This is a genomic window from Methylocystis sp., assembly GCF_051061285.1.
In the GTDB taxonomy this organism is placed as follows: Bacteria; Pseudomonadota; Alphaproteobacteria; order Rhizobiales; family Beijerinckiaceae; genus Methylocystis.
On sequence record NZ_JBPFEA010000028.1, the window covers coordinates 1 to 53,360 of the forward strand.

At 62.6% G+C, this 53,360-nt stretch carries 63 protein-coding genes and 3 pseudogenes (1 of these 66 running past the window's edge); 15 read left to right on the top strand and 51 right to left on the bottom strand.

The window, feature by feature from the left end:
- From ACR65T_RS09400 to ACR65T_RS09425, 6 genes are all read right to left on the bottom strand, one after another.
- Positions 1-2,685, bottom strand: a 2,685-nt coding sequence (locus tag ACR65T_RS09400; RefSeq protein WP_434496233.1) for a chemotaxis protein CheB, incomplete at its 3' end; no start/stop codon positions are given.
- 345 nt (positions 2,686-3,030) lie between these two features.
- Complete coding sequence (locus tag ACR65T_RS09405) at positions 3,031-3,801, bottom strand: hypothetical protein (protein ID WP_434496234.1); 771 nt, start codon at positions 3,799-3,801, stop codon at positions 3,031-3,033.
- Between the two features lie 84 nt (positions 3,802-3,885).
- A complete protein-coding gene (locus tag ACR65T_RS09410; RefSeq protein ID WP_434496235.1) occupies positions 3,886-4,914 on the bottom strand; it encodes an NUDIX hydrolase in 1,029 nt (342 codons plus the stop codon).
- Positions 4,874-5,398 (bottom strand): tyrosine phosphatase family protein, encoded by a 525-nt coding sequence (locus tag ACR65T_RS09415; RefSeq protein ID WP_434496236.1) that lies wholly within the window; start codon positions 5,396-5,398, stop codon positions 4,874-4,876. Before ACR65T_RS09415 ends, ACR65T_RS09410 begins: the two co-directional genes overlap by 41 nt.
- 21 nt (positions 5,399-5,419) lie before the next feature.
- Positions 5,420-6,052: a hydrolase gene (locus tag ACR65T_RS09420; protein ID WP_434496237.1), complete on the bottom strand. Its 633-nt coding sequence runs from the start codon at positions 6,050-6,052 to the stop codon at positions 5,420-5,422.
- A gap of 4 nt (positions 6,053-6,056) precedes the next feature.
- Complete coding sequence (locus ACR65T_RS09425) at positions 6,057-6,638, bottom strand: DNA-3-methyladenine glycosylase I (RefSeq protein WP_434496238.1); 582 nt, start codon at positions 6,636-6,638, stop codon at positions 6,057-6,059.
- Between the two features lie 235 nt (positions 6,639-6,873).
- Here ACR65T_RS09425 and ACR65T_RS09430 point away from each other — a divergent pair, with 235 nt between their 5' ends.
- Both ACR65T_RS09430 and ACR65T_RS09435 read left to right on the top strand, forming a co-directional pair.
- Positions 6,874-7,416 carry a hypothetical protein gene (locus ACR65T_RS09430; RefSeq protein WP_434496239.1) on the top strand — a complete coding sequence of 181 codons (543 nt, stop codon included), beginning with the start codon at positions 6,874-6,876 and terminating at the stop codon, positions 7,414-7,416.
- Between the two features lie 121 nt (positions 7,417-7,537).
- On the top strand, positions 7,538-7,933 hold the full coding sequence (locus ACR65T_RS09435; RefSeq protein WP_434496240.1) for a DUF3126 family protein: 396 nt from the start codon (positions 7,538-7,540) through the stop codon (positions 7,931-7,933).
- A gap of 76 nt (positions 7,934-8,009) precedes the next feature.
- Here ACR65T_RS09435 and ACR65T_RS09440 read toward each other — a convergent pair whose 3' ends face one another.
- From ACR65T_RS09440 to ACR65T_RS09490, 11 genes are all read right to left on the bottom strand, one after another.
- Complete coding sequence (locus ACR65T_RS09440) at positions 8,010-9,386, bottom strand: ATP-binding protein (RefSeq protein ID WP_434496241.1); 1,377 nt, start codon at positions 9,384-9,386, stop codon at positions 8,010-8,012.
- Positions 9,387-9,390: 4 nt separating this feature from the next.
- The gene (locus ACR65T_RS09445) at positions 9,391-10,074 is read right to left on the bottom strand and encodes a response regulator transcription factor (protein ID WP_196393993.1); all 684 of its coding nucleotides are present in this window, start codon (positions 10,072-10,074) and stop codon (positions 9,391-9,393) included.
- Positions 10,075-10,096: 22 nt separating this feature from the next.
- Positions 10,097-10,495 (bottom strand): PepSY domain-containing protein, encoded by a 399-nt coding sequence (locus tag ACR65T_RS09450; RefSeq protein ID WP_434496242.1) that lies wholly within the window; start codon positions 10,493-10,495, stop codon positions 10,097-10,099.
- Between the two features lie 75 nt (positions 10,496-10,570).
- The gene (locus tag ACR65T_RS09455) at positions 10,571-10,765 is read right to left on the bottom strand and encodes a hypothetical protein (RefSeq protein ID WP_434496243.1); all 195 of its coding nucleotides are present in this window, start codon (positions 10,763-10,765) and stop codon (positions 10,571-10,573) included.
- Positions 10,752-10,973, bottom strand: coding sequence for a hypothetical protein (locus ACR65T_RS09460; RefSeq protein WP_434489855.1), 222 nt, complete (start codon positions 10,971-10,973; stop codon positions 10,752-10,754). The genes ACR65T_RS09455 and ACR65T_RS09460 overlap by 14 nt, the downstream gene beginning before the upstream one ends.
- Before the next feature lies 1 nt (position 10,974).
- Positions 10,975-11,151 carry a hypothetical protein gene (locus ACR65T_RS09465; RefSeq protein WP_434496244.1) on the bottom strand — a complete coding sequence of 59 codons (177 nt, stop codon included), beginning with the start codon at positions 11,149-11,151 and terminating at the stop codon, positions 10,975-10,977.
- 41 nt (positions 11,152-11,192) lie between these two features.
- Positions 11,193-11,804: an N-acetylmuramoyl-L-alanine amidase gene (locus ACR65T_RS09470; protein WP_434496245.1), complete on the bottom strand. Its 612-nt coding sequence runs from the start codon at positions 11,802-11,804 to the stop codon at positions 11,193-11,195.
- A 71-nt stretch (positions 11,805-11,875) separates the two neighbouring features.
- Positions 11,876-13,468 (bottom strand): DUF2793 domain-containing protein, encoded by a 1,593-nt coding sequence (locus tag ACR65T_RS09475; RefSeq protein WP_434496246.1) that lies wholly within the window; start codon positions 13,466-13,468, stop codon positions 11,876-11,878.
- An 8-nt stretch (positions 13,469-13,476) separates the two neighbouring features.
- Positions 13,477-17,352, bottom strand: a complete 3,876-nt coding sequence (locus tag ACR65T_RS09480; protein WP_434496247.1) for a baseplate multidomain protein megatron — start codon at positions 17,350-17,352, stop codon at positions 13,477-13,479.
- Between the two features lie 147 nt (positions 17,353-17,499).
- Positions 17,500-17,931 carry an NlpC/P60 family protein gene (locus ACR65T_RS09485; RefSeq protein ID WP_434496248.1) on the bottom strand — a complete coding sequence of 144 codons (432 nt, stop codon included), beginning with the start codon at positions 17,929-17,931 and terminating at the stop codon, positions 17,500-17,502.
- The gene (locus ACR65T_RS09490; protein ID WP_434496353.1) at positions 17,928-18,797 is read right to left on the bottom strand and encodes a DUF2163 domain-containing protein; all 870 of its coding nucleotides are present in this window, start codon (positions 18,795-18,797) and stop codon (positions 17,928-17,930) included. Before ACR65T_RS09490 ends, ACR65T_RS09485 begins: the two co-directional genes overlap by 4 nt.
- Between ACR65T_RS09490 and ACR65T_RS09495 the strand changes: the two genes are divergently transcribed.
- Complete coding sequence (locus ACR65T_RS09495; protein WP_434496360.1) at positions 18,705-18,926, top strand: hypothetical protein; 222 nt, start codon at positions 18,705-18,707, stop codon at positions 18,924-18,926. The two genes, ACR65T_RS09490 and ACR65T_RS09495, sit on opposite strands and share 93 nt — an antisense overlap.
- Here the strand turns inward: ACR65T_RS09495 and ACR65T_RS09500 are convergent.
- The 21 genes and pseudogenes from ACR65T_RS09500 to ACR65T_RS09600 form a co-directional block, all read right to left on the bottom strand.
- The gene (locus ACR65T_RS09500; RefSeq protein ID WP_434496249.1) at positions 18,923-19,561 is read right to left on the bottom strand and encodes a phage distal tail protein, Rcc01695 family; all 639 of its coding nucleotides are present in this window, start codon (positions 19,559-19,561) and stop codon (positions 18,923-18,925) included. The genes ACR65T_RS09495 and ACR65T_RS09500 overlap by 4 nt on opposite strands.
- 15 nt (positions 19,562-19,576) lie before the next feature.
- The gene (locus tag ACR65T_RS09505) at positions 19,577-20,170 is read right to left on the bottom strand and encodes a phage tail tape measure protein (RefSeq protein ID WP_434496250.1); all 594 of its coding nucleotides are present in this window, start codon (positions 20,168-20,170) and stop codon (positions 19,577-19,579) included.
- Positions 20,167-20,406: a rcc01693 family protein gene (locus tag ACR65T_RS09510; RefSeq protein WP_434496354.1), complete on the bottom strand. Its 240-nt coding sequence runs from the start codon at positions 20,404-20,406 to the stop codon at positions 20,167-20,169. Before ACR65T_RS09510 ends, ACR65T_RS09505 begins: the two co-directional genes overlap by 4 nt.
- Entirely contained in the window at positions 20,403-20,759 is a 357-nt protein-coding gene (locus ACR65T_RS09515) for a gene transfer agent family protein (protein WP_434496355.1), read from the bottom strand. Before ACR65T_RS09515 ends, ACR65T_RS09510 begins: the two co-directional genes overlap by 4 nt.
- Positions 20,760-20,920: 161 nt before the next feature.
- On the bottom strand, positions 20,921-21,328 hold the full coding sequence (locus ACR65T_RS09520; protein WP_123177718.1) for a phage major tail protein, TP901-1 family: 408 nt from the start codon (positions 21,326-21,328) through the stop codon (positions 20,921-20,923).
- Between the two features lie 12 nt (positions 21,329-21,340).
- On the bottom strand, positions 21,341-21,748 hold the full coding sequence (locus ACR65T_RS09525; protein ID WP_434496251.1) for a DUF3168 domain-containing protein: 408 nt from the start codon (positions 21,746-21,748) through the stop codon (positions 21,341-21,343).
- 10 nt (positions 21,749-21,758) lie between these two features.
- Positions 21,759-22,085 carry a phage head closure protein gene (locus ACR65T_RS09530; protein WP_434496252.1) on the bottom strand — a complete coding sequence of 109 codons (327 nt, stop codon included), beginning with the start codon at positions 22,083-22,085 and terminating at the stop codon, positions 21,759-21,761.
- Positions 22,082-22,657: a head-tail connector protein gene (locus ACR65T_RS09535; RefSeq protein ID WP_434496253.1), complete on the bottom strand. Its 576-nt coding sequence runs from the start codon at positions 22,655-22,657 to the stop codon at positions 22,082-22,084. Before ACR65T_RS09535 ends, ACR65T_RS09530 begins: the two co-directional genes overlap by 4 nt.
- Before the next feature lie 70 nt (positions 22,658-22,727).
- Positions 22,728-23,954, bottom strand: coding sequence for a phage major capsid protein (locus tag ACR65T_RS09540; protein ID WP_434496254.1), 1,227 nt, complete (start codon positions 23,952-23,954; stop codon positions 22,728-22,730).
- Between the two features lie 156 nt (positions 23,955-24,110).
- Positions 24,111-24,722 carry an HK97 family phage prohead protease gene (locus tag ACR65T_RS09545; protein WP_434496255.1) on the bottom strand — a complete coding sequence of 204 codons (612 nt, stop codon included), beginning with the start codon at positions 24,720-24,722 and terminating at the stop codon, positions 24,111-24,113.
- Positions 24,722-24,898 (bottom strand): histidine kinase, encoded by a 177-nt coding sequence (locus ACR65T_RS09550; RefSeq protein WP_434496256.1) that lies wholly within the window; start codon positions 24,896-24,898, stop codon positions 24,722-24,724. Before ACR65T_RS09550 ends, ACR65T_RS09545 begins: the two co-directional genes overlap by 1 nt.
- Entirely contained in the window at positions 24,895-25,083 is a 189-nt protein-coding gene (locus ACR65T_RS09555; protein WP_434496257.1) for a hypothetical protein, read from the bottom strand. Before ACR65T_RS09555 ends, ACR65T_RS09550 begins: the two co-directional genes overlap by 4 nt.
- Positions 25,046-25,558, bottom strand: a pseudogene (locus tag ACR65T_RS09560) (phage portal protein); the annotation flags it as partial. The gene ACR65T_RS09555 and the pseudogene ACR65T_RS09560, both read right to left, overlap by 38 nt.
- Before the next feature lie 105 nt (positions 25,559-25,663).
- On the bottom strand, positions 25,664-25,951 hold the full coding sequence (locus ACR65T_RS09565) for a hypothetical protein (protein ID WP_434496258.1): 288 nt from the start codon (positions 25,949-25,951) through the stop codon (positions 25,664-25,666).
- A gap of 289 nt (positions 25,952-26,240) precedes the next feature.
- A complete protein-coding gene (locus ACR65T_RS09570) occupies positions 26,241-26,744 on the bottom strand; it encodes a hypothetical protein (protein WP_434496259.1) in 504 nt (167 codons plus the stop codon).
- 261 nt (positions 26,745-27,005) lie between these two features.
- Positions 27,006-28,163: pseudogene (locus ACR65T_RS09575) on the bottom strand (phage portal protein); the annotation flags it as partial.
- A gap of 70 nt (positions 28,164-28,233) precedes the next feature.
- A pseudogene (locus ACR65T_RS09580) lies at positions 28,234-28,371 on the bottom strand (ATP-binding protein); the annotation flags it as partial.
- A 23-nt stretch (positions 28,372-28,394) separates the two neighbouring features.
- Positions 28,395-29,483, bottom strand: a complete 1,089-nt coding sequence (locus ACR65T_RS09585; RefSeq protein WP_434496260.1) for a tyrosine-type recombinase/integrase — start codon at positions 29,481-29,483, stop codon at positions 28,395-28,397.
- A gap of 236 nt (positions 29,484-29,719) precedes the next feature.
- Positions 29,720-30,193: a MerR family transcriptional regulator gene (locus ACR65T_RS09590; protein WP_434496261.1), complete on the bottom strand. Its 474-nt coding sequence runs from the start codon at positions 30,191-30,193 to the stop codon at positions 29,720-29,722.
- Between the two features lie 155 nt (positions 30,194-30,348).
- A complete protein-coding gene (locus ACR65T_RS09595; RefSeq protein ID WP_434496262.1) occupies positions 30,349-30,564 on the bottom strand; it encodes a hypothetical protein in 216 nt (71 codons plus the stop codon).
- On the bottom strand, positions 30,561-30,941 hold the full coding sequence (locus ACR65T_RS09600) for a hypothetical protein (protein WP_434496263.1): 381 nt from the start codon (positions 30,939-30,941) through the stop codon (positions 30,561-30,563). Before ACR65T_RS09600 ends, ACR65T_RS09595 begins: the two co-directional genes overlap by 4 nt.
- A 147-nt stretch (positions 30,942-31,088) precedes the next feature.
- On the opposite strand from ACR65T_RS09600, the gene ACR65T_RS09605 reads away from it, so the two are divergent.
- Entirely contained in the window at positions 31,089-31,367 is a 279-nt protein-coding gene (locus ACR65T_RS09605) for a hypothetical protein (RefSeq protein ID WP_434496264.1), read from the top strand.
- A gap of 128 nt (positions 31,368-31,495) precedes the next feature.
- The gene (locus ACR65T_RS09610; protein ID WP_434496265.1) at positions 31,496-31,801 is read left to right on the top strand and encodes a hypothetical protein; all 306 of its coding nucleotides are present in this window, start codon (positions 31,496-31,498) and stop codon (positions 31,799-31,801) included.
- 84 nt (positions 31,802-31,885) lie between these two features.
- On the opposite strand, the gene ACR65T_RS09615 is transcribed toward ACR65T_RS09610, so the two are convergent.
- From ACR65T_RS09615 to ACR65T_RS09640, 6 genes are all read right to left on the bottom strand, one after another.
- Positions 31,886-32,155 (bottom strand): hypothetical protein, encoded by a 270-nt coding sequence (locus ACR65T_RS09615; protein WP_434496266.1) that lies wholly within the window; start codon positions 32,153-32,155, stop codon positions 31,886-31,888.
- Positions 32,152-34,455 (bottom strand): hypothetical protein, encoded by a 2,304-nt coding sequence (locus ACR65T_RS09620; protein WP_434496267.1) that lies wholly within the window; start codon positions 34,453-34,455, stop codon positions 32,152-32,154. The genes ACR65T_RS09615 and ACR65T_RS09620 overlap by 4 nt, the downstream gene beginning before the upstream one ends.
- 147 nt (positions 34,456-34,602) lie before the next feature.
- Positions 34,603-36,468 carry a Mu-like prophage major head subunit gpT family protein gene (locus ACR65T_RS09625; protein ID WP_434496268.1) on the bottom strand — a complete coding sequence of 622 codons (1,866 nt, stop codon included), beginning with the start codon at positions 36,466-36,468 and terminating at the stop codon, positions 34,603-34,605.
- 4 nt (positions 36,469-36,472) lie between these two features.
- Positions 36,473-36,745: a hypothetical protein gene (locus ACR65T_RS09630; protein WP_434496269.1), complete on the bottom strand. Its 273-nt coding sequence runs from the start codon at positions 36,743-36,745 to the stop codon at positions 36,473-36,475.
- On the bottom strand, positions 36,742-37,176 hold the full coding sequence (locus ACR65T_RS09635) for a hypothetical protein (RefSeq protein ID WP_434496270.1): 435 nt from the start codon (positions 37,174-37,176) through the stop codon (positions 36,742-36,744). The genes ACR65T_RS09630 and ACR65T_RS09635 overlap by 4 nt, the downstream gene beginning before the upstream one ends.
- Positions 37,177-37,655: 479 nt before the next feature.
- Complete coding sequence (locus tag ACR65T_RS09640) at positions 37,656-39,284, bottom strand: YfjI family protein (protein ID WP_434496271.1); 1,629 nt, start codon at positions 39,282-39,284, stop codon at positions 37,656-37,658.
- On the opposite strand from ACR65T_RS09640, the gene ACR65T_RS09645 reads away from it, so the two are divergent.
- Positions 39,283-39,723 (top strand): hypothetical protein, encoded by a 441-nt coding sequence (locus ACR65T_RS09645; RefSeq protein WP_434496272.1) that lies wholly within the window; start codon positions 39,283-39,285, stop codon positions 39,721-39,723. The genes ACR65T_RS09640 and ACR65T_RS09645 overlap by 2 nt on opposite strands.
- On the opposite strand, the gene ACR65T_RS09650 is transcribed toward ACR65T_RS09645, so the two are convergent.
- On the bottom strand, positions 39,716-40,876 hold the full coding sequence (locus ACR65T_RS09650; protein ID WP_434496356.1) for a DNA-packaging protein: 1,161 nt from the start codon (positions 40,874-40,876) through the stop codon (positions 39,716-39,718). The genes ACR65T_RS09645 and ACR65T_RS09650 overlap by 8 nt on opposite strands.
- Positions 40,877-40,889: 13 nt before the next feature.
- Positions 40,890-41,423: a hypothetical protein gene (locus ACR65T_RS09655; protein WP_434496273.1), complete on the bottom strand. Its 534-nt coding sequence runs from the start codon at positions 41,421-41,423 to the stop codon at positions 40,890-40,892.
- Between the two features lie 372 nt (positions 41,424-41,795).
- On the opposite strand from ACR65T_RS09655, the gene ACR65T_RS09660 reads away from it, so the two are divergent.
- Positions 41,796-42,065, top strand: a complete 270-nt coding sequence (locus ACR65T_RS09660) for a hypothetical protein (RefSeq protein ID WP_434496274.1) — start codon at positions 41,796-41,798, stop codon at positions 42,063-42,065.
- A gap of 118 nt (positions 42,066-42,183) precedes the next feature.
- Complete coding sequence (locus tag ACR65T_RS09665) at positions 42,184-42,573, top strand: hypothetical protein (RefSeq protein WP_434496275.1); 390 nt, start codon at positions 42,184-42,186, stop codon at positions 42,571-42,573.
- Between the two features lie 54 nt (positions 42,574-42,627).
- Here ACR65T_RS09665 and ACR65T_RS09670 read toward each other — a convergent pair whose 3' ends face one another.
- Positions 42,628-43,248 (bottom strand): YcgN family cysteine cluster protein, encoded by a 621-nt coding sequence (locus ACR65T_RS09670; protein WP_434496276.1) that lies wholly within the window; start codon positions 43,246-43,248, stop codon positions 42,628-42,630.
- A gap of 140 nt (positions 43,249-43,388) precedes the next feature.
- Between ACR65T_RS09670 and ACR65T_RS09675 the strand changes: the two genes are divergently transcribed.
- The 6 genes from ACR65T_RS09675 to ACR65T_RS09700 all read left to right on the top strand — a co-directional run bounded on the left by ACR65T_RS09675 (position 43,389) and on the right by ACR65T_RS09700 (position 49,358).
- Complete coding sequence (locus ACR65T_RS09675) at positions 43,389-45,623, top strand: transglycosylase domain-containing protein (protein WP_434496277.1); 2,235 nt, start codon at positions 43,389-43,391, stop codon at positions 45,621-45,623.
- 17 nt (positions 45,624-45,640) lie between these two features.
- Positions 45,641-46,231 carry a DUF1214 domain-containing protein gene (locus ACR65T_RS09680; RefSeq protein WP_434496278.1) on the top strand — a complete coding sequence of 197 codons (591 nt, stop codon included), beginning with the start codon at positions 45,641-45,643 and terminating at the stop codon, positions 46,229-46,231.
- Positions 46,222-46,824, top strand: a complete 603-nt coding sequence (locus ACR65T_RS09685; RefSeq protein WP_434496279.1) for a DUF1254 domain-containing protein — start codon at positions 46,222-46,224, stop codon at positions 46,822-46,824. The genes ACR65T_RS09680 and ACR65T_RS09685 overlap by 10 nt, the downstream gene beginning before the upstream one ends.
- A gap of 172 nt (positions 46,825-46,996) precedes the next feature.
- A complete protein-coding gene (locus ACR65T_RS09690; RefSeq protein WP_434496280.1) occupies positions 46,997-47,695 on the top strand; it encodes an imm11 family protein in 699 nt (232 codons plus the stop codon).
- A gap of 53 nt (positions 47,696-47,748) precedes the next feature.
- The gene (locus ACR65T_RS09695) at positions 47,749-48,132 is read left to right on the top strand and encodes a hypothetical protein (RefSeq protein ID WP_434496281.1); all 384 of its coding nucleotides are present in this window, start codon (positions 47,749-47,751) and stop codon (positions 48,130-48,132) included.
- A gap of 491 nt (positions 48,133-48,623) precedes the next feature.
- Positions 48,624-49,358, top strand: coding sequence for a hypothetical protein (locus tag ACR65T_RS09700; RefSeq protein WP_434496282.1), 735 nt, complete (start codon positions 48,624-48,626; stop codon positions 49,356-49,358).
- 286 nt (positions 49,359-49,644) lie between these two features.
- Here ACR65T_RS09700 and ACR65T_RS09705 read toward each other — a convergent pair whose 3' ends face one another.
- Genes ACR65T_RS09705 through ACR65T_RS09720 form a run of 4 tightly spaced genes read right to left on the bottom strand, consistent with a single transcriptional unit; the run spans position 49,645 to position 52,191 of the window.
- Entirely contained in the window at positions 49,645-50,733 is a 1,089-nt protein-coding gene (locus tag ACR65T_RS09705) for an NAD(P)/FAD-dependent oxidoreductase (RefSeq protein ID WP_434496283.1), read from the bottom strand.
- 2 nt (positions 50,734-50,735) lie between these two features.
- The gene (locus ACR65T_RS09710) at positions 50,736-51,134 is read right to left on the bottom strand and encodes a DUF1178 family protein (protein ID WP_434496284.1); all 399 of its coding nucleotides are present in this window, start codon (positions 51,132-51,134) and stop codon (positions 50,736-50,738) included.
- The gene (gene grxC / locus ACR65T_RS09715; RefSeq protein WP_434496285.1) at positions 51,131-51,403 is read right to left on the bottom strand and encodes a glutaredoxin 3; all 273 of its coding nucleotides are present in this window, start codon (positions 51,401-51,403) and stop codon (positions 51,131-51,133) included. The genes ACR65T_RS09710 and grxC overlap by 4 nt, the downstream gene beginning before the upstream one ends.
- 20 nt (positions 51,404-51,423) lie before the next feature.
- The gene (locus ACR65T_RS09720; protein WP_434496286.1) at positions 51,424-52,191 is read right to left on the bottom strand and encodes a ComF family protein; all 768 of its coding nucleotides are present in this window, start codon (positions 52,189-52,191) and stop codon (positions 51,424-51,426) included.
- A gap of 233 nt (positions 52,192-52,424) precedes the next feature.
- On the opposite strand from ACR65T_RS09720, the gene ACR65T_RS09725 reads away from it, so the two are divergent.
- Positions 52,425-53,360, top strand: the 5' portion of a protein-coding gene (locus ACR65T_RS09725) for a cation:proton antiporter (RefSeq protein WP_434496287.1). Its footprint extends 381 nt past the window's final position; the window shows 936 of its 1,317 coding nt (coding positions 1-936); the start codon lies at positions 52,425-52,427; its stop codon lies beyond the right edge, outside the window.

Consider the following 53,360-nt stretch of genomic DNA (forward strand, 5'->3'; position numbering starts at 1 on the left):
TACGCCTTGCTGAACTCGCGCTCGCTGAGACCCTTCTGAAATTGCACCTTGTTGCGCGCCATCGCGGAATCCTCTCGAAAACAGCATGTTCTGTTTTTGTTCTCTCAGAAAAATCAAGCTGACGCAAGAGCGAAACCAGGATGTCCTTTGGCGTTCTTCTGATCTCGCTAGACTGGTGACGTCGACGAATGTCGCCACAACGCCATCGATTTTTCCTTCTGTGTTCCGATAGGCCGTCAAGCGGCATAGAAAATGCGGCGTTCCGGCCACGTTTTGGTTCACCCGTCGCTCGATCAGCGTTCCCGTCTTCATGACGCTTTTGATGTCGTCTTGCAGTTCCGGATAATCGAGCTTGATCGCGAGGTCTCCCAACGGGCGGCCTTTGTCGGTTGCAATAATATTGAAGAGGCTCGTGACCGCGGGCGTAAAGCTGCGGATCACGAGATCACGGTCGAGAAAGATCGTGGCGACGTTGGTGCTCGCGAAGAGGTTCGTGAGGTCGCTGTTCGCCCGGTCGAGATCCTCCACCTTGGCCAGCAATTCCTGATTGACGGTCTGCAGCTCCTCGTTCAGCGACTGCAATTCCTCTTTTGTGGATTCGAGCTCTTCATTGCTCGACTGAAACTCCTCGTTGAGTGAAATAAGTTCCTCGTTAGCGGATTTCAGCTCTTCCAGCGCCGTCTCATATTCCTCAATGGTGCCTTGCAGTCTTTCGCGCGTGTCGCGCAATTCCGCTTCGATCGGCGATGTGTCAGCGGACTCCTGCGGTTGAGGCGCTTCGTTCGAATCGACCACCTCATCTTTCGAAAGTTCTTTCTCTTCGAAGGCAATGAGAAACGCGGATCGGCCATCGGCCCCATCCGGCAGAGGCTCGACCGAAAGCGAAACATGTTCGACATGATGATCGGTTTCGAAAGCGATATTATCGCGTGTCGCGGCCCGTCGCGTCTCGATTGCTTCACGTAGCGCGCTGCGCAAATCGAGACGCAATTCCTTGCGCGCCGAGGTCAGCAATTGCCGCGTGGGCACGCCATAGGGCGCTTCGAGAAATTTTGCCGTGCGCGCGGAGTAATGGACGATGTCGCCATCTTCATTGACGATCACATGCGGCGGTCCAAAACGATCGGCGATTCGCGCCTCCGCCGACTGTCGGGCGCCCATGCCTCCTGCCGCGACATGATCGCTCCGATGCGAGACGAAGGGAGCCGGGCGCAGGCCGTTAACGAACGTCGGCATGCGAGCCCGGGCGCCGATGTCGCGCGCTTGGAAGATGCAGCTCGTCTTGTCGACCGGCGCAAATAATTCCGAAAAGCGGCCGATCGTTTCGGCTTTTCCAAGAAAGAGAAAACCACCCGGTCGCAGCGCGTAATGGAGAGTCGGCAACGCCTGGCGCTGCGCATCGGCGCCGAAATAGATCAGCAGATTGCGGCAGGAGATCATGTCCATGCGCGAGAACGGCGGATCACGCAATATGCTGTGGACCGAGAACACGCAAAGATCGCGCACTGATCTGGCGACGACAAAACTGCCGGAGTTCTTCGTAAAGAACCGCTCTTGCCGCTCGGGCGATACGCCTTTCATCAGCGCGGACGGATAACGGGCGGCGCGCGCCACCGATAATGCGCGTTCGTCGATGTCCGTCGCAAAGACCGTGACGCGCGGCGACCCGGTTGTTTTGTCCATATGCTCGCGGAGCAGGATCGCGATCGAATAAACCTCCTCTCCAGTTGAGCAGCCGGGGACCCAAACGCGGATCGTGTCTGCGGCGCCACGGCCCTCGAAGAGACGCGGAATAACGATCTTCTCCAAAGCGTCGAAAGCTTCGGCGTCACGGAAGAAACTCGTTACATTGATCAAGAGATCGCGAAACAGCCGCGTCGGCTCCTCATGGTCACGTTGCAGGAATTCGACGTAGGCCAGTAGCGAATCGCAATGATTGATCTGCATGCGGCGATGAACGCGTCGTATGAACGTGCGCTTTTTGTAGCCGCTGAAATCGTGCCCCATCTGGGATCGAAGAGTGGCGTAGAGCATTTCGATCGACTTGGCGTCGGGATGGTCGCCTTGAGCGGCGCCACTTTCTGCAAGCGCATCGACCAATCCAATGCTTTGCCTGTTTTCTGACAGCTTCGCGGCCATGTCCTCAACGGGAATGGCATAGTCGACGAGACCGCTGGCGATCGCGCTGTCGGGCATGCCGGTGAAACTTGGCTGAGTTCCATCGCTCGATTGTGCAAGGACAAGGCCGCCCTGTTCCTTGATCGCTTTGATTCCGAGAACGCCGTCGCTGCCGCTCCCAGAGAGCACGACGCCGACAGCGTATTCCCCGCAATCCTGGGCGAGCGAACTGAAAAACACGTCGACCGGGCTGCGCTCGGCATGGCCGTGCTCGATCTGATGGAGTCGAAGAGTTCCTCCCTCTATCGTCAGGGATGCGTTGGGCGGCAAAACATAAATGCTGTTCGGCTCAACCTTCTGGCCCTCGCTCGCGACATGGACGGTCAAGCTGGTGTGGCGCGCGAGTATGTCGGTGAGGAAGCTTTCGCGATCTGGGGCGAGGTGCGTGATAATCACAAAGGCCATGCCGAGATCGGCGGGGACGGCTTGGAAGAATTGCTCGAGGGCCCGCAGCCCACCGGCGGAAGCGCCAATGCCAACGATAGGGAATCGAGAATCCGACGCCATAACTTCCGTTTATTGAGTTGATTCAGTCCCGCGCCGCGCCGTATTCGCGGCTCGATAAGAACCCGTTGCGCGAGGGGAGAACATAAGACGTATATGCCGCTTTTGCAGGCCTTGGAAAGTTCGCCGCCGCCTGTGATTTCAAGCGGTTTCCTGGAGGCCTGTCACTCACCCGGCGCAAAGCGCCCAAACGCCGTTATCGCGAAGGAATGCTGACGCTCACGGCGTAGAATGGCGCGCGGAGCGGCCGATCAAAAGCGCGCTTTTTCTTTGTGGGACCAAACTGGGCGCGTGGAATTCTAAACGGCCCTCACAGCTGCCCCGGGCGCCAGTCCGCGACGTCGCCGCTCAGTTCGAGGCCACTGTGCGCACGAGCTGCGACCCCAGGATGGGTCGCGCCCCGCTGATGAGTTGCAGATAGGCCGGAGACATCGGCGCCCGATCGGCCGCGAAGGCCTCGGACGGCGGCCGGCGCGGCGGCAGCGGCGCGGGCTCAGGAAGCGCATGCGCCTCTTCGCCGCCGCGCGCGAATCCCGGCAGCTGCCGCCGGTCGGCGACGACGACATGGATCGGATCGGTCGTCTGGCCGCCAGTGCTCGCAAGGGCGGTAGCGACCGCGGTCTGCACCTTATGCGCGATGTCGCCAAAGGCGGCGAGGCTCGCGCCCGATTGCCCATCGGGTCGCGCGCTGGCGACGCTGGTCGAAGCCGCGCGCTGCTGCTTGCGGCTCGCGATCATGGTCGGGCCGCCCTCGCAATTGCGCATGCCAAGAGCGATCAGCTCCGTCCCGGTCAATACGCGATATTCTCTTGTCAGATAGCCAAGACGCGCCTGCACGGTGGCAGGGTAGGAGGCGAACAGCCGCGACGAGACGCCGAGGTCGACCTCCCGGTTGATGGCGTTATAGGCTTGATGAAATTTGACCTTTGCGTCCGGATAGACGCAGACGTTCGGCAGGCTCAGCGCCAGCGTGCAGGCCGAGCGGCATTCATGCAGCCTGACCTCGCGGTTCTCGCGGCGATATCGTTCGGTGAGCGCTTCATAATCGCTGACGAGGCCGCCGACGTCCTTGTAGACGACGACCGGCGCCGGCATGGGGGGCGGCGACAAATAGCCCAAGACGCACCTCTACTCTACGCATTGCAGGCTTCGCTTCAGCAAACATTCACCATGTCGCGGTGAACATCGCCTTAAGGAACGACATCAGCCTCGGATGCCGACGCGAAGCCCTGGCGCGGGCCTTTCTTGCAGAACATTGCGGCGAAAATGGAATAGAGCGGCTGGGCGTCCGCCAGTCTTTAAAGACATTTCCCCCGTCGGCTCGACAATGGCCGTTGATTCCACCAGACGGCGGAAGTTCTGCTTGTGCAGATGTCGGCCAGCGATGGCTTCTACTGTCCGCTGTAGCTCAGTCAGCGTGAACTCGGACGCCATCAACTCGAAGATCACCGGCCGATATTTCATTTTGGCGCGCAGTCTGCCCATGGCTGTGGCGAGAATGCGGCGATGGTCATGGCGCATCGGAGTCCCGAGCGGCGTCAGCGGCGCCCGTTTCTCCGCCGATTCGCGACCATCGCGCAGCGCCTCCTCGAGAAGCCCCGCCTCGTAAAGAAGCTCGTAGCGCTCAAGGACGTTCTCCTCGCTGAACGCGCGTCCCTTGCCGCCAAAAAGAAGATTGACCCGCACCCGGCGCGAGACGCCTGAAGAGGAAACGGCGTCCGGCGCCTCGGCCACCCAGTCCGTCAATCCTGGCGCGATCGTTTCCTCGAGGACCACGGGCGGACCTTTGCGCCAATCCTCCCAGGGAAAGAAATCATGCCAGCTCCGCCAGACGCTTGCGCGCCGATCGGCGTCGTCGCGGATGCGCGTCAACGCCAAATAGCCGACCGAGACGACGTGCGGATCACGGTCGCCGGCGCGGGCGTGCCGTCCGCGATCGCCGAATGTATAGAGCTGCTCGACATAGCCCAGCGGCGCGCCGGTCTGCTCGGCGACCCATTCACGCAGGCCGATCTCGAAGGTGCGATGGCGGATCGGATCGAAGGGTCCGGAGGGAAGGGCGGCGACCCCCGCCGGCCCGTCCGCGCGCGTCGTCAGGATCAAGGGCTCGTCGTCTCGAACGGCGACGATTGCGGCGGTGAGGCCGATAGCGACGGGCGGGGATAGGGGCGCGAGCTCTTCGGCGGCTCGGCTAGGCGTCGGCGAATTCCAGGGCGAAGGGCGCTCCCTCATAGCAGTCGGTCCCGCGTCCGATCGCGGCGATCGCGGCGGACATTCGCCCGTTCCGCCCGAGCCTTTCGTCGGCGAGCGCGACCAGCCGTCTGTTCGGGGTCGCGGTCGGCGAGACGCGGCGCAGTTCGCGCGCGATCTCCATTTCGCTGCGACGCGGCGCTAAAGCACAGGCCGCGACAAAAGCCGCCGCGGGCGATCGGCTCACCCCAGCGTAGCAGTGTATGACGAGCGGCGCGGAGCGGTCCCATTCCTCAAGGAAAGCAAGCAGCCGATTGATATGTTCCTCGCCAGGGAGGACATGCCCTCCCCGCGGCGCGTCGATATCGGAGACAGCGATGCGCAAATGGCGCTCGCGGGAGATTTCGCAAGGCCGAACAAGCGACGCCCCGGCGGTAAGAATGGTGACAAGCGAGCGTGCGCCGCTTTCGCGCACCGTGTCGACCACCTTAGTCAGGGAACAGACGTACAGGCGCCCATTCGGCATTTTTCTCCCCGACGTTCTTCTTCAACTTTCGTCGACCGCCCGAAACCGAGCGAGAAAACGCGCCTGCGTCTCCTCAATGGGAGCCGGGGCGAGTTCGTCCATGAAGGGCTGCGGCGGGATCGCCGGGCGGCCGAAGATGCGCTCGGCTTCGCCCCGTGTAAAGCCCGCAAGCTGCACCGCCTCAAAAAAAGCGGCGGCGCGGTCGGCTTCCTTGCACAGGCGCCGCAGTGCGGGAGAGGGCGTCGGCGGCAGAGAGAAACGCAGGAGAATCGCGCCCAATATGCGGTCCTCGACGCTTTTGTATGCGTCGCCGATCACCGCCTTGAACGGGGAGATCATATCGCCGATCACATATTCAGGCGCGTCATGCAGCAACATGTAAAGCCGCTCCGTTCGGCCGATCGCGGGATCGAGCGCGCATGCGACCTTTTCCACAAGCATGCTGTGTTGTGCGACCGAGAAAATATGCGCGCCGACAGTCTGACCGTTCCATCGCGCAACGCGCGCGAGCCCATGCGCGATATCTTCGATCTCCACGTCGAGCGGCGAAGGATCGAGCAGATCGAGGCGGCGTCCGGATAACATGCGCTGCCAGGCGCGGGGCGCCTCGCCGGGCGACGGCCGCCCACGATTTTTCGTGGAAGGAGCCCGCATCGCGTCAGCCGCCCTCGCCGCCTGTGTGGCGATGGCAGCCCGTCAGATGATCGTCCACCATGCCGACCGCCTGCATGAAGGCGTAGACGATCGTCGGTCCACAGAATTTGAAGCCGCGCGCCTTAAGATCTTTGGAGAGGCGTTCGGAAAGTGGGGTTTGCGTCGGCACGTCGCTCATGCGCGTCCAGCGATTGACGATCGGTCGTCCATCCACGAAACCCCACAGATAATCCGAAAAGCCGGTCGTCGCCTCGATCTCCAGCCACGCCTGCGCCGAGAGCACGGCGCCTTCGATTTTTGCGCGGTTGCGCACGATTGCATCAATGCGCATCAGCGCCGCGACGCGCTTCTGATCGAATCTCGCGATCTTTGCCGGATCGAAGCCGTCGAAGGCCGCGCGAAACGCCTCACGCTTGCGCAGAATGGTGATCCACGAGAGGCCGGCCTGGAAGCCGTCGAGCGTCAGCTTTTCAAAGAGCGCCCGGCCGTCCCGTTCGGGCCGGCCCCATTCGTTGTCGTGATAGTCGAGGTAAAGCGGATCGACGCCGGGCCACGGGCAGCGTTGCAGCCCGTCGGGATGCGACACGACCGCGAGCTCGCGCCAACTTGCCGGCTGTTCCCGAACGCTTGCCAAGACTCACCCATAAAAAGCCGGACGAAAAAACGCCGTGCGCTCGGGCTTTATCGCGCGTTTGGATTGCGTTCACAACCAAGTTGGGACTATCGTCGCCCCCGGCGGGCGCAGATGGCGCGGGTCATGCTTCTATGCGCCGTCGCAGTTGTTGCGGCTCAGTTCGCGCCGTCGATCAATGGAGATTTATATGGGGATCCGTATCGCTGTTTCTTACGCTGCGGTCGGCGGCGCTCTGGCCGTCGCCGTCGCCCTCGCCGCGAGCTCAGGGGACGCGTATGCGCAGGCCAATGTATTGAAGGAATGCGGATCGCAATACCAGGCGGCTAAGGCGGCCAACGAACTCGGCGGACAAAGCTGGCAGGAATTTTTGAAGGCCTGTCGCGGGCGATTGGCGGAGCAGGCCAAGCCCGTCGAAGAGCAGCCGGCGGAAGCCAAGCCTGCCGAGGCGAAGCCCGAGACGCCGCCGCCGGCCGCCGTAGAGTCGACGCCTGCGCCGCCGCCAGCGACCGAAGCCAAGCCCGTCGAGCCGACCCCTCCGCCGGCTGCGACGGAGGCGGCCCCCAGCCCCAAACCCGCGAGGGACTCGAAAGCCGCGATGCGCGCGCGCCAGAAGAAATGCAGCGCGGAATGGAAGGCGAAAAAGGCGGAGCTCAAAAAGGCCGGTTCAAAAATCACCTGGCCAAAATATTGGAGCGAATGCAACAAGAGGCTGAAAGCCGAAGGCGAATAACGCTCTTCGCGCCTTTTGACGTCGCCCGGCGGCTCTCCGCCGGGCGTTTTTCATGCGCTCTTGCTCGGCGAAAGGCGTCGTGGCAGAGGAATGATGCTGATCGCTGAACGGGGGCGGGCGTTTGGATAAGGTCGAATTGCGAAAACTGCAGGCGTTCCTGCGCCGTTCGCTCGGCAATGACGGCGTTCGCGTCACAGTGGATCCGAAGAATCCGGACGACGCCGCCGTGCACCTTGGCGAGCGAAGGATCGCTTCGATCTCGGTCGACGACGAAGACGGCGATCGTTCCTTCGCCTTCGAGATGAAAATTCCCGTCGGACGCGAAGTGCTGCAGTCCTATTTGCGCAAGCTGTTCGAAAACGATCGCCTGTCGATCGTGGCGCGCGGGCGCAAGACCGATTCCGTCGAACTCAACGCCAACGGCGAATTTCTCGGCGTCATCTCCGCTGACGATCCGAAGCTGTCGAGCTTCACGCTGCAGGTCGCCATTCTCGATTTCGATCTCGAAGAAGAGTGACGCGCTGCATGAAATCGGGGCGGCCGTTCGATCGTTGATCCGGTTCCGGGCTTGCTTAGGGCCGGCCCCGCGCAGCTCAAAACCCCGGCAGTCGAAGCTCTGCGTGCAAACCGCCGCTGGGGCTGTCGTCGAGCTGCAGCGAGCCGCCGTAAGCGGCGGCGAGATCGACGACAATCGACAGGCCGAGACCTGATCCGGGCTTGGTTTCATCGAGACGTCGCCCACGCTGCGTCGCCGCGGCGCGCAAATGCGAAGCAAGTCCCGGCCCGTCGTCGTCGATGGTGACGCGCAGCGTCGGCCGCGACGCGCCTTCGACGCAGACGTCGATCGTCACCCGGCTCTTCGCCCATTTGCCGGCGTTGTCGAGCAGATTGCCGATCATTTCTTCGAGATCCTGGCGCTCGCCAAGAAAGCGCAGACGCGGATCGGCGCCGCCGGAAAAGATCACGCCCTTGTCGCCATAGATTTTACTGAAGGCGCGCAGCAAGGCCTCGATCGATGGCGCAATCTGCGTCGCGGCGCCGAGCGCGCCGCCGCGCGCCGCCGCCCGCGCCCGGTCGAGATAGAAGGAGATCTGATCGCGCATGATCTGCGCCTGTTCTTGAACTTTCCCGGCGAGTTGCCCGGGCGCGGAATCGGCCTCATTGACGATGACGGAGAGCGGCGTTTTCAGCGCATGGGCGAGATTGCCGACCTGCGTGCGCGCGCGTTCGAGAATGTCGCGATTGGCGCTGATCAGCAGATTGAGCTCTTCGGCGAGCGGCGCGACTTCGCTCGGGTAGGCGTCCATGATGCGCTCGCGTTCGCCGCCGCGGATCGACGCCAGTTCGCGCTGCAATTGCCTCAACGGCCGCAAGCCGAAGCGGACCTGGAAGGCGGCGCCGATGGCGAGCGCAATCGCGAGCGCCGCGAAAGCGACGATCAGCGCGAATCGAAAGCGGGCGATTTGCTCTTCCATCTCTTCGCCGCTGCCCGCGACCTGCACGAGATAGATGCCGACGTCGCCGACGTCGATGACGCGCTCGGCGATGCGCAGCCTGCGCCCGTCCGGGCCAGGCCCGTAGCCGCGGCGAAAGCCGCCGACCTCCGCTGCGACGCCAAGGTCTGAGAGCTTGGGCAGCGTGTTGGCGAAGAGCGAGCGCGACGCCTTGATGTCATGCGACTTGTCGTCGAGACGCGTGATCTGCCAGTACCAGCCCGAGCCCGGCAACTCAAACTGCGGGTCGCCGAGCTGGCCGGGGCCGGTGCGTCCCTCCTGTCCCGACTCGGACACGTCGGCGACGATGGCGCGCAGGTAAACGTCGAGGCGCCGTTCGAAAACCTCTTCAGCTTCGCTTCGGTAGTAGGCGGTAAGAAGAATGCTGGCGACGATCAGCACGACCGAACTCATCGCCGCCGCAGTCAGAAACAGACGCGCGGCGATGGAGCGAATGGAGACGAAGGAAAGGGGCATGCGCCTAGCGTTTATAGCCGGCGTCCTTTGCCGGCGCGGCCGCCATGTAGCCCAGCCCGCGCACGGTCTGGATCAGATCGACGCCAAGCTTTTTGCGCAACCTGCCGACGAAGACTTCGATCGTGTTCGAGTCGCGGTCAAAGTCCTGATCGTATAAATGCTCGATGATTTCGCTGCGGGATACGACGCGTCCGCTGTGATGCATCAGATAGGCGAGCAGCCGGTATTCGTGCGAAGTGAGCTTCACCGGCGCGCCGTCCACGACGACGCGGCCGGCCTTGGTGTCGAGTCGCACCGCGCCGCAGACGATTTCATTCGTCGCATGGCCCGTCGCGCGGCGCAGCAGGGCGCGGATGCGCGCCAGCACCTCCTCCATGTGGAATGGTTTTGAAACATAATCATCGGCGCCGGCGTCGAAGCCTTGCACCTTGTCGCTCCAGCGGTCGCGCGCGGTGAGGATCAGCACCGGCATGTCGCGTCCCGCCGCGCGCCATTCTTCGAGAATGGTCACGCCGTCCTTCTTCGGCAGACCGATGTCGAGGACGACGGCGTCGTAGGGCTCCGTTTCGCCGAGATGGCAACCTTCCTCGCCATCGAAGGCGCGGTCCACCGCATAGCCCGACTGCTCGAGCGCACGAACGATCTGGCGGTTCAAATCCTTGTCGTCCTCAACGACGAGCAGCCGCAATATGTCCTCCCGCGTGCGAGACTCAATCGCCTATAGAGCCGGCGCCTATAGAGCCCGCGCCTATAGAGCCGGCGCCTATAGAGCTAGAATGAGGCCGGCCGCTGAACGCGTCGACAAGAATCTTGACGATGTGGCCGTCCCGGCGCAGCAGACTGATCTCATAGATAAGTCCCTCGCCCAATTGGCACAGCCGCGCGCCGAGCGGCTCGGCCTGCAGCCGGAGGGCGACATCCCGCATGCATCGGAAAGGATCGGCGAGCTTCTGCGCCTCCATTTTGCTGCGCGCCTGCGCCATAGTGAAGCATTGCAGCCGCGCGGGAGCGTCTTCGGCGCGGCTGGCGGCGGCGCGCAGGCAGGCGACCGTCGCCGCGAGAGCGGCGACGGTGAGCGCCCGTCTCCAACAAGCTCCGGCGGCCCGCATGCGCCTCTCCCCGGCGCATAGTCGGCCGAAAGCCCTGAATGCGCAATGAATAGTCAAGAAATGCGGCCGCGCGCCTCAGCTCTCCGAGGCGCGGCAGGCGTCCCGCATCTTCTTGTAGTCGATGATCATGGCGGCGAGCGGCGCGTTTTGGGGCAAGGCGCGCAGCTGCTTCGCCGCAATCTTCTGCTCTTCGAGAGAATAGCCGACGAGCGGCGGACAGCCGCCGCCCGTCGACTGGCATGCCGCAAGAGCGAGGCTAAAAGCGACCATGATCGAGATCTTGCGAAACATCTTCAACGCTCCTGCGCTCAACCATGATTTCGGCCTGGCGCTTGGCGGCGCGCATATCGGATTCGGCGCGCCGCGCGTTCTCCTTAGCGGCGCCGCCGGCGACAAGTCGCGCCAACACGGCGCGCCCAAGCGCATAGGCGACGACGCCGGCCACCGCGACGAGACAGAGCGCGGTGAGCTTGGACATGTCAGGCCGTTCCCGGCGGCGTCGAAGTGATGCTGCGCATGATCGCCATCAACGCCGCCGAACCGATGGCGATGGCGCCGGCCTTCGGATCATTGAGAAAGGCGATCCAGTCGGTCGAGGCGAGCGCGCCAAACAGCGCGACGAGACCAGCGACGACATAGGTGCGATAGCCTTGCATTGGGAGCTCCTTTTTTGATGCCGGAAGCCGCCGGCGCGGTTTCACTTGCGGCCGAGGACTCGCGAGACGAATGATTCCATGGCGAAGGCGGGACCCGGATCGCGCTTGCGCGTCGGCGCAATGTCGTCATGACCGGCGATGTCGCTGATGCCGTAGGTCTGGCAGATGGCCTTGGCGATATCGACGGCGACGGAGATCTGAAGGGCGGGATAGATCATCCAGGGCTTTTCGCCGCCCCTATCGAGCTTGTGGACGAGCATTGCGACCTGGCTCGCCGGCACATTCTTTCCGTATGCGTCGGCGAATTTTCCGTTGGCGAGCTTCGTCAATGGTCCGGCGTTGGTCAGCTCAATGCCGACCGAAAAGGCGTTGCAGTTCGAGCGCCGCCTCCAAACGCTTTTGCCGGCGTGCCATGCGACGCGATTGAACGGCGCGAGCTGCGTCACCGCGCCGTCGAGATCGACGACGAGATGGGCGGAGGCTTTCGCATTGGGATTGCACAGCCAGGAAATTGCGCCCTTCGCCGACTGAGCGGCGGTGTAATGCATGATCAGCAGCGAGGGCTTCAAAGCGCCGCCGACGTTTGGCGTCGGCTTTTGAGCGACAGGCTTGTCGTTTTGGTGCAGGACGTGATTCTTCACGGCGAAGGCCATGGGCCGACTCCTTCTCTTCCGATGTCGTTTGTTGATGGGGAATCGCGCGCGACGCGCTTGATGTTTTGCGATCAGAAATATTCAAAGACGACGGCGTAGCCGCCGCCGCCATTGCCGCCTGCGCCGGAATTGGCGCCGTTCTGCGACGCGCCGCCGCCGCCACCGCCGCCGCCGCCAAGTCCCCCCGCGCCTCCGCCGCCAGGAGTCGTTGCGTGAGAACCTCCGCCTCCGCCGCCCGAGCCGCTTTGATTGAGAGGGCCAACGTCGCTGGCGTATGACGCTCCAGCGCCGCCGGAGACGCCAGCAGCCCCGCCGGCGGCTTGCACGGCCGCCCCGTTGATATAAATTCTCCCTCCAGCGCCGCCGGCGCTTGTTGCGTTGGCTGCGGTAATGCCGCCGCCGGACCCGCCGCCGGACGCCCCCGCTTCCGGACCAGATATGCCCCCACCCGCGCCGGACGTCCCCGATGCGGGGCTACCGCCGCCGCCCGAGCCAAAAGTCGCATTACTGACGCTAGACGCGCCGCCTGTAGCAGACCCGCCCTTTGCTTGGCCGACAGAACCCGCCCCACCAGTGGCGCCAGAGGCATTGCCTCCGACCGTCACCCCGCCGGACCCGCCGCCGCCAGAGCCGACCGCAAGGCCGCCGCCAGAGCCCGCGCCGCCGCCGCCGGCAAACATCAACGTCCCGAACGTCGTGCTGCCGCCGGCAGTTCCGTTATTTCCAGCCGTGCTATCGACGGTTTGCGCTGCGCCGCCATTGCCGCCCGCGCCGATCGTGACGGTGAGGCCCCCGCCGATCTGAGCTGCGGTGAACTTGCCTTTTGCAATTCCGCCGCCTCCGCCACCGCCTCCGCCTGAGGCGATTGCGCCGGCTGCCTGTCGCGCGCCTGCGCCGCCACCGCCGCCGCCGCCAAAAAGGATCACGTCAACAAAGCGCGTTCCTGGCGTCGGCGTATAAGAATCCGTAGCCGCAAACAGATGAACCTTCGCCGGGCCGCCGCTTGGAAAGGCGACTGCGCCTGTGGCGCTGTCGACGACGATCGCTTCCTTCCAGATCGAACCATCGGGCGACACTTTGACGTGGAAATGATCGTCGCCAATCAACCCTGTTTCGGCGCGCGCGGAATAGTTCGACTCGTAAAGTTGCGAGAGGGTGTTCGCCGCGCTCTCCTTGTTGAGCGCGAAGCGTAGATCGCCGGAGCCGCCTTCGCCGACGCTCATTGCGGTAAAGAGCGTCGCATTGAGTTTGGCGAGCAGCGGATTGGCGCCGTCGGCGGTCGCGCCGATCCCGAGCAGCGCAAGGTTTTGCAGCCGGCGCAAGGACAGGCCCCAATCAATCCATCCCGCGCCGTCATAGAGCAGCAGAAGCGATTCCGCTTCGACATAGGCGCGCCAGCCGGCGTGCGGCGAAAGAAAGGTCCAGCCGCCTGCGAGGAATGTCGCGATCTGATCGCTTCTGCCCGTGAAATCGCCGGTCGCGCCGGCGCCGACGAGCACACGGTCGCCTTCCGCCGGCGTCGCGGGCGGCGACGTCACGTCTCGCGCAGAAACCGAAAGCTGCGTCAGCGCGTCGATCAGCGCCAGAGCTTCATTGTGCGTGACGTGCTTTTGCGCTTGCGCCGCCTCGATGAAGGGCAGCGCAAGATGCGTGGTTTGCGTCATCGTTTTTCCTATTGGACGGGGAGCGTCGCCGTCAGCGGGAAACCCCGTCCAGCCGTCGCGCTCATCTGATAAAGTGAAAGCGTCAGTTCGCTTTGCGGCGCGCCGAAATCGCCGAGTTCGTCGGCGGCGGGATAGAGGATCGGCGCTGCGGCGGCGGTGAGCGTGCGCTTTCCGCTCGCCGGCAGCGAGATATCGGCTTCGTAGGATTCGCTCGCCTCGCCGAGCGGGATGTCGAGCGCCTCCCAGGCGTCGGAGTCGATGCGTCCGCGCCGCACGAAATCGATGACGACGCCGGCCGGCGTGCGCCGGGCGCGCGCCTTCGTCGGCGCGTAGGGACACAACGCCTTGTTTGTCGCGGCGACGGTCGGCTGAACGAAAACCGGCTCCGCATAGTCGCGATCCGCCGGACCGATGCGATAGGTCATCGGCGCGCCAATCTCGGCGACCTTGCGCGCCAGCGGCGCGATCGCGTCATCGAGCAGCACAACAGTTGAGCCGGCCGGCGCATCGCGCTTGGCGAGATGTTCTTCGCCGCCGAGTCCGCGAATGAGCCTTGACAGACGATATGTCTGTTCGCCGATAAGTTCGGCGTGCGCGAAAGCGAAAATCTCCCAGTCGCCGTCGACGCGGATCGCCATCGCCGAGCGCCCCGCGAGCGCGGCGAGATCGCCCACCGACGAGAGGTGTCCGGCGCCGATTCTGATAGTGACGCCGCCGCCATTATCGAAACGTCCGACCGGACCGGCGCGCAGGACGTCGAGCGTCTCGCCGATGGTCGCGCGCTTGTCCAGGATCGCGATCTGCTCATAGCCGCCCTCGAACGTCATCCTCCAGATTGCGAGCGGCCCGGGCCAGGGATCGGCGAAGGCGGCGACATAGGAGAGCGCCTGTTCGTCGCGCCAGAGCGCGAGGTCGAGAATTTCGACTCTCGGCGGTCCGACCATCTTCGGCGAAACGACATTCGTGCGTCCGAGCAGCGGCGCGGCCGCGTCATAGACGGAAGCGTCCGCCGCGCGCGCGCTCACTTGCCGCGCGGCGCCGTCCGTGATGCGTTGAATTTGAAACAACCGGCCGCCGCCCGCTGCGCCGAGCCGCACCAGATCGCCGGGCTGCAAGGCGAGAAGGCCAGGCCGCAGCGCAAACTCCGCGGTTTCGCGTCCGATCCACACGTCCTGAAGCCAGCTCTCCGCAAGCGACTGCGCATTGGCCCGATGCGTCATCACCGCGGCTTGCGCTTCACTCTGGCGCGCCGAGCGGCCCTCGAGTCTGCGGGATGAGACTCGCGCCATTTGAAAGTCGTTTTCGGAATCGCAGAAGGAAAGCGAGATCTCCTGCGGAAGTTCGCTTTCCTGCGCCCGCGCCAGCGTCACCAGCGACGCGGTTTTGCCGGAGACGAGATCGTCTTCGTCAATTTCGCACACCGGCTTCCCGCGCCGATCGACGAAGCGCAAGGCGCCCGCGCTTGCCACGACGTCGATGCCGTAAAGCGCGGCAAGTGGATCGATCGCCTCGCGCGGCGACATCGGCCGCTCCAGCACATAGCCATCGAGAAATCCGCCGACGTTTGGCCGCTGCGTGACAACTTCAGGCGCAGAGACGGCGCCGGCGAGCGCCGGCAGCAGGCGGTCGAGCGGCGCGCCTTCGAGTCGTCCGTTCAACCAATGGCCGGTTTCCCAATTGGCGGCGTCGCTCCACGCATCCGCTTGCGTCGGAAAGGCCGGAAAGGGGCGCGCGTCCCAGCACCATATGTGCAGGCGCGCCGGATCAACCATTGGCCCGGCGTAGAGGCTGGACGTCGGGTTGCGCGCCTCGCCGCCGGGCGCCGCCGGATCGAAATGCGCGATCATCGCCTCGATGAATCGCGCCTGCATGAGATCGTCGCGGCCGTTGCGCGAGAAATACGGCAGGCCGCCATCGCTCGAGCGCGGGTCTGGAAAGACGTTCGGCGCATTGGCGCCGCGGTCGACCGCGGGACATCCCGTCTCGACAATCCAGATCGGCTTCGACTGCGGGACCCATGCCGTCGGCGCCGCCTGCTCAGCGCCGCCGACGCGCTCGTAATGCGGTTGCGACCACCACGACAGAAAATCCTTCTGGCGGAAGATCCAAGGCTTGCCGAGTCCGTCGCTGATTGGGGTGCGATCTTGCGCCAGGCGCGCATCGGCGTCGGCGTAATGCGAGTCATAGGCCTCGCCCGAAGCGATGCGAGACTCGAGATAGTCGAGATCATAAATGCTCGCCGCGTCCTGCGCGTCGAGATGCGCGTCGCCGTCGCGCCAGTCGGAGAGCGGCCAATAGACGTCGACGCCGACGAAATCGACGGCGCTTGACGCCCACAGCGGATCGAGCGGAAAGCGCGCTTCGCCGCTTGCAGGAACATGCGCGCCATATTCCGTCCAGTCGGCGGCGTAGGAGATTTTTGTTTGCGGGCCGAGGATCGCTTTCGCTTCCGCGGCGAGCGTCATCAGCGCGCCGACGGCGGGATATGCGCCCGGCGCCGAGCGCACGCGCGTCAAGCCGATCAGTTCGGAGCCGATGAGGAAGGCGTCGACGCCGCCAGCCGCGACGCAAATATTGGCGTAATGCAGAATGAAGCCGCGATAGCGCAAAAAGAATGCGTTGAGCTGCGCCGCAGCAGTCGCGGTTGCGTCAGGTGAACCCGGCCGACCCGGCGCGGGATCGCATGTGACGCGTCCGCGCCAGGGGAACGCCGGCTGTTCGACGGCGCCTGTGTAAGGATTGGGCAGCGCATTGCCCGGCGGCACGTCCATCATCACGAAGGGATAGAAGGTCACCGCGAGGCCGCGCGCCTTGAGGTCTGCGATAGCGGCCGTCACCGACGCGTCGCTGGGCGTTCCGCCATAGGCCGAGCGTCCGTCGATTTGCGACACGAGCCGCGCGGTCGAACGCGTCAGCCCGGCGACCGACCAGTCGGGCGGCCAGAAGCCGCCGAGAATGAAGTTGAACTGACCGATGGTCTTGAATGTCGCGTCGACGCGCGGCGCGATCGTGCAATGTTCAGCGCGAAGATCGTCGCCGAACCAGGCGACGACCAGCGCGACGCTTTCGAGATTCGGGCAAAGCGCCTGCAGGGCGTCGATCGACGCGGTCCAATCCGTCGCCGCGGTGAGCTGATGGCGATTTTCCGCCGCCGTGGCGCCGGGCGAGTAGAAATTGAGCTTGAGGGCAGGGTGATAGCCGGCCTCCGTCGCGCCGGGAATGAGGTCGACGGCCCGGATCATCGCGCCGAGTCCCTCGACGGGCTTCACGACTTCGAAGGTGAATTGCGGAATGCGATTGCCGAATGCGGCCAGCGCGAGATCCTCGAAAACAACATAGGCGAGGCCGCGATAGGCGGGCGCGTTCTCCGCCCCTTCTTTGGCGACGATTAGCGGATCTGGCTCCTGATCTTCAGTCCCGGCATAGATACGAATCGGCAGCGTCGTCATGTCGAGCTCTGACCCGTCAGCCCAGATGCGTCGCACGAAAGCGACAGGCCCTTCGCATAGCCCGATCGCGAAATTCGCCGAATAGGCATAGGTGAACTGAATATTGAAGCCGCCGCCGCCGCCTTTACCCTGATGCTGTGTCTGCGTAAAAGACACATTGACGCGTTCGAGAAAACGCGTCGCCCAGATCATCTGTCCACCGAGGCGCGCGCGGCCATAGATTCGCGGCACGCCGGCGCCTTCGGTTGAAGTGATCCCGTCCATCGATTTCAGCCGCGGACCGATCGAATAGCGGGGCGATGCATGCGGTTGCAGCGCTGCGTCGACGAAGGAGCCGCCGAAGCCGCCGAGCGCGCCGCCGATAGAGGAACCAATAGGTCCGCCGATCGCGCCGCCGGCGACTGAGCCGATCGTCTGCAGAACAAGAGTAGCCATGAGGGTCTCGGAGAGCCTCGCAATGTCATTCCCGACAGGCCGAAGGCCTGATCGGGAATCCACAGCAGCTTCAGGAATGTCGGGTTTTGTCCTGGATTCCCGATCGCGCGCCGATCGCGCGTCGCGAATGACAGACGTGCGGCGTCTTCAATCCACAACGTTCGGAAAGGCGAAGGCGGCGACGAGCTTCTTGCGCCAATGCGGGCCAATCGCGACCTGCGCGACGCAGGCGCCGGCATGGGCGTGAATCATATGCGTCGTCGATACTGCGATGCCGAGATGTTTCGCCGGGAGATGTTCACGAAAGCGAAACAGCAGAACGTCGCCTTCACGAAAATCGCTTAAAGCCACCACTCTGAAATGCCGATGGGCGGCGTCAAGCAATGTCTCGGCGCTCAACGCTTCGGCCCAATCGGGCGCATATGCGGGCGCCGACTCCGGCTCGTCGCCGATGATGTCGCGCCAGACGCCGCGCACGAGCCCGAGGCAGTCGCAGCCGACATGGATGAGCGAGGCTTGATGCACGTAAGGCGTGCCACGCCAGCGCCGCGCCGCCGCGACAATGTCGGCGCGGGTCATCTAAAAAAACTCCCGCCGTCCATCGCCGGCGCAAGCGCGCTCGGATAGGCGATGACGCGGTCATTGCCCGGCATATGCGGGAAACCGCGGAAGTTGACGATATTGTCGAACTTCAAGCGACAGGATGTCGGCGACTTATCGCAGCCGGCTGTCAGGAGAACGGCGTCGCCGGCGAGGATGGCGCCGCCCGGCGGCGTCCACAGCGTGACGCTCGCGCGAAAATTAGCCTGCCAATGCGATTTGATCGTGAACCGGGCATTCTCATTCGCGCCGCTTGTGAAGGTGAGCGCGCCGCCTGCAAAGAAGCCGCTGTCGAATGTTTCGGAAAGATCCATGTCGATTGCGCCGCCGACGAAGGCGGCGATGAGGCTCGTCGCGTGAAAGCCGGGCGCCAAAACATTGAACCCGCAGCGCGCGTCGCCGAGATCAGCCGAACAACTGCGTTGAAAGGCGCGGCCCTGCTGCTGATCGAAAAGGTGCGCGCTCGAGCGCAGCTCTGCGGCGAACGCCATCTCGCCGCGGCGTATCTCGCCGATTGTCGCAATATCCAGCAAAGCGCGATCAGTCACATTCGTCCAGTCGACGAGCCACGTCTCGACCGAGGCGCCGTCATAGAGGCCATTCAGCAGATCCGCCTCGGTGAGGCTCTCGTCGCTCAACGCGCCGGCGGCTTCGCCCGTTCCCGGCGCAAAGCCGACGCTCGATTCGAGCTGCGAAGCGGAAAGCCCGGTATTTGCGCGAAAGGTCACGCCATTGAACGTCAGATCGCGATCATGATCAGTAAAGCCCATCGCTGTCGCATCGTTGCGCGCAACGCGCCAACAATGGCAGAAGGTAGTGGCGCGCTGATCGAGCTTCGCCTGCATCGAAGGAGAGAGCGAGAGCATCATTGTCTTCCAATTTTCAACGTCATTGCGAACCGCGAAGTGTTGCGGCGATTCAGCATGAGTCAGACGACGCTGAATGGCTTCGCTTCGCGCTTCTTCGACGGCTAGGGAACGATTTCGACGATCGGAATATTTGGAATCGCCCCGGCCTCGAAGGCGTGCATGTCGATTTCCAGAAAATCCGTATCGAAGCGCACAGGCACGTCGAAGAGAAAGCCAGCCGTGACGACCGCTCCGGCCGAGGGAATGGCGCCTGGCGCGAAGGTCACGATTCCCGTCGTGACGTCGACGCTCACATCCAGCGCGAATTTCTCGACGCCATCGGCGGCGACCCGCACTGTTCCAGCGACGGGCTTCACGATGTCGCGCGCATAAGCGGAAAAGGCGCCTCCGTACGTCTTCACAAGCTGAAATGCAGCGCGCGCGCCGTCTCCTATTCCTACTGTTTGATCCATTGGGCTCGCAGTCGCGCCCGGCGCGCAGGAGGCGCAATCGGCGCGATCTCGCCAACGAAAGCCATAAAGCCGGCCGCGCCGCTCCTCGAAGAACTCGATGATCTGCGAAAGCTGCTTGAGACTCTTGACGCCATAGCCGGCCTCATAGCGGCGCCGCGAATGCGCCCAGCGGGCGTTGCGCGCCTCGCGATTGGAGCCGAGCGTCACGATCTCTGTACGCCGCTCCGGTCCGCCGCGCCCGCCCAGCGAAACATCAAGCGGAAAGCGGATCTCGTGAAAATCGCTCATGCCGGCTGCGCCCGCTTAGAGATTGCGCTGGCCGCGCGCGACAGCCCGCGCCAGGGCGCCCGTGATTTGCGCCTCCGAACGACGGAAGCTTTCGATATCCTGCGCAGCGATGTTGACTGTGACCGCAACCGGACGCGCGCCGGCGCCTTGCGCGACGACGCCGAGCCGGCCATCGGCGCCGCGCGCGAGCGGCATGATCGCCTCGGCGCCGCGCTCGCCCATCAGGCCCATCGCGCCGCCGCTCGCAAAATAGGTTGGACTTGCGACGACCCCGCCGTCCGCAAAAGGCGCAACGGTCCCGGCGCCGCCGAAGGCGCCGGAAAACATGCCGCTCAATCCGCTCACCAGTCCTTCGGCCAGCGCCTTGGTTCCCGTGCGCAAGGCCATGCGCGTCAGCGATTGTGCGATCGTCGAGAGCACGTCATTGAAGCTGCGGCCGCTTGCCGCCGCCGAGCCGAAGCCCAGGTGAAGCGTCTTCGTGACATTTCCTGCAGAGACGGTGATCTGATCGAGCAGAAGTTTCGTCGCTTGCAGGTTAGTTGTCGCGACGGGCTCATTCGCGCCCGGCGCGCTGAACGGGTCCGGGAAGGGGTCGAAAGTTGTCGTCATGTCGATCCTTGGGAATCGGGAAATTGGCGCATCATGTCTTCAAGCGCCGCGCGCGACGGCGCGCTCGGCGCTAAGCCGTAAACGCCCTCCGCCGCGCAAAAAAGTTCGCGCGGCGTCATCGACCAGAAATCGCGCGACGGGAGCCGCAGGACGCCGAGCCCGAAGGCCATGGCGCGCGCGAACGGAAAGGGCGTGCGATGGGAGGCGCCGCACGCCGCTTCTTCCGTTTGCCTCAGGCGTCCTGCGGCATCGGAGGGTTTGCGTCGGCGCTCCGCTCCGGCGCATCGCCGAAGGTCGCGGCGAGAAGATCGGCCGCGATGCGCACATAGCCTGCAAGTCCCCCCGAAACTTTCATTCTCGCGACGTCGTCGTCGGTTATGTCGTTGCCCGCGCCGCGCAGCCCGCAGCCGATGATGCGCAGTAAGTCGCGTGCGGAAAGCCGTCGTTCCTCAAAGCGGCTCGCGAGCGCGACAAGGTCGCTGGCGCCAAAGCCGCTTTCGAGTTCGGCGAGCGCGCCGAGCGTCAGGCAGAGCGTGTAACTCTTGCCGTCGATCATCGCGTCGATTTCGCCGCGCTTGCCGTTCGCCATTGCGCCCTCACCTAAAATGCGCTGGTCCATCTGGAATCGTCATTCCCGGCAGGCCGAAGGCCTGACCGGGAATCCAGAGTCGCAACAAGCATGTTTGATTTTGTCCCTGGAGTCCCGATCGCGCTTCGCGCGTCGGGAATGACAGTTGAGCCGTTCAAACCTCACAACGCCGCGAAGGCGAGCGCGCCCGCCGATTCGAGCGAAATGTCGAAGGTCACTTCGGCGGCATATTCGCCGCGGTAATCGAGATTGGCGATCTGGAACAGGCCCGAGAGCACGCCGAAGTCGGGAATAACAATCTGCCACTCGCGCAGCAGCCCGTCGAAGAAGGTCTGGCGCAGGAGCGCATCCGACGACTGGTCTTTGAACACGCCAGTTCCGGAGACGCTCGCGCGCCTCAGTCCGCCGCCGTCCAGCAATTCGCGCCAGCGGCCGCTCGACTCGGCGTCGGTCACGTCAACCGTGTCGGCATTCAGCGCGAGGCGCCGCGTGCGCAAGCCAGCCACCGTGACGAAGCTCGCGCCGTCATGAATTTTCAAGAGCAGATCCTTGCCTTTCTGGGCGGCCATCATTGAGCTCCGTTAAAGATATTCGGTCGTGGCGCGAAAGCGCAGATTGACCCGCGCGAAGCGGCCGTTCTGCTCGCGACGCGTCTCCATGGAGAGGAAGCGCAAGTCGACCAGCCGATGATCCTGAAGATTAAGCGCCGCCTCATCGAGAAGATCGGCAATGCGCTGCGCCAGTTCGAGCGCCTCGCTCAGACCTCGCATCGTCGACGTGACGCTGATCGTAAAGAGCTGCTCCGCGCCCGGCGAGAGATCGGCGGACCAGTCGCGCAGCTGCGCTTCGCCAAAAAGCGCATAGGGCGGTTCGGCTCCGCGCGGCGCCTCATCGTGAAGCTTCTCGCCGAGCGCGGCGGCGAATCCTGCATCCGCGAGCAGATAGGCGCGGATCGCCTTGCGCAGCGCGATGATGGGTGAAACGCTCATGGCCCGTCCTTTAAGTGATCTCTTCGCACGCGCAGATCAAAAATCGCCGACGCTCATCGGGATCGAGAACCGATTGGATGCGAAGCTTGCGACCGCGATAGACAAAGCGCATGTCCTTTGAGACATCGCCACGCCAGCGGATCGTCGCGACGAGAGTTGTCGCCTGCTCGGCGCGTTGCTCGACGAAGTCCTCGCGGGCTCCGGAAGGCGCGATGCGCGCCCAAAGGCTCGCGACCGGCGTAAAGCTGCGCGAAAATCCGCCGGCGCCATCAGGCGCGTCGATGGGCGCCTCGAGCATCACGCGATGGCGCAGCGCGCCGATGGGGAGGCCGCTCACAGCAGCCGCTTCCGCCGAAACGGCGCCGCGAGTTGCGCGACCGCTTTGGGCAGAGCGTCGTCGCCGCTATCGCCGCGGTGTTCACGCCAATGCGCGACGAGCGTCAAAATCGCTTGGCGCACCGGCTGCGGCGCGTCGCTCGCGAGCGCGCCATAGCCGACATCGAAGTCGATCTCGATTCCGTCGCTCGCGCGTCCAGGCGCCGGTGGCGCCGATGCGAAGTTGATGCGGCCGCCTTCGGTCGAGTTTGGCGCGCGATAGGTCGCAGCATTGAGCGTCTGCGGCGCGTCGCTTGCGTCGAACACGCGGATCGCCGTCACCGACTGAAATGGCGCGAAGGGAATGTGGAGCGTCGCGTTCGAGGCAACCGAAGGGGGCCAGCAGTCGAAAACCAAGCGCCAGCTTTGCGTGACGAAGAAGCGCCTTGTATAGGCCTCGAGCGTCATGCGCGCGGCGACGATCAGCGCCTGGATCAATTCATCCTCTTCGACGCCGTCTTCGCGCAGCCATGATTTTGCGTCGGCGAGCGAGACGGGCTCGATCGCCGGCGCGCCGATGAGCATCGGTCGCATCGCGCTTCCTAGGTTGGGGTGAGCGGAAGGCCGCGACGTTTCGCGTCGCGGCCTCAACGGGGCGAGCTGCTTAGGATGCGGCGAATTTCAACAGCTTGATCGCCTCGAAATTCTGCACGCCGCCGCCGACCCGCTTCGTCGTGTAGAAGAGCACATAGGGCTTGGCGGAGTAGGGATCACGCAGCACGCGAATGCCGACGCGGTCCACCACCACATAGCCGCGCTCAAAATCGCCGAAGGCGATGGAGAGTGAATTCGCGGCGGGGTCCGGCATGTCTTCCGCTTCAACGACGGGGAAGTTCATCAGCGAGGCGCCGGCGTCGGCGGTTGCGGGCGGCGCCCAGATGTAATCGCCGGTGGTCGTCTTGAACTGACGCACGAGCGACTGCGCGCGCCGCCCCATGACGAATTTGCCGTTCTGGCGGAAGCCGGCGCGCAGCGCGTAAACGAGATTGACCAAGGCGTCAGAAGGATCGCTCGCCGCGAAAGCGCCGGCGGCGCCCGTCAGCACATAGCCGACATTGCCCCAGGTCCAGCTCGCGTCCGCAACCGTCGTATAGGAGAGAACGCCCTTCGGCTTATTCACGCCGTCGCCGCTGACGAAGGCCGCGCCTTCCTGTTCGGCGAAGGCGGTTTGCACCTCCTCGGCGATCCATTGCTCGATGTCCACGACGGCGTCGTCGAGCAGCGCCTGCGTCGCCGCCGGCATGGCGTAGAGCTCCATCGCCGGGAAGGTCATGTCGGCGAGCTGCTGATTATTGGTCTGCGGGCGCGGATCGGCCTCGGCGACCCAGCCGGCCGCGGGTCCTGTCGTTGAAAAGGCGCGGCGCAGCGACGCGCCGGAGATTTCGCGCACGCTGGAGATGGCGCGGATCGGCGAGAACTTCGCGAGTCTTCGCAGAACTTCCCGCTCGGTTGGAAGCGGCACGAGATAGCCGCCGTCAGGGCCCGAGCCGCGCGACAGCGCCTTGGCTTCGAGCGCTTTGAGGCCGCTCGCTTCGCCGGAGCGCATGTAGTGATTGAAGGCGCTCTTGTGCTCGCGCCCGCTGTGGTCGTCGACAAGCTTGCCGCCAATACGCGGCCGCGACATTTCCAGCGCCAGGCGATCGAGCCGGCTCTTCGTGTCGTCGAGCGCGTGGTCGATGCGCGCGAGCTTCTCTTCGGTCACGACGTCGGCGCCGAGGCGGCTCTCGAGCTGCGTCAAACGCTCGTCGTTCGTCTCCTTGAAGGCGCTGAAGGCGCGATTGAGATCGGCGAGAATATCGTCGCCGGAGGATTTCGTTTCAACTGCTGACATATATAGAGCCTCATGTTTGGCGCCGGCGCGTGGAAAAACGCCCCCGCGGCTGGAGCCGCCAGGATGAAGTCCGCGTGCTTGGGAAAGCCGTCTCGAGAGTACATTTGCGCCCGACGGCAAGGCGGGAATCAATGCGATTGTTCTCTTCTGCGTCGGTCAGCAGCGTGCGGCGGCGCGCCGCAGCGCCTGCGCGAATTCAAGCGCGGCGCGTTGCGCTTTCAGGCGCGAGAGCTTCGCACCGAGCGCCTCCATGTGTGACGCGCCACTGCGACTTTGCTTCACCGCCCCGACGCGCGCTTGCGGCAGCATCGGAAAGGTGACGATGGAAATCTCCCAAAGGTCGATCTCATGCAGACGGCGCACGCCGCTGGATTTGTCGGTCGTGGCGCGCCGCGTGCGAAAGCCGATAGAGAGGCCGTCGATCGCGCCCTTGCGCATCAGCGACAGGGCTTCGCGCGCCCGCGCCACCGACAAATCGAGGCGGCCTTCAACTTTGAGGCCGCGCGAATCTTCGACGATCGAGGACCACATCCCGATCGGCTCGGCCGCCTGATGCTGCCACAGCATTTTCACGCCCCCCGCGCCGCGCTTGATGAGCGAGCGCGCGAAGGCGCCGGTCATCACCATGTCGCCGCCGGAATCAACGACGCCGAAGAGGCTGGCGTAGCCCGAGAAGGCGCCGGCGTCATTCGCCTGAAGCAACGGCGACTTGGCGCGCTTGATTTCCGGCGCGCCCGCGCTCGGCGTCGTTTTTTGCAGCGCCGTCATCAGCTCTTCTCCGCCTGGACGTTGATCGGCGGATGGCTTGCCGCGCGGGCCTCGGCGCGCAATTGCGCGAGCAATTCGACGAAGGTCTTGAACACGGCGGAAGGATCGTCCCGCCTGCGCGCATGGCGCGCGCGCGGACGCTTGAAGAAATGCGGTAGCCAATTGTTCTGACTCATTGATCGCTCCTGCAACGGCGGTTGAAGCGCGCGAGTTCGCGCACGAATGCGTCAAGCCGGCGCGTCGCCTCGCCGAGTTCCCGCATGGCGAGATAGGCTTGCGCGGTGGCGGCGCAGGCCCACAGAAACAGCGCGAGATGCGCGAGATCGCCGCGCTCCAAGATGGCGTTCAGAATGTCGGACATGTCGGTCGGATTTCTCGGGCAGGAGGCACATGTGTCGCGTCATTCCCGACGCGAAGCCCGGCTGCAGCCAGGCCTGAAAGCTCTTCTGCACGCGCGCAACGAGCGGCAGAACAGTCTGGCGCCAGAAGGCGCGATTGGCTTCAGTGTAATTGCTGAAGGTGTTGTCGCGGGGCCGACCCAGCAGCAGCGGCGGCACGCCGAAGGCGAGCGCAATTTCGCGCGCGGCGCCCGCCTTCGACTCGGCAAAATCCATGTCCTTTGGCGACAGCGACAGCGCCTTCCAGTCGAGGCCGCCTTCGAGCAGCAGCGGCCTTCCGGCGTTTGTCGCGCCTGAGAAATTCTCCTCCAGCTCTTCTTTTAGCCGAGAGAATTGCTCGTCGGTCAGATGCGCGCCTTCCGGCCCCGCATAGACGAGGGCGCCGGAAGGCCGCGCGGAATTATCGAGCAGCGCCTTATTCCAGAAGCTCGCGGCGTTACTCGCCTAAAGATCGGCTAAGCCAATCGATGCAACGAGCTAGTATGCTTCGAGAACTCCGTCTCTCGCCGACGAAGCCTCGCTCGCTCTCTTCCAAAGCGAAGCTTAGATCGAACTTTTCTTCTTGCCGGAGATCATATCCATCAGATTGGCTTTCGAGATTCTCTGTCCGCGATCGGTGATATGAACATAGCTGTCGGGAATATCGTCGAGGATCGCCTTTTCGACCTCCAGACCGTTGCTTGCCAAGAGATGAGCGAGCACATATTTCGCATCGAGGGCGAGCGCGCGAAAGTGATCCCATTCTTCGGTCAGGGGCGCATTCTTGAGTTCCTCGATGGCTTCCATATCACGGCCCAGGCGGCGCAGATTCTCAGCAATATGTTTAGACACGGTCGATCGGCATCTACAATCCGATTGAATTCCTCGCAGTACGTCGATGGCCTCGTCATGCCGGCCTTCGGCCGAAAGCGCGCTTGCGCGCCAGTGGGCGATTTGACCGCGTTCGTCCGAGTCGCGGCCAGGGGAGGCGCTATCGAGCATATCGTGCAGAGCTTTCCAGTCGCGCTGGCGGAAGAGTTCGCTGCAATTGTTATGGATTTTCATCACAATCTCGCTCAAACGGCATTGCCGCCACACGCAGCGCTGACGAAGCCTCGCGCGCTCTTCAAAAGCGCGAAACTCAAATCGAACTTTTCTTCCTGCCAGAGATCAGATCCTTCAAATCGGATTTCGAGATTCTCTGTCCGCGATCAGTGATATGAATATAGCCATCGGGAATATCATCGAGGATCGTCTGGTCGACTTCTAGCCCGTTGCTGGCCAAAAGGTGGGCGAGGACATATTTCGCGTCGAGGACGAGCGCGCGAAAGCTGTCCCATTCTTCGGCCAAGGGCGCGTTCCTGAGTTCCTCGATCGCCTCCATATCGCGGCCCAGCCGGCGCAGATTCTCCGCGATCTTTTTGGAAACTCTTGTCTGGCATCGGCAATCCGATCCGATTGCGCGCAGTGTGTCGATGGCTTCCTCATGCCGGCTCTCGGCGGAAAAGGCGGTCGCGCGCCAGTGCTCGATTTGGCTTCGTTCGTCCGGATCGCGGCCAGGGGAGGCGGTATCCAGCGCGCTATGCAAGGCTTTCCAGTCGCGCTGGCGGTAGAGATTGCTGCAATGATCGTCGATGTTCATCATAACACCCGTTCAAACTGCATTTCCGCCACACGCCGCGCTGACGAAGCCTCGCGCGCAATTTTCGACATCATTATAGCCGCCCGTCAATCCTAAGGGCGGATTTGGCAGGTCGAGCAGGTTCTCACAACGCTCTCGCGCCAATGCCCACTCTTCTGCGCAGTTGTCAGCCAAGTCTAGCAAATCATGATCATCGAGGCCAATGTCGTTCTTGTCGTCGCTGAGTCGATTCGACTTTCCGCGACAGCCGCACGGAGTCCGCGCTGGGCCGTAGCCCAGCGCCTCGCGCTGTTCGTCGAGCGTGAGAAAAGCGGCCTTGCCGACGCGCTCCCATTCCGCCGCGCGCTCGCTCGCCAGCGCTTCGAGACGATCGGCGTTATAGTCGAGACGAAAGGGACCAAAGCCCGGCTGCAGCCAGGCCTGAAAGCTCTTCTGCACGCGCGCGACGAGCGGGAGCACGGTCTGGCGCCAGAAGGCGCGATTGGCCTCGGCGTAATTGCTGAAGGTGTTGTCGCCGGGCAGGCCCAGAAGCAGCGGCGGCACGCCGAAGGCGAGCGCGATCTCGCGCGCGGCGCCCGCTTTTGATTCGGTGAAATCCATGTCCTTTGGCGACAGCGACAGCGCTTTCCAGTCGAGGCCGCCTTCGAGCAGCAGCGGCCGCCCGGCGTTGGTCGCGCCGGAGAAATTCTCCTCCAGCTCTTCCTTCAGCCGCGAGAATTGCTCGTCGGTGAGATGCGCGCCTTCCGGCCCCGCATAGACGAGGGCGCCGGAAGGCCGCGCGGAATTGTCCAAGAGCGCCTTGTTCCAAAAGCTCGCGGCGTTATGCGTGTCGAGCGCCACTTGCGCGGCGGCGAGCGGCGGAAAGCCGTAATAATCGTCGAGCGGGTTGAAGAATTTGATATGCAGGATCGGCTCGATCCCTTCACCGCGCATTTCGTAGCGCGCTTCCTGCCCGAGCGCGCGATAGATAAAGGCGGCGGGCCAGCCGTTGCGTCCCGCCTCGATGCTCATGCGGTCGGGCCGCAGCGCGTAAAGCTCGCGCAGCTCCTCGTCGATCAGCACGGATTCGACATAGGCGTTTCCGTAAAGCAGCAGATTGGCGCAGATCGACTCGATGAAGGAGGCGCTGGTGTCGAGCGGATTGGGCCGCTCGATGAGCGAGATCAGCGGATGGTCGACCGCCTCCTCGCGCCCCTCATAGACGAGCCAGGGCACCGAGGCGGCGGCTTCCGCCACCATGCGCACGCAGCGATGACAGACGGCGTTGCGCTCATAGCCTTCGCGCGTCAGCACCGTCGAATTGCGCGCGCTCCAATGTGGCTGTCCGAGCGCATGCATGGCGAGGAGCTTGGCCGCGCGGGAAGTTTTTGTTTCGCGCGCCGGCACAACCGCGCCGATGAGTCGCGAGAGCAGTGAGGGCATGAAAGTTCCTTGAGAGATAACGTAAAGCAGCGCGCGTTCACCTCTCCCAAAGGGAGAGGGAATTTCGCGCCTACACTCTTCGCATGCGGGGCTCCGGCGCCTTTGGCGTCAAGGCGAGCGCGGTGATCGCCCAGACCAGCGCGTCGAGTCGATCGGGACTGCGCCCTGACGAAAGTCCGTCGGCGCCGAAATCGCACATTTCATCTTTCGGCACCTTCGGCTTTGATATCGTTAGGATTTTGTTTTACGGTTTTCCGGCGTTTTACAGTTCTGTTCGCCGGCCGTTCGTTGCAGCATGAGCAACGCCGCCTTGCCGGAAGTCTTCCTGTCTGCGAAGCGGCAATATCGTTCGATGGTCGCGAGGCTCATGCCCACGATGTCGCCGATCTGCCCTGTAGAGAGACCTTCCCGACGCAGTCGAATAACAGCTGTGCATCGAAGGCCGTGGAGCGTCACGCCAGCAAGCTCGGGGATCTTGTCGCGCTCTTCGGCAAAATGTTCGCTGAAGAGCTTGCGCGTGTATCGCCGACCGTCGGCGCGTCCGCCTTCCTGCAAGAGGAATGGCCCAGGCCGCTTTTTCCAGGTCGACATTTCTTCGGCGAGCTCGGGCAAGATAGGGCACCACACATCGCGCTTGCGCTTCTGCGTGGTGAGCGCGAAGCCGCCGTCGTCGATGTCGGTCCAGCCGAGCCGCACGGCGTCGCTGCCGCGCATGCCGGTGTAGAGATAGAGCATGACGCCGCGCCGGATGACGCCCTTCAGTTTCGTTCGCGCCGCTTCGATATGTTCCGGCGTCCAAGGCTTGTGCCCGGTGTCCTTTGCGTATGGCTTCACGCCTTCGGTCAGACTGTGCTCGATATGATCGCGCACGCGCGCCCAAGTGGAGAATGCGCGCATGGCGGCGAGAAAATTGTTCGCCTTGCCATGCGTCGCCGCTAGGCCATCCATCACGGTTTGCACATGGACGGGCCGCAGACCTTTCGCTGGCAAATTGCCCCACGCCTTGCTCGCTATGCGGAGCGAGCGCTTGTATTGATCGATCGTTCCTTCCGTGATTGTTCCAGCGCTATCGATGTATTCCAGATAGGCGCTGAGCACGGCGCCGAAGTTCTCGGCCGCAACATCGCCGACGATCCCTTGCGCCTGTCGAACGGCGCTCCAAAATTCTGGCGTCTGAGGATCGTTCGGCAGAGCGATGCGCGAGCCGGCATGGTCAGTGCCGCGTCCGGCTTGGAAATAGAAATACTCTCGGCCGCGCGCGACGACGCGATGCACGCCCTTCGGAAGATTGACGGCGGCTCTATCCCTCTGCCGTCGCATTTCGCGCCCCCGCCATGAATGGATCTTGTTCAGACGCAGAGTTGCCGGCCGAAAGCGAATTCAGCGCCAATTGAACGGCGAACCAATCGAAGCGAGAGCAGCCGGCGGAAAGCTTGATAGGCTTCGGCAAGACGCCGCGACGCACCATTTCCCAGACCGTGCTTTCGGACACGTCCAGCTCGCGCGCGAGAGAGCCGCAAGAAAGGTAAGACGGCGGGCGATCGGTCATTCGACGTTCACTCCGCTTCGTCGGTCGTCACAGTCTCAAGCGCGCCCTTCACGCGGCTCACGAGGCTGTCCAGTTCGATTACGACCGAGGCGTCTACATGCCTGTTGCGAAGAACGTCGGCGATCTTTTCAGGCGCGATAGCTTCGGCAGTGAATTCATAGGGGATTTCAGACAGAAGACCGTCGCGAACCAACTCAACGTCATCCGCCGATGGAATGCGCCGCTGTATCACGAGAAAAAGTCCCGTCTTCTTCGCCGCGCTCAGCGCGGCAGATGAGAGATGGAAGGCGATCGCGAGAGGAATCTCCAGCGACGAAATCTTGTCGACGACCTGAAGCCTCAGAACGTCCCCAAAGTCCCATCGGCGGGCCTTGCCCTTTGATTGATCTTTGGTCGCAAACAGTCCGCGCGATATCCAAACGTCAATTTGGCCGCGCCTCATTCCAAGGGCGTCTGCGACTTCTTGCGTATTGTGGGCCATCGGAAATTCCTTTCATGACGAAATATAATCCGTTTCTGTCGCGATGCAAGAAATATCTTCGGGCACTCGAACAAAAAAACGCCCCGCCGTTACATCCGGCGACGGGGCGTTCTGTTGCGCCGGGGAGAATGCCGGCGCTCTGATTGATGTAGGACTCAGAGCAGGTTGCGCAAACGATCGGACTTGCGGGCGACCGCCTCGGCGCTCTCCGTGATGCGCCGAACAATCCGCATGAGAACGCCGTCGTATGTGTCGGTCACGCGCGCAAGCCAAAGAAAGAGCCGCGCGAGCTTGAGCCGCCATGTCAGCGCAATGATCGTGCGAAGCGGCAGACGGTGAAGCAGCGCCTTGACGTTGCTCAGGTCAGTCATCGGCGCGCCTCCCGCTCGAAGACCGCGATTGCATTGCGGATGGCGTCGCCGATCAAGTCGCCGACCCAATTGTCATTGACGGTGTCGTCTTCGTCCAGAAAGTCGGCGATGAACCGAAGGAATTTGGCCGCGCCTGCGGGCGTCGTCGGCTTAGTTGAGTACAAGTCGATATTCGCATCGAAGTAGACGCTACAGGCGGTGTCCTGGTCAGGCCCTTCCTCCGATTGATTGAAAGCGGCATAGGCGCGTTGGTGTTTCTCAATAGCCGCGAAGATCGGGTCGGCTTCCGCGACGACGCCAGCAATGGCGGGGAGCCCGGCGACGGGCGCAGCGGCGAGGCCGGCCATGATGGCGCGGCGGGTGGTTTCTGCTTTCATAAAACCTTCCTCCTTTGGATAAGCCGAAGGCGTTCGCCGAAACGGTGGTTTCGGCGTTGCTCGCGCGGACCTTCTGGTATAGCTTACAGCATATCTTATAGCTTGACTTCCAGCATCACGTCAAGCATCATTTGGAGCATCGGCAATATGCAGGAGACGAAGGTGAAAGAGAACCGATTGCGACGAATGGCTGATCGCCAAGGCTTGCGGCTCGTTAAGAGCCGGAGCCGCGACCCTCACGCGCTTGACTATGGGCTTTACGCCCTGATCGATCACGAAACCGGCGGAGCTGTTAATCCCGCCATTGCCCAACGATGGGTTTGCAGCTGGACACTCGAAGAGGTCGAGGAATACCTCAACGCCCCGCCTGTCGAGAAGAGTGGCGACGAGCCGGGCGTGAAGCTGAAAAAAAGCCCGCGGCTGTGAACCGCGGGCAAGGTCGCTGTCAGAGTCGCTCTATGTGAGGCGACGCCGCCCAAATAGAGCAGGATTGCGCCCAAGCAAGCGTGGCAGGCCAACAAAAACCCCTACCAAAAATGAAGGGGTTTCATAGGTTGCGCCGCAAGGACGCCTATGAGGCGCTGCACCCGGAGACGAAACGCGAAGCCACGCTGAAGCGCGGCCAAGAATTTCCGAGTCGCCAAGTTGGCGAAACGGGGGCCGACCGCTTCACCGCTGACACGGCCGCGAAGACCGGCCAGTCCGAGCGCGCGGTCCAGCGCGACGCCGAGCGCGGGAAAAAAATCAGCGAGCGTGCTGTTTCCATCGTGGGTGTTGACAGTGGCAACAGTGCGGACACGTCGGACACCTCTGCGGACACTTGGAATGCCCGGTTTCCATGGGGGTGTTGCCAGTGTTGACAGTGGAGACACCTTTTCGACCACTGCACCTACAGATACCCATGGCTGCCGCCTTACCCGTATAGGTTGTGGGCGGACAGGACCCTAAGCGCGGCCCGCCTGTCCCGCCTCGATTTCATCTATCCGCTTCACAAGCCGTTCGGCGAGACTGTCGGAGACGGCGTTGAGGTCCTTGCCGCGCAGCGATTCGTGTTCCCGCATTAGGTCCATCAGTTCATTGCGAAACCACGCCACAGCCGCGGCGCGCACGCTCTCGGGCTGCTTCGCGGCGGCTAATGCAACCGTATCGATCGTGCGCCTTATCGATGCTTCCACATCATTGAAGCCGAGCAGAGCGGCCAGCGGGTCGCTCATCTGTTCGCGCGCCTTGGCGCTTCCGCAAGCTGCTTACCAAAACTCGCGATACGGCGGTCGACGTGCAAAATAATCTCGCCATCGCTCATGACACGCGGCGTGACGTCGACAGGCGCGTTATTGTTGATCGTGATCTTCGGCGCGTTGCCGCCGCTCATTGCAACCGGGATCGACCGACCATCCGGCAATGGCACATAGGCTTCCGGCATACGGCCCTCGCCGAACATGGCGAGTTGCGGGGAGTCTGCGATCCCGCCCCCGGCATAGCGTCGCAGCGGCAGCGGCCCTCGCGACGTCATCACGCCGCCGTCTTCGAGTGCAAATAGGCTCATCGCGGTCGTCGCAATAGTGGAAATAATTGAGCCCGCGCTGGACGCTGCTCCAGCCGCTCCGCCGGAGCCGCCGAATAGGCTGGCGAGGCTCGAAATGATATTGCCGGACCCGCCGCTCCCGCCCTTTAGTGCCGCGAAAATCGAATCGATGCCTGTGTCGATCCCCTTGTTAAGACCTTTCGTCGCCAGGCTTGCCAAAGTGTCCTTGAGGCTTTTTCCCAATGAATTCCCTTGCTGTAAGCCCGACACAAGCGTGTGCGCCGCATCCTTCACCGACGCGTTCGCTTCATCCATAATTTGCTTGTATAGCGAGGCTTCCTTTGTCGCCGCATTCAATTGCGTGACAAGCCCCGCGACCTTATCCTTCTGTTCCTGCGTCGCTGCGGTCCCCAGCTTGAGTTGCTCGTTCTCGATTTTGATCTTGAGTGCAATCTTGTCATGCTCAACGCCTTGAGACGCGACAAGCGCAATCTGATTTTTCAGGCTCGCTTCAATGTCCGTGAACTTCGCGGCCGACTTCTCTGCGTCTGACTTGCCGGTTTTTTTCGTAGTCTCGAACAGCTTGCGCGTGTCGCCAACGGCGCGCGGCCGCGACTTTGGATCGCTTTGCGTGAAAAGGTTCACCAGCGGATCGACGTCCGCCATCGTCTTGCCGGCAAAGGGATCGCGCCCGCCATTAGCGCGTAGCTGTCGCATTCGCGCAAAGACAGTGCTCGCCGCCTCGCCTTGCTCGCCAAGAAGCTCGCCTGATTTGAACCGCAGCGTATCGCGAAGCTGGCGCGCGGAGCGCTCGACGTCGAGAATGCCGAGCTTCATATTCGCCCAAGATTTCTCCATCGCCAAAACGGGGTCGGCGAGGTCGCCGAAGGTCGCGAGCAGGCGAGTTGACGTAATCGTGTCAATCTCTGCGATCTCTTTGCGCATCTTCGCGGCGTGCTCGGCGGACGCATCGAAATTTGCGCCAGCCTTTTCCGCTTCGCGCCCGAGAGACGCCATGGACACAGCGCCACTCGCGATTTCATCGAAAAGCTTGCGGCCTTCGTCCTGGCCAAAGAGCGACTGCGCGAGATTTAGTCCCTGCGCGCGCGGCAGTTCGCGGATTTTCTGGACAATCCGGTCGATCCATTCTCCAGCGTTGCGCGCGCGATCGGCGACGTTGAGAAATCCCTTATCGATCTTATCCAAAGAGTCCTTCACTGCACCGCTGTTGCGCGAAAAGGCTTCGAACTCCTTTTGCGCATTGGTGAATGCGCCGATCGTTCCTTTATCGTCAAGTCCCGCGCGCGCGCCGACGATCTTCGCCCCCGCGACGCGGTTCGGCGTTAGTCCCGTCTGCTGTGCTTCCTCGCCAAGCTTCGCGAGAGAAGCTGCCGCGGCGTCTCCAGCAACTTTGACGCCTAAAATGCCTGCCGCGAGAGTGGCGGCAATGCCGACAGGAGAAGTCAGCGCGCGGATGGCGATATTTCCGAAAGCGGCCATCGTCGCGCCGGCGCCGCCAGTCCCCGAAGAAAAGATCTGCGCGATGCGCCCGCCTTCAATCGCAAAAGCCTGGGCAGGGCTTTGACCGGCGATAATCTGGTCGACGAGAGCCTTAGCCACATGAACAGATTCCATCATCTGCATGCGGTTCAGGCCGATGGCGTCGCTATTGTCGTTGACCGCGCCAGTAAGCCTGCGGTGTTTCTCTGCCGCGAGATCGACGACGCGTTGCGCGTCAGCCTGCGTCCGCACGCCAGCGGCAATGGCCTGGTTCGCCGAGACATAGGCCCGCGCCACTTGCGCCGCAGAGCGCGCTTGCGCGTCGACGCTCTTCTCAAGCCGATCGAACGAGCGAGCCGCTTCCTTGGCCTCTTTCGAGAGACCCGCAAAGGCAGCGTCGCCAGTCTGGCCGATCTTGCGCAGCGCGGCTTGGATTTTCTCGTCACCCTCAACGCCAAGGCGCAGAGTGACGGCTGATTTTCCGGCCATGTGCGGTCCTCAGTGAAAGATTGCGGCCTTGCGGAATTGAACCCTAAATGACCCGATCGCCGCAGGGGAAATCGCGTTGGGGGCGGGCATTCCGCTTTTCGGTGTTCGACGGGCCGCGTCGCCGTCAAGAGTAGTCCCCAAATATCGTTACGCGCCAGCGCCGGGGTTCTTGTAAGCGCCGCGGAAGTCGGTCGGAGCTGCGCCGATGTGCCAGTGAACCCTGTATGAAACGCCGAGCCGATTAAACTCCTGCTCTTGCTCGAATGCGGGCGACGCGTAGCCGTCGAGCGTCACAAATTTAATTGCATTGTAGACGTTCGGATCGGCGAAGAGATACCAGGCGTTGCCACTCAGGCGCGGCTCAACCGCCACTGTGATCTGTTGGGCGAACGGGTTCACCTCGGCGATCGTCGTCGCGCTGATGCCCGCCACGAGTTGCTGGGCGACCGTTTCCAGCGAGGCCGGGACTAGCAAGATTTTCGGCGTCAAACCGAGCGGCGTCGTGGCGTCCAACGCCTTTTGCATCCTCATGGCCAACCGAGCGTTTGTCAGTGTCGTCACGTCCGGCGCGCCGCCCGAGCTTGCAAGGTTGCCATGGTCAGCGTGAAAGAGCGTCTTCGTGTCGCTCATTACGCCCGCCAGCGCCGACAGGATCGTCGTCGCCTTCAGCTCATTCGCCGCGAATGCGAAGTCGCGGATGGCGCGCTCGACTGCGCCGAGATCGTCGTTTTTCATCACCTGGAAGCTGACGTTCACGGCTCGGCCAAACGAGGCAATTTGGATCGATTCGCCGTTATCCTCGATGGCGCCGTATGTGAACGCGCCGGACTCCTTGATTTCCTTGAGCGCCGGGAAGGACGAAGTCGACACCTCGGTAACGGGACGGAAGTCGCGGACGGTGCCGACGCGCACGATGGCCGACGCGCCGCTTTCCGCTGCGACCATTAGGGCGTGCAGCGAGCGCCCCATGGCGTTGCCGAGCGCGATCGGAAAATCGCTCGTCGTCATGCCGCCGCCGCGCGTGCCGCTCTGCCAAGAGCCGCCGCGAGGCGAAAGCCAGGAGCGACGCTCGCCGCGAAGTTCGGCAAGGGCGCCGTCGAATTCTTCGAGCCGGAGCGGCATGAACCGCGTGGCAGCGCCTTCAGGCGCAGAGCCCGTCAAGCGAGCGAAGAGCGCATCTTCCGCCGCCCGAAGGGCAAACTGCGGATTGTCGAGCGTCTCGGTATTCGTGGGCATTGAATATCCTCGATTCATTTCCTGATACAAGCCGGGGCGCGGCCCGCCGCCGATAGACGCCGCAACATCGCCAGCGCGGCGACGGGATTCCGTGACGGCCGCCATAATTGTCTGCTCGTCATGGCCTTGGCGGACCATGCGCTCGGCAAGATCGCGCTCGCCATAGAAGTCGGCGCGATCGATCAGGTTCATTGCCTGGCGCGCGGTCATCGCGCTCGGCATGGCGCGCTCAGCGTCATCGTCTTCAGAGACGGGCAGGCTTCGAACCATCGCCGTTGCGTCTGCGGGAGCGCCGACGATCGAGCATTCCATCAGCTCAAGCCCGGACGCCTCGTAGACTTCGCGCCCGTCGCCGGTTTCGACCAGCTTCCAGTTGCGAATTCCGTATCCGATCGAGATGCCCTTGAGATGTCCGGCGGCGATATCAGGCTCAAGAGCGCGCGCCGCTTCGGACTCCCCGAGCTGACAGGTTCCAACAAGCTTGCCGCCCTCAAAGCGCGCTTCGAGCAGCGTGCCGAGCGCCGCGCCGGCAGTGTCTTGGCGGTGGGAGTCGAGTAGTTTGACCTGGCCCTGTGCGACGCGAGAAATGTCCCAATCCGCTGGGTCGCTGCTCAGGCGCTCATAAGCGCCGAACCGCCTCACGTCAGCGAAGGAAGACAAAATGACGCCGAATGTCCGCGTCTTTGGATCATAGCTGCTCGGCGCAAGCGTCGCAGCACGCGACTGACGAGCGGCGGGCGGTCCCTTGCGCGTCATCGTGGTTGCAGGAGCGTTCATGTTCTCAATTTCCCTTCTCGCGCCTGTGTGCAGCGCGCGCTTGGATTAGCTGAAACGCTGTTTGAAGCGCGTGCACGGCGTTTTCTTCGCCCATATTGTCGGTCAACCAGAGCGCCGCGCCGCTTATCTTGCCGGCGACAAAGATGGCGCGGGCCATTTCGTCGGCGGAGACCAAAGCCTCGGGGATTTCTCCGCCCTCGGCCGCAGCTACCCCCGCGTCGAATTGATCGGCGAAGTCGTCGGAGACGCTCTGCGAAATTCCGGTGCCGTTGCTCATGCTTCGTCCTCTCTTTGGAATGATGGGTGATTTGCTTCGCCACTGAAACAAGCTTGTTCGCCATCGTTCGCCATGGCTTCGCCACGTCTCGCCATGGCCTCGCGCAATTTTGCTTCGTCGATTTTCCAGCGGCCGTTGACGCGCTCGCCGAGTTGCGACGCGAGGCGATAGGTCTGCCGCTCAGACAGGCCAGCGAGGTCGGCCGCCTCCTTCACACAGAGCCGGCGAGCCGCTTTGGACAGCAACCGGGGGAAGTCGGTCTGTCTGTCCAGCTCGTCGGCGAGGGCGAGCAGCTCATGCGCCTTTTGTCGAAGCTCGGTTGTCAATCTGTTTGTCAACGCGCCCTGGCCTCTTTGTCGAAACGTAAACCCAAAAAAAAGTGTGAATACATCCGGCCCCCCGGACCCCCGCCTCTTTCCTGTTACGGCCACGCAGGGAGGACCCGCCGTCGACGCCAGTCATGCTCGACCCCAGGTCGGGGTGCATTCGATGCAGCGCCAGACTTCGCGGCCATGGTCATCGAGCCAGGCGAGCGCAGCCAATCGGCCGCAGGAGCAAAACCTATCCGTTTCCCATCGCCTCGCGGCTTCTCGGTTCCGGCGATCGGCTTGCGCCTGAAGGCGGGCGGGGTCGTAGACAACCGCAGGTCGGCGGTTGGCAGTCTCGGCGCTCGGCGAAATTTTTTCGGATTTGCCCCGCTGCCTTACTGACAAAACTGACGAAACCCTGCCGGCTTCTATCTCTCCATCGGTCAAAAATTTTTCGGATTCGCCGGTTTCCCGAACCGACAAAACTGACGAAACTGGCCGAGAGGGGGTTTTGTCAGTTTCGTCAGTATGGGAAATTACCGTTTGCGATTTTTTTTCCTCTTCGCGGGCGAGGTCGAGCCAACGTCCCATGGCAAGCCCCCCTAAATCGCCGGAACGAAGCGCCGGCCGTCTTGAGCGTTCGGTCTTGCTCTGCCCAGCCTGGGGTTCCATTCGTAGACGACAGAGGGTCGCCCGCCCGCATCTGTGCTCGGAATGGTTGCGCCCCGGACATGATGCGCCTCGACCAGAAGGTCCATCGCGGCGGATACGGCGTCCTTGTCAGAAAGGCCGGCCCATGCCTTCCTTTGCACGTCGCGGGCAGTGAACTTGGCGGGCAACTGGTCGCACCGATCGCATATGAGCCTTGCGCCATTCTCGGCGATGATCGTTCCGGCGCCGTAGAGCCGCGCGGCATGGGAGCGCAGATAGTCGGCCCAATCGAGCGCTCTGCCCGTCGCAATGACGCCGACGTGATCGCGCCCTCCGTCTATCAGCTCGAATAGCAACGCCAGCGCTGCCATCGTCTTCGGCATTTTCAATAGATGGCTTTCGAGCGCGCTTGGCATATTTCCAGCACGCGCCGCGCTCTGTAGGTCAGTCATCCATTGACGGAAAAGCTCTTGCGCTTCCGTCGAGAATGAGAAGACAGCCGGCGCTTCGAGATTGCGCGCGAATATCTGCACCGACTCGAAAGCGGCGTCGAAGCTCATGCGCGCGCGTGCGTTTGGACGGCGGTCTATCCAGGTCCAATCGCGCTGATCGTCTGGCCACACGGCGAGTTGGAAACGCTGCAATAGTCCATCGTCTCTTGCGCCCGTCATGGCGCCGCAGACCAAAGGCGCAACGCGAGACGGTTGCGCGCCGCCTATGATTGAGACGGTTGAGCGCTCGATATGAACGGTTCCGCGTCCAATGCGGTCGTATGTGAATGCGCCGTCGCCGTTGTAGGCTTCTAGGTAGAAGGCGCGCTCGCTTTGATATTCGTCGGCGTCCATCTTGGAGAGGAAGCCGGCAAGTTCATCGCGAACAAGCAACAGCCCGTGGCGGTTTTCATTAAGCAGCTCGCCGAGCTTTTCTACAGTCGCATCGTTGACGATCATGCGCGGGCATGGACTGTCGCCTTCGTCAGGCTCCATATGTTCGGCGATGAGACGCCGCGCGCGCTCAGTGTCGCCGGCTTTCATCGCCTTGGCGGCTTCCTTCGCGGCGTCTTTTGCACCTATTCCTTGGAGTTGCGCGTCGATCTCGCGATCACGCTTCGCGATCTCCCAATCCTTTCTAAGGCGGTCTTGCATCGCGAAGACAGGCGCGAGCGCGGAACGCATCGCTGGCGACTTCATGGCGGACGGCCGACCAATCATGACGCCCCAAAGGTTCGGCGTCACTTCCCAATCGTCCAAGCTCTTGGGCTTTATCCGCAAGTCATTTCCGACGACTGCGGCAATGCCGCACAAGCTCGCCACGGCGGCGAAGTCAGGCGGGGACTGCTGCCTATCGGAAACGTCAAGCACATAATCGCGCATGGCGGCTGGCAGCAGATCGGGATCGAACGGCGAGACGGGCGCGAGCTTGTTTTCTATCTTCTTTGGCGCCGGCCAGAGTTCCTCCTTAGGAGAACTGTTGCCATTGCGTCCGTGCGCATCGCGAACGCGCTGCGCCTGCTCGGCAAAATATTTATTCTTCTGCTCGGCGTTCCAGTCAGAATTGAATCCGTTGGAGAGTTCAGCCATGACGCGCGCCCTCCCCAGCAAGAGCAGGCACGGCTTCACGCCAAGACGTGATGGCGACCGACAGGCAGCGGCGGCACGTCCACAAGCGCGCCTCTACTTCGGGCGTGTTTGCGTCTTCGGCGGCCGTAAGCAGCGCATCAGCCTCGCGGGCGAGCACGAAAGCAAATTCGCGGACGATATCGGCGGCGAGCAGCTCAGCGTCGCGCGCGGCAGATCGGACGGGCAGATGAATGATTGCGTTCTGGCCGGCTCGGGCGTAGTCTTTTTGTCGAAGGTTTCCCGCCTTCTTTGTCAATTTGTCGCCGTCCGGTTCTCCAAGCCGGGCGGCGATTTCCGTTTTACAGTTCGGCGGTTTGTTCGACGCCCGTTCACGGTCAAACGCGCTCGCATTGAAAAACGGAAGTCGCTGAACTTCCTTGCCTATTCCGTTTTCAGTTAAATTCGCACATCTCGTCTTCGAGCGCCGGAAAGGCGCCGACATGTTTGACGCGTCCTTGCTCGTAAAGCTGCGCGACCGGCGCGGCGCGTAGATATTTGCCGCGCGTCGCGCGCGCCATCGTCACCGGCGCCGAAGGATCGGCTTCGTTGAGCACGGCGCGGACCATTTCGCCGCCCTGATTGACTTCGGCGACAAGCGCGTCGGCGGAAAGCTTGTGATAGAGCGCGATCGCCGCGCGCGCCCATTGCGCCGGCCGCGCCGCCGACAAGGTCGCGTCGGCGAGAACGTAGAGCGTTCCTGCCTGTTCAACTCCCGCCGCCACGATCCCGCAATTGTCGGCGCGTTTTCCCGAACTCGCCGGCGGATCGACGGCGACGACGATGCGCTTTAACGGCGGCGCCTCATGCACGCGGGCGCCCTCCAGCATGTCGCGCGTCCACAGCGCGTCCTTGCGCTCGTCGAGAATTTCGCCGTCGAGTTCCTGACGGCCCAATCGCGTGCCGGCATATTGCGCGACGACGCTTTCCAGAAACGACGGCGCCAGATTGGCCGCGTTCTCGCGCGTCAAGGCGCGTGTCACGACGCTCGTCGGATGGGCGATCAGCTCTTTCAACAGCGGCAGCGGACGCGGCGTCGTCGTCACCAGTTGGCGCGGCCAGTCGCCGAGACGCAGGCCAAATTGCAGCATGTCCCATGTCTCCCTGGCGTAACGCCATTTGGCGAGTTCGTCGCACCAGGCGGCGTGAAACTGCGGTCCGCGGAGGCTCTCAGGGTCTTCCGCCGAAAAGGCCTGCGCCACGGCGCCCGAGTCCCAGACGACACGCTTTCGCGTCGTCTCCCAGCGCGGCCGATCGCGCCTTCCATGCACGGCGAGAAGACCGGAGACGCCCTCGACCATCACTTCGCGCACATCCGCCGCCGTCTCGCCGACAAGCGCGATGCGGCCGAGCGGCCGCGGCGAAAATTGCGCGCGTCCGAGCGCCAGCGCCTTCACCCATTCGGCGCCGGCGCGGGTCTTGCCAGCGCCGCGCCCGCCGAGGATCAGCCATGTGCGCCAAGGCGCGCCGCTCGCGGCCAAGTGCGGCGGCCATTGATCGCGGCGCGCGACGAATTCCCACTCGTCGAGAAGCCGCGCCAGTTCTCTCGCGCTCAGACCTTCGAGCGCGTCATTCAACAGACCCTGCGCCGCGCAGTCGTTCAAGCCGTCGAGCAAGCTCCGCGCGGAGTTCGGCCAATTCGCGGGGCGGGGCGTCGCCGTCTCGTTCGCTCGCGGCTTCATCGCTGTCATCGTCTGCGTCGTTCTTCTTTTCCTCGCTCTCGCGTCGCATGCGCTTCAATTCGGCGAGCGTCTTGACGAGGCTTGCAAGCGTGCGGGCGCTCGCCTCGATGGTCTTGGGCGCATGTTTGGCGAGCGCAGCTTCGGCGCGGGCGAATTCCTGTTCGACCGCGTCTTCAAGCCGCGCGATGAGCCGGCCAGCGTCGCGCGGCTTCTTTGCGACGAGCGCAGCCTCTTGCGGCTTTTTCGGCGCGCAGGCGGAGGCGCGCAGCGGCCAGCCATTGATTTCCCGAAAGCGGCGAAACTGCCCGACGCTCATGCCGAGCAGTTCGAGAATTTCGCCGATGGGCGTGACGCCCGAGTCGTAGAGAAGCTTCGCCTGCGCAATCTTTTCGTCGCAGGGCGGGACGGATTTGGCCGCCATCAGCCAGTCTCCGGAATGAAACGACTTGTTAGTCGCGCGTCATTGCGAGGAGCGAAGCGACGAAGCAATCCAGATGCTTCAAATCTTCTGGATTGCTTCCAGCTTCGCTTCGCTCGCGGTCGCAATGGCGGCCATAAAGATGAGCTCCAAAAACGATCCCCTCGGCCCAAGACGCAAGCGTCTCGAAGCGCGAGGGGATCGAGTTGGCGCGGGGGAACGGGAGGATAGGACGCCGCGCCGGTAAACTCATTCGCGCCGCTCAAGCGCAATTTTGGAGCATGGCGCTTTTCTATAGGACCATCGTCCTGCTGTCAAGGAATAAAATCATAAATGTTGGGCAAGAGCAACGGCGCCGCGATAGTGTGGAGGCCAATGAAGCGCCTGACGCGCGAAGCCGGAAAAGCCCCGACGGGATTGAGGCCGTGGCTGGTCAGCGCCGGCGAATGTGTTTGTGTTGAGCGAATGGTTAACGAAGCAGCGTTTAGAAATCCGCCGCCGACGCCACGGCTGTTCCCGCTGAAAAACCTGCTCGATCCGAATGAGCGCCCTTGTCAACAGAGATTCATCGAGCCGTTGCAAAACCAGGCGCGGCGAACTGGCGGTATCAGCGATTGTGTCAGCGCGCGGTCGCGGTTTGCTTAACGGCGCTGGTCTTTGCTCGCGCCGCGCGCTCGGCGGAATCAACAGGGGAGCGCCGAGGAAGAGTCGACTCTCGAATGGCGCGGCGCTAAAAAAAACTATTCTGACGGCTGGGGGTTTCATGCGGATATTTATTGGCGCGGCGCTCTGTTGGGCGCTGGCGGGATGCAGCGTCTATATGGCGACGAAGCAGCCGGACGCAAAGAATGTCGATTTGTTTACGGTCGGGACGTCCCGGACGATGATGCTGGCGGAATTCGGCATGCCAGCCGCAACCGAAACCAAGAACGGCCGAACATATGAAATTTTTAAATTCGTGAACGGCTATTCAGCGGGGGCGAAAGCAGGACGCGCCGTTTTTCACGGCGCCGCCGACGTCGTGACGCTGGGGTTATGGGAAGTCGTGGGGACTCCGACGGAAGGCGTATTTTTCACCGGCGACGAGATGGTCTTCCGAGTGAGATACGACAAGGACGACCAAATCGACGAAGTGGTCGCGCTGAAGAGATAGCCGGATCCATTTGATGGATGACCGCGCAAAATTGCCGGGGTCCGTGAAGCCATTTCACCACCGCGCCTTCTTCGGCCAGCGCTTCGGCCACAGCCTGATGAAGTCCGGCAGATCGTCGGTCTCGACGTCGTCTTCGCCGGCCTCGATCCGGCCGCGCGCCGACACGCCGGCGCGAGAGACGCTTTCCGGATCGCCGGAGATCAGCGGATGCCAGGGCGGCAGCGGCTTGCCCCGAAAGCGCAGCACATAGGCGCAGGTCGGCGGCAGCCAGGGAATATCCGCAAGCTTCTCGAGCGTGAGCCGCACACAGTCCGGCACGTAGCGCCGTCGCCGCGGATAGTCGCCGCAGCGGCAGCTCTGCTGGTCCAGCAGTTTGCAGGCGACGCTCGTGTGATAGATCGCGCCCGTGTCCTCGTCTTCGAGCTTCACCAGACAGCAGCGGCCGCAGCCGTCGCACAGCTGTTCCCATTCGGCGCGGGTGATGTCCGAAAGCGGCTTTTCCCAGAATGGCGTCTCGGTCGGCGCGGCCTCGACCGGGAGCGCGCGCCGCGGAAGACTCGAACCCGGTTTTTCGGCGCGCTCGACGCTTTTGGACCCGGCCACATGATCCGGATCGGGGCGGTTCCACTCGCCTGCAGCGTGATCTGGGGCATTTTCGCCTTTTTTTAACGCCATCCTTCTCTTTCGACTTGCGCTTTGCGCGACAGAAACCATAACGCAGTGTGGGTCGCGCGGACTGTCGTCAAGATGGTTAAAAAAGTGTTAATGTCCACAAAGCGCCGATAAGTCTTATCGGCGCGGGGAGCATTTGAGCTGTGTTGGAGCGTTTCCAGGCTTCTGCTTTCGCCAAGCGCTTGCGGCGCATCCTGCTCGCGATCGATGCGCTGATCGATTCCGCCATGTTCCAGAGCGGGCGGCGCGCCCGCGAGCTCTATGAGGATTTTTCGACCTTCATGGAGCGGTTCCATGTCTCCGGCCTTGCCCGGGTCGGCGTGGAGCTCTCTTGCGAGGCGCTGACGCTTGGCCTGGGCGCCGGCGTCGTCGCCATGGCGCTCGCCTCCTCGGCGTTCCAGATGACCAGCGACGAGAATTGGCTCAAGCAGACCGATCTCGCCGTCACCTTCCTCGATCGCTACGGCGCGGAAGTCGGCCAGCGCGGCATCAAGCACGACGACGCCGTGCCGCTCGATCAATATCCCGATTATCTTATCAAGGCGGTGCTGGCGACGGAAGACCGCCGCTTCTACGAACATTTCGGCATCGACGTGATCGGCACGCTGCGGGCGCTCACCGTCAACGCCCGGTCATCGGGCGTGGTGCAGGGCGGCTCCTCTATCAGCCAGCAGCTCGCCAAGAATCTATTCCTTTCGAATGAGCGCACCATCACCCGCAAGATCAACGAGGCCTTTCTGGCGCTGTGGCTCGAGCATCACTTGACGAAACGGGAAATCCTCAAGCTCTATCTCGATCGCGTCTACATGGGCGGCGGCGCCTTCGGCATCCAGGCGGCGGCCGAATTCTATTTCGGCAAGTCGGTTAAAGACGTCACGCTCTCCGAGGCGGCGATGCTCGCGGGCCTGTTCAAGGCGCCGACGAAATATGCGCCGCACGTCAATCTGCCGGCGGCGCGCGCGCGGGCCAATGATGTTTTGAACAATCTCGTCGACTCGGGCTTCATGACCGATAGCCAGATCATCGCGGCGCAGCGCAGTCCGGCGACGCCGATCGACCGCGCCCGCGAGACGAGCCCCGACTGGTATCTCGATTACGCCTATGGCGAAATCCGCAGGTTCGCGCAGCAAGGCAAGCTTGGCGACAATCGCGTGCTCAGCGTGCGCACCACGCTCGATTCCAACGTCCAGAAGCGCGCCGAAGACGTCATCGAAACCAATCTGCGCGAGCAGGGCCGAAGCTTCCGTGTCAAGCAGAGCGCCGCGGTCGTCATGGAGCCGGACGGCGCCGTGCGCGCCATCGTCGGCGGACGGGATTATGGCGCAAGCCAGTTCAATCGCGCGACCGACGCCGCGCGCCAGCCCGGCTCCTCCTTCAAGCCCTACGTCTATCTCACCGCCCTGATGACCGGCCGTTTCAAGCCGACGACCATCGTCACCGACCGGCCGACCTGCATCGGCAATTACTGCGTCCATAACTACAGCGGCGGCTATGCCGGCTCCATGCCGCTCGCCATGGCTCTGGCGAAATCCTTGAACACGATCGCCATTCAACTGTCGCAGGCGATCGGCAAGGGCGATTCGCGCATCGGCCGCGCCAAGATTATCGAAACCTGCCGGCGGCTCGGCATCTCCACGCCGCTCGAAGACACGCCTTCGCTTCCCGTCGGACAGAGCGACGTGATCCTGCTCGAACATTCGGCGGGCTATGGGGCCTTCGTCAACGGCGGCAAAAAGGTCACGCCTTACGCCGCCGTCGAAATTCGCAACCGCCAGGGCGATCTGCTCTATCGCCACGACCGCGACGCGCCGCCGCAAACGCAGGCGGTGCCGTTCGATAAGGTCGTCGAACTCGCCGGCATGATGAAGAAGGTCGTCGAGGAAGGCACCGGCAGACGCGCCCAGCTCGGCCAGGGCATCGACGTGATCGGCAAGACCGGCACCACAAATGGCTATAGGGACGCCTGGTTCTGCGGCTATTCCGGAACGATGGGCGGCTGCGTCTGGTACGGCAATGACGACAACGCCCCGATGAACAACATGACCGGCGGCACGCTGCCGGCAAGCACCTGGCACGACATCATGGCCTATGCGCATCAGGGCGCGATCCTAAAGCCGATCGTCGGCTTGAGGCCCGATCCCAAGGGCGCGACAGCCGCCGCCAACGCCAATGTCGTCAAGCCGCTCGAACTTGGCGCGCCGCAGCGTCCCGCGACCCTGTCCAAGGGCGCGATGCAGGCGCTCGAATCGCTTCAAATGAAGATCAAAGCGGTCGGCGGCGACAAGCAGAGCGGGCTCGAAGCGCCTGAACCCGCCGCATCCGACGTCGTGCGGCGCGAGGCGCAGCGCGCGAGCGGCGCCGACGGCGTCATCCGTTAAGCGGCGGGAGCGCACCCTTGGACCTCAAGCCTTACGCAAATTATCTGCGCGCCGCCTCGGCGATGATCGCCGGCGTCGGCATCGGCCTGTTTGCGACCGTCCTGTCGCTCAACGCCGGCTATGGCTTCAATTCTCTGCGCGCCGGGCCATGGACCGCCTGGCCGCATATCGGCGGCGCCGACATCGACCCTTATGCGCGGGCGGTCATCTCGCGTTCCGGAGAAGCGCCGCTCGGCCGCGATCAGGGACTGGCCTTCATCGCGCGCGCCGACTCCAATGGCGCGCCGCTCAGCGCCGAATGCGAATATCGGATTGTCGATCCCTTGCCCGCCGCGCGCTTCTGGACGATCGCGTTGGCGAGCCCCGACGGCCGGCTGCTCGCCAATCCCACCGAGCGCTACGGCTATTCCTCGGTCGACGTTCTGCGCAATGAGGGCGGCGCCTTTGAGATCGACGTCGCGCGCGAAGCGCGGCCCGGCAATTGGCTGTCGCCGGGCGCCGCGAAAGACTTTGTCGTCATGCTGCGGCTCTATGATACGCCGCTCGACAGTGAGTCGGCTCCAGATCCAAATTCCTTTCCAAAAATTGTGAAACGCGGATGCGCCTGAACATTCCCGATCGTTATCTTGACCTTCTGCCGTGGCTGTTCGCGACGCTGCTCGTCGCGGGAATCGTGCATATCGTTTCGGTGCTGATGATGCCGACCGTGGCGCCGAACGACGCGCTCGCGCGACTGGCGTCCTATGTGAAGAGCGCCGCGCCGGCGGAAGGCCTGGTGATGCTGCCGCAGATGGCGCCCGGCGCCGAGACGCTGCCCTTCGAGGATCCGGCCTTCGCCGAGGCGGTCTGCGTCTATGATCTCGGCAAGGGTCCGCTGCGGGTCAAGACGAGCGTCGACGGCGAGGATTTTCTCGGGCTCTCATTTCACGCCACCGCCGGCCGCATCTATCATTCGATGACCGACCGCTCGGCGATCAAGGGCAAGATCGACATCGTCGTCGGCGACGCGCGCCAGATCGACGCGCTGACGAGCGCCGATGAGGGCGACGCCCCGCCGCCGCAGGAAGTGCGGCTCACGGCGCCGGCGAAGCGCGGCTTCATTCTGATCCGCTCCTTGGCCAAGCGCGCCTCCGACCAGGAGCGCGCGCGCAGCAGATTGAGCGCAATAAGCTGCCAGCGTTTCGATCTGCCGCAGGGGTAGAACGCCGTCACTGCGAGGAGCGCTGCGACGAAGCACTCCAGAGCAACGGCGCGACGATGGATTGCTTCGTCTGCGGCGCGCAATGACGACTCACGTTATCATGTCATTCTCGACAGGCCGAAAGCCTGAGCGGGAACGCGCGGCCTAAGATTTCAGGGGAGGGGCGGGCGCAATGACGCAGGCGGCGGCTGAAGGTGCGGCGGAGAGTCGGCGCATGCGCGGACGAAAGCCCAAGGCGCCTCAATATTACGAATTCGACGCAGCGCTCAATGTGCGGCCGCCCTTCTTCAAGCTTGCGAATGAAGCGCGGTTGCAGGAATGCGGTTCGCTGCTTGCTGAGCCTGGCTGGCCGGATGGTTATGCGCGGCTGCCACGTCACCCCTGGCGCCTTCCGGACTATCGCGAGTCGCCGCTGCTTGTGTTCGACAAGAAGTTTGGTCGCCCGGCGCGCGACGTCGAAAACTTCGGCGGACTGTGGTTTGTCACAACCGCGATGAAAGCCTTTCTGGAGCGCGTCGATCCGGAGGCCTGCGATTATCGCAAATGCGACACTGTTTGGTCCTCGGGAGAAGCGGGGCCGGAATATTGGCTCTGTTCGGTCACCCGGCTGCTTTTCGGATGGGACGTGATCGACTTGGAAAAATCCAAGAAAATGACGGTCGTCATCGAGCCGGATGGCTTTCCTTCATATCCGTCGACGGGCGGTTATCCCTTTATCCATCTCAAGTCCGAAGCGGTCGGCTCTGCTCACCTCTTTCGCATCGTCGGCTTCGGCCAAGCGATCTTTTGCGACCAGACTCTCAAGGACGCTTACAAAGAGGCGGGCATAAAGGGCGGCGACTTTCTAAAGATCGGCGTCGACCATTGGTGAGTGAACGCGCCTATTTCAATTGTGCGACGATCCCATGAGGTTTATTTCTGCCCATGCTTGGCAATGACAAATATATATGGATTATTCCTGCAGGATGTGCGGTCGCGTTCATGACGTACAGCGGATTTGCGTATTACTTACGGCTTAAAAATTGGAAAAAATTAGACGGCGCCGTAGTCGATTGTGAGGGTTCTTATCAAGGAGACAACAACATCGTCTATGAATGCCTGATAGAGTTGAAGGATGGTGAGCAAGTTGAAATTGTTAGCGTCACCAGTGGCTTGACCAAGAGAAAAAAGGGCGAGCGCGTCAAGGTGATGGTTAACCCGCGCAATAACCGAGATTTTGATATGGTAGACGCCAAACAAAAGCTTGTTGGTCCTTTAATTGGGTCAGTTTTGTTTATGTGGACGATCATTATGTTGCTGTTGCCGTAAATTCCCGTAATCGTGAGGAAGCATGTTTAAATTCTTATTGAGCGTCATTTGGGGCGTGGCGAAAATAATATTGATAACGGTGGTCGTGTTCGTGCTTCTGTTTCTTATTCACGCGGAGGTTAACCATTTATTGAGTTATTCCGTCTTTTCGTGCATTGATAAGAATTTTATTTTCACTGCCTCTGAGGCTATATCTCATATAAAGAAACATATAGAAATAGAATCTTTAGATGATTATTCATACATGAACGCATCTATATCTTCTGACTACAATAAAATATCTCGTAATGCGGGGACTGATCGTGAGTTGGGAGACTACGGCTGGGGCGCTTCGAGGAAAGATGCGTCATACCCATTTCAAGCTGACGTGATAAGCGTTGAGTTTGTTGGCGGCAACTCTTCTTACGTTCAGTGTGACATGTTAGCGTGTGGGCCGATACTAGGTTGTGAAGCGCATTGACAAGGGCTGAACCGTATTGCCGGAGCAAACCATGAGCGGCATCGTCAGGCCACGCGTGCTTCACATGTTGCCCAGTCTATTCGCGGGGAGTCGCATCCGCTCGGCTCCGTTCACATCGGCGCTTTCCGGCATTTCCATCCATCGGTTTGTGGGCTGGCTTGTTGGCCCTCTCGCAATCGTCGCTGCGTTTTTTTGGGCGGCGAACCATATCGGCGGCAATATCTTTGCGGTGAAAGCCCCAAAGACCGACTGCATCCCTAACGAACGCTTCGTCAATGATCCGGACGGGCGTCGTTTTCTCGAACTGCGCTGGCTGATGGACCCGCCGGGCTGGCGCGTCCGCCTGCGCGTGCCGGCCGAATATGTGACATGGGCCGATGTCGGGTGCGTGCCCGCCTTGGGGCGCGGATATCCAGATCCGAACTATCGGGACGTCTATGTGCATGGGTTTAGCATCGGCGTGGATCTGCCGGATTTCACGGTTCTGCATCCGACCGATCGACACATCTGGAATCGAGGCCTCGACACGACAAAGATGGTTGTGAGCGTGGATTCCGAAGTAAAAGTGCAGGGTGGGGAGGCTGAAAAGGTTCAAGTGATTCAAAAGGATTTCTATGACACACAACGGATTTTTCTTGATCCAGAGAGCGTGTCTTTGAAATCAAGCCACCTGACTGTTGGCCCAAAGCCGGACAAGTTCAATTTGAAGCGCGTCGGCACCATCGGAGATATGAGCCGCTACAAGACCGAATTAGGGGGGGGGTGAGGCCGTCGATTTCTACTATGTCGACAGAAAACCGATCGATCTGTGGTTCGAGTGTCAGGCGGAAGAAATCAAGGATCACACGGAAGACTCTGGATGGGATCGTCGCCCCGAATGCCAGATGTTTTTCCGCTATGCGCGTCTGGACGCTGTGATTACAGCCAGATTCCCACGAATATTCATGGCGATGTGGCCGGAGATCAAGCTGAGGCTGGAACGGCTTATGGACACGTTCGAAATTGGCGAACTGAATGAAGGACAATTGTGATGACGGCGCAGGACATGCGCCTCACCGCGCGCGCATTCTGTGGAAGAACACGACGCTTGCGGCTGCGCGCATGGCGGAAGAGCGCAGCAATAGATTGAACGCGGCGTCGCTTTGAAAATTGTCATAGCTCCAGCGCAGCGCCCGTTTCAGGCGGAAACGCGGATAGGAAACCGGCAGCCATTGCGCCGGGTCCTGTGCGCGGCCGTCGAGAAAGTCCGCGATGGCGACGCCAGCGGCGCGTCCGTGACGCAGGGCCGTGTGAATGCCGCCGGCCGTGACCGGCGAAACCATGCCGGCGGCGTCGCCGACAAGCAGCGCGCGCGGCGCCGCGAGCGGCGAAACGAGACCGCCGCAAGGAATGAGCCCAGCCCGCACATTCGTCGGCGCGCAGCCGCGAAAATCGGCGATGGGCGCGATCTTTTTCAAAAATGCAGTCATCGCGGTCTTCGCTTCTGCGATCCCGCCGACGCCACTCCTTCGCGCGAGACCGACTTGCGTCACCCCGACGCCGGCGATGATCCAGCCGATGTAGCCCGGCGCCAGGCGCTTATCGATGAAGCAATGTAGACGGTCGCTTGCGTCGAAATCGACGCCTGCATACTCATGTTCCATGCCGAAGATGAAATGGCGGTTCTCACCGAGCGAGAGCGTCTTCGCGACGTGCGACTTCGGGCCGTCGGCGCCGACGAGATAGCAGGCTTCCGCGCCATCCGGCAGCGCATAGCCATTCGCGTGCGCCGTCGCCCTGGTGAATGGCGCGCCATATTGAATGCGCACGCCGGCGGCCTGGCAACGCCGCGCGAGCAAGCGCATCAGCTCCGGCGTGTCGGTTGCAAGAAAGTAATAGCCCGGCGCAGAAAGATCGATGCAGCGCATATCGGGCGCATAGAGCCGCACGCCGTCAACGCGTCGCGTGATGTGTTCCGGCAGCGGCCCGAGCCAATCGACCTCGTCCACCGCCTCACGTACGAGAATGCCGGTCGTATGCGGCTTTTCGCCGGGTTCGGATTTGCGTTCGATGATGGTTGTGGCGACGCCGCGTTCGGCGAGCGCCTGCGCGCAGGCCAGTCCAGAAAAACTGGCGCCGACAATGACGACCGGAGCGGGCAAATTCAGTTGCTGTCGCTGGGCAGGCCCGGGATCGGCAGAATCTCGATTCCCTCTTCGAGCAGCGCCTTCGCTTCTTCGAATGTGGCGCGGCCGCGGATGGCGCGTCGCTCCGTTTCGCCGTCCTCCATGGCGCGCGCTTCCTGCGGGAAGCGGTCGCCGACGTCTTCGGTATGCGCGACCACCGTGTTGTGCAGCTCGCGCAGCTTCATGCGCAGATCATGCGCCTCGTCGTCGCGCGGCTTGGCGATATTGGGCGCCATGACGTCGCGCGCAATCTTCGTCGAGTCGCAGAAGGGGCAGGCGATCTGTCCTTCGGCCGCCTGCTTTTCGAAGCTTGCGCTGTCGCGAAACCAGCTGTCGAAGCTGTGGCCGGCGTCGCAGATGAGGGAGTAGCGGATCATGGCGTCGCTCCGTCGGCGAGGAGCGCGTCGAGCTTTCCCTCGCCTTCGAGCGCGTGAAGCTCGTCGCAGCCGCCGATGTGCTTGCCGTCGATGAAGATCTGCGGCACCGTCGAGCGGCCATTGGCGCGCTGGCTCATGCGGCGGCGTCCGAGCGGGTCCCAGGCCACCGAGATTTCTTCGAATTCGGCGCCCTTTTGCGTCAGCAGCCGCTTCGCGGCGAGGCAATAGGGGCAGGTGGGCGTGGTGTAGATTTCGATGCGGGGGGCCATTCGCGCTTATACGCCGGCCTTCATGCGCTTGTCACGGCCCGCGCGAAGACGAGGAGATCGACGCGCGCCGCGCCCGCCTTGAGCAAAGCGCGAGTCGCGGCGTTGGCGGTCGCCCCGGTGGTCAGCACATCGTCCACCAGCACCACATTGCGCCCGTGGATGGCGTCCGCCCGCTCCGGTTCGACGCGAAAGGCGCCGGAGAGATTGGCGGCGCGCTGCGCCCGCGTCAGCCCGACCTGCGGCGCCGTCGGCTTGACGCGCTGCAGCGCCATGGTCTCCACCGGCACGGCGCTCTCGCGCGCGATCGCCTGCGCCAGGGCCGCCGACTGGTTGAACCGCCGCGCCAGAATCCGCAGTCGGTGCAAGGGGATGGGCACGATCACGTCGGCGTCGGCGAGGAGTTCGGCGCCGGCCCGCGCCATCCAGCGGCCCATCGGCTCGGCGAGCTCCAGCCGGTCGTAATATTTCAGCCGGTGCGCCAAAGCGCGGGCCTTGTCGCTGTCATAGCGCGCCACGGCCCTGGCGCGGCCGAAGGCCGGCGGGTTGGCGGCGGCTTCGAGCGAGATCAGCCCCGGCTGCCCCAGGTCGCGTTCGAACGGCGTGCCGAGCCGCTCGCAATAGGGGCGCTCGATGAAGGCGATGTCGCGCCAGCACTCGGGGCAGATCGCGCCGTGAAACGCGACCGCCCTTCGGCAGACGAGGCAGGACGGCGGATAGATGAGGTCGAGAAGCGCATGTCCCGCCCGCGCAAGGGCTCGTAGCAGGCCAGTCGCTCGGCTCCGCGTCATCGGCAACCCACTCAATAAGCCTTGCAGGCCGCTCTTTGCAAGCCTTGCAGGCCGCTCTTTGCGACCTGATGCGCGCAATGCGCGGCGCGAGGAACCCTTGGTCACAAATCAGGACTTGAGCACAGGCGGGACCCTAACGCATCGTAGGGGTCAGCAAAAGAATCATTGTCCAGTCGGGCGGCAAGGCCGCCTTTACTGCGCCAAGCGGAGCCCTAAAGGAGATTGACGCCCCCATGAGCGAATTCCATACGATCTTCGTCATCTCCTGCATCGCCGTGCTCGCGCCGCTGCTCAACAGAGTTCCGGCTTTTGCGCGTGCGCCGATCGTCGCCGTCGAACTGTTGCTGGGCATGCTCGTCGGCCCAAGCGGGGCGGGGCTGGTGGCGGCGGATGGCGCCGTCAATTTTTTGATGGAGTTTGGCCTGGTCTATTTGTTTTTTCAGGCGGGCTTCGAGTTCAATCAGAAGGAAATAAACGGAAAGCCGCTTCGCCTGGGATTTCTCGCGTGGCTCGTTTCATTGAGCCTCTCGGTTGTTATTTCCGGAGCGCTGTATTTTGTTGGTCTCGTGGAGGCGCCGCTTCTCGTCGCGCTGATCTTGCCGACCACGGCGTTCGGCATATTGATCCCGGTTTTGCGGCAGGCTGGGGACCTCGATAACGAATTCGGACACTATGTCCTTGGCGTGGCGGCTATCAGCGAACTTGGACCGCTCATTCTCGCCTCGATCGTTCTGGCGCAACACAACCATCATCTCCACCAGACGCTGTTAAGCGCGCTTTTCATCGCGCTCGGGCTTGCCGCGATCTTTTTTCTCAAGACCGCGCGTTCCGACCGACTCGCCGAAAGCATTGTGTATTGGCTTGGCGACGGCGAGCTTCTGCCTATTCGAATCGCGCTCGTCGTCTTGCTTGGCTTCGTCTCATTCGCCGACAGGCTGGGCATGGAGCTTGTAGTCGGCTCCTATATGGCGGGCATGGCCGTCGCGGTCCTGGTGCGCGGCACCAAGGCCGAAATCCTCAACGATCGTTTGACCGCCATCGGCTCCGGCTTTTTGATTCCGCTATTTTTTATCGAAAGCGGCGCATCATTTGACTTTGTGGCGCTTGTCAGGAGCCCCGCGACCCTCGCGCTCTTTGCGTTTTTTTGCGTCGCCTTCCTGCTCATTCGT

Bases quoted from the DNA above. Each gene is read 5' to 3' on its own strand.
- ACR65T_RS09660 (WP_434496274.1), top strand. From the start codon at position 41,796: ATGAAGCGCCTGACGCGCGAAGCCGGAAAAGCCCCGACGGGATTGAGG.
- ACR65T_RS09695 (WP_434496281.1), top strand. From the start codon at position 47,749: ATGCTTGGCAATGACAAATATATATGGATTATTCCTGCAGGATGTGCG.
- ACR65T_RS09470 (WP_434496245.1), bottom strand. From the start codon at position 11,804: ATGGCCTTCGCCGTGAAGAATCACGTCCTGCACCAAAACGACAAGCCT.
- ACR65T_RS09495 (WP_434496360.1), top strand. From the start codon at position 18,705: ATGATCAGTAAAGCCCATCGCTGTCGCATCGTTGCGCGCAACGCGCCA.
- ACR65T_RS09605 (WP_434496264.1), top strand. From the start codon at position 31,089: ATGCAGGAGACGAAGGTGAAAGAGAACCGATTGCGACGAATGGCTGAT.
- ACR65T_RS09585 (WP_434496260.1), bottom strand. From the start codon at position 29,483: ATGCGACGGCAGAGGGATAGAGCCGCCGTCAATCTTCCGAAGGGCGTG.
- ACR65T_RS09570 (WP_434496259.1), bottom strand. From the start codon at position 26,744: ATGATGAACATCGACGATCATTGCAGCAATCTCTACCGCCAGCGCGAC.
- ACR65T_RS09500 (WP_434496249.1), bottom strand. From the start codon at position 19,561: ATGAGCGATTTTCACGAGATCCGCTTTCCGCTTGATGTTTCGCTGGGC.
- ACR65T_RS09670 (WP_434496276.1), bottom strand. From the start codon at position 43,248: ATGGCGTTAAAAAAAGGCGAAAATGCCCCAGATCACGCTGCAGGCGAG.
- ACR65T_RS09460 (WP_434489855.1), bottom strand. From the start codon at position 10,973: ATGTCCAAGCTCACCGCGCTCTGTCTCGTCGCGGTGGCCGGCGTCGTC.
- ACR65T_RS09595 (WP_434496262.1), bottom strand. From the start codon at position 30,564: ATGACTGACCTGAGCAACGTCAAGGCGCTGCTTCACCGTCTGCCGCTT.
- ACR65T_RS09490 (WP_434496353.1), bottom strand. From the start codon at position 18,797: ATGCAGGCGAAGCTCGATCAGCGCGCCACTACCTTCTGCCATTGTTGG.
- ACR65T_RS09690 (WP_434496280.1), top strand. From the start codon at position 46,997: ATGACGCAGGCGGCGGCTGAAGGTGCGGCGGAGAGTCGGCGCATGCGC.
- ACR65T_RS09520 (WP_123177718.1), bottom strand. From the start codon at position 21,328: ATGGCCGCCCAGAAAGGCAAGGATCTGCTCTTGAAAATTCATGACGGC.
- ACR65T_RS09630 (WP_434496269.1), bottom strand. From the start codon at position 36,745: ATGAGCAACGGCACCGGAATTTCGCAGAGCGTCTCCGACGACTTCGCC.
- ACR65T_RS09455 (WP_434496243.1), bottom strand. From the start codon at position 10,765: ATGGTCGCTTTTAGCCTCGCTCTTGCGGCATGCCAGTCGACGGGCGGC.
- ACR65T_RS09450 (WP_434496242.1), bottom strand. From the start codon at position 10,495: ATGCGGGCCGCCGGAGCTTGTTGGAGACGGGCGCTCACCGTCGCCGCT.
- ACR65T_RS09590 (WP_434496261.1), bottom strand. From the start codon at position 30,193: ATGGCCCACAATACGCAAGAAGTCGCAGACGCCCTTGGAATGAGGCGC.
- ACR65T_RS09525 (WP_434496251.1), bottom strand. From the start codon at position 21,748: ATGAGCGTTTCACCCATCATCGCGCTGCGCAAGGCGATCCGCGCCTAT.
- ACR65T_RS09640 (WP_434496271.1), bottom strand. From the start codon at position 39,284: ATGGCTGAACTCTCCAACGGATTCAATTCTGACTGGAACGCCGAGCAG.
- ACR65T_RS09550 (WP_434496256.1), bottom strand. From the start codon at position 24,898: ATGAGTCAGAACAATTGGCTACCGCATTTCTTCAAGCGTCCGCGCGCG.
- ACR65T_RS09410 (WP_434496235.1), bottom strand. From the start codon at position 4,914: ATGAGGGAGCGCCCTTCGCCCTGGAATTCGCCGACGCCTAGCCGAGCC.
- ACR65T_RS09720 (WP_434496286.1), bottom strand. From the start codon at position 52,191: ATGACGCGGAGCCGAGCGACTGGCCTGCTACGAGCCCTTGCGCGGGCG.
- ACR65T_RS09625 (WP_434496268.1), bottom strand. From the start codon at position 36,468: ATGAACGCTCCTGCAACCACGATGACGCGCAAGGGACCGCCCGCCGCT.
- ACR65T_RS09430 (WP_434496239.1), top strand. From the start codon at position 6,874: ATGGGGATCCGTATCGCTGTTTCTTACGCTGCGGTCGGCGGCGCTCTG.
- ACR65T_RS09600 (WP_434496263.1), bottom strand. From the start codon at position 30,941: ATGAAAGCAGAAACCACCCGCCGCGCCATCATGGCCGGCCTCGCCGCT.
- ACR65T_RS09620 (WP_434496267.1), bottom strand. From the start codon at position 34,455: ATGGCCGGAAAATCAGCCGTCACTCTGCGCCTTGGCGTTGAGGGTGAC.
- ACR65T_RS09465 (WP_434496244.1), bottom strand. From the start codon at position 11,151: ATGCAAGGCTATCGCACCTATGTCGTCGCTGGTCTCGTCGCGCTGTTT.
- ACR65T_RS09505 (WP_434496250.1), bottom strand. From the start codon at position 20,170: ATGACGACAACTTTCGACCCCTTCCCGGACCCGTTCAGCGCGCCGGGC.
- ACR65T_RS09645 (WP_434496272.1), top strand. From the start codon at position 39,283: ATGACGCGCGCCCTCCCCAGCAAGAGCAGGCACGGCTTCACGCCAAGA.
- ACR65T_RS09480 (WP_434496247.1), bottom strand. From the start codon at position 17,352: ATGGCTACTCTTGTTCTGCAGACGATCGGCTCAGTCGCCGGCGGCGCG.
- ACR65T_RS09555 (WP_434496257.1), bottom strand. From the start codon at position 25,083: ATGTCCGACATTCTGAACGCCATCTTGGAGCGCGGCGATCTCGCGCAT.
- ACR65T_RS09440 (WP_434496241.1), bottom strand. From the start codon at position 9,386: ATGCCCCTTTCCTTCGTCTCCATTCGCTCCATCGCCGCGCGTCTGTTT.
- ACR65T_RS09545 (WP_434496255.1), bottom strand. From the start codon at position 24,722: ATGACGGCGCTGCAAAAAACGACGCCGAGCGCGGGCGCGCCGGAAATC.
- ACR65T_RS09415 (WP_434496236.1), bottom strand. From the start codon at position 5,398: ATGCCGAATGGGCGCCTGTACGTCTGTTCCCTGACTAAGGTGGTCGAC.
- ACR65T_RS09540 (WP_434496254.1), bottom strand. From the start codon at position 23,954: ATGTCAGCAGTTGAAACGAAATCCTCCGGCGACGATATTCTCGCCGAT.
- ACR65T_RS09655 (WP_434496273.1), bottom strand. From the start codon at position 41,423: ATGGCGGCCAAATCCGTCCCGCCCTGCGACGAAAAGATTGCGCAGGCG.
- ACR65T_RS09485 (WP_434496248.1), bottom strand. From the start codon at position 17,931: ATGACCCGCGCCGACATTGTCGCGGCGGCGCGGCGCTGGCGTGGCACG.
- ACR65T_RS09710 (WP_434496284.1), bottom strand. From the start codon at position 51,134: ATGATCCGCTACTCCCTCATCTGCGACGCCGGCCACAGCTTCGACAGC.
- ACR65T_RS09700 (WP_434496282.1), top strand. From the start codon at position 48,624: ATGAGCGGCATCGTCAGGCCACGCGTGCTTCACATGTTGCCCAGTCTA.
- ACR65T_RS09665 (WP_434496275.1), top strand. From the start codon at position 42,184: ATGCGGATATTTATTGGCGCGGCGCTCTGTTGGGCGCTGGCGGGATGC.
- ACR65T_RS09515 (WP_434496355.1), bottom strand. From the start codon at position 20,759: ATGGCGAACGGCAAGCGCGGCGAAATCGACGCGATGATCGACGGCAAG.
- ACR65T_RS09475 (WP_434496246.1), bottom strand. From the start codon at position 13,468: ATGACGCAAACCACGCATCTTGCGCTGCCCTTCATCGAGGCGGCGCAA.
- ACR65T_RS09535 (WP_434496253.1), bottom strand. From the start codon at position 22,657: ATGCGACCGATGCTCATCGGCGCGCCGGCGATCGAGCCCGTCTCGCTC.
- ACR65T_RS09615 (WP_434496266.1), bottom strand. From the start codon at position 32,155: ATGAGCGACCCGCTGGCCGCTCTGCTCGGCTTCAATGATGTGGAAGCA.
- grxC (WP_434496285.1), bottom strand. From the start codon at position 51,403: ATGGCCCCCCGCATCGAAATCTACACCACGCCCACCTGCCCCTATTGC.
- ACR65T_RS09685 (WP_434496279.1), top strand. From the start codon at position 46,222: ATGCGCCTGAACATTCCCGATCGTTATCTTGACCTTCTGCCGTGGCTG.
- ACR65T_RS09420 (WP_434496237.1), bottom strand. From the start codon at position 6,052: ATGCGGGCTCCTTCCACGAAAAATCGTGGGCGGCCGTCGCCCGGCGAG.